This window comes from Clostridium sp. (genome assembly GCF_036642255.1).
Classification (GTDB): Bacteria; Bacillota; Clostridia; order Clostridiales; family Clostridiaceae; genus Clostridium_J.
The window spans coordinates 1-57,671 of record NZ_JAVWDJ010000012.1; the positions used below are offsets into that span (position 1 = coordinate 1).

Sequence of the window (57,671 nt, forward strand, 5' to 3'; positions counted from 1 at the left end):
AATAGTCATCTTGCTTGACAAATCCCATGGACTCGTAAGCCTTTCTTGCAATAAGATTTAGTGATGAAGTTTGTGTTATGGGTATCTTATTATCGGAAATAATATTCTCTACCATACAATACATTAACTTTTTACCAAAGCCTCTTCCTCTATAATTGGGATCAATATACACAGTTGTGATATCAATATAATTTTTAGTTTTTCCACTATATCGGGCCATACCAATTGGTTGTCCTTTGTACTCAATAAAATAGATTCCTGTTTTTATGTCTTCAAGCAACTTATTTTTATCAGTTATATCTGCAACCTCTTGTTCATTTGTAGGTTCAAAAAAACCAATCATAAATTCGCTAATTTTACTCATATCATTTTGTCCACAATTAGTTATTCTAAATGTAATATCTGGATGTATGATTTGTTTAAAGTCTTTATTTACATCGAATTTATAATATATATCTGAAGCAGATGTCACTTCTTTACCAACACAGGATAATATTTTAGATATATCTTTCTTTTTACCTGCCAATAGAACTCTTTTATAGTTTAATATTTTAAGTTGTTCTGCAATATCACTATAATCAGTTTCACTTTTAGTATAGAAATTCGTAAAATAAGAATTACCATCAAACTTTATATGAAGAATATTATTAATACTACCGTTTGACTCTTCAAGATATAATTCACCTATATCTTCAGCTTGATTCTCTATAAAATGAATTAGAAACACATTAAACAATTCATCTTCATAGAGAAAATCTAATATTTTTATCTTTAATTCATTATTTAATGATGAAATATACCTCATTAAACTCACCCCTTTAATTTGCACTATTTTACAAGGCTATATTAGGCATCTAACTATTGTTTATACACACCTTTAAAATATTTTAATATATATCTAATACTTCCTTTAATATTTGTATATTTTTATCCATATCTCCCCATAATTCTAATCTGTGCCCTACTCCATATTTGTCTTAAATAGATACTTTCTTTTATACAATGCTCTTTAAGAATATCTGCACTCAATTGTTTATCTTTTGTACCTGCAACTACAGTTATAATATTTTTTTCATGTTGAATATAAGGTAATGTTTCCCTTATAGGTGTTAAATATATATGTCTTGCTTTAATACGCAATTTTTCCTCAACCCACCCAGCAACTATTATTCCTAAACTTTTAGAAATAAACACTATATCATCATATTTTGATAAATCAAAGTTTTGTAGTTGTGTTAATGCCAAATTCTTTATATCTTTTATGCAATCTTCCAATGACTTGTCTTGCTTGAGTAAATTTTCATAGCTAATAGCTATTTTTTCATATCCCCTAACTTCAAATTTAAAACCTGAATAATATAATAATGGACAATCTGTACTATAATTTGCTTCTGGAAATAGAATAACTATTTTTTTATCACCCATTTTATTTCCCCTTTAATTTTATTTTACTAATACTGATTATATATAAAATTATTTTAATATTTCCTCTTATTTAGTTCCCCATATTTTACTACTATGACTTTCATTGAATTTCACATACTATTCTATTAATTATATTTTACCATGTATTTCCGACAAATTTATAACTTAAACTCAGAATTATTAGCAATAAGAAATTTAAAAGACAACTTCTAGCTAATACTTGAACGCAGTGAAAGTTTTAGCTAGAAATTGCCTACAGATTAGTTGATTTTAAATTATATAATATATCAATAATGCTCCTTTGTATGAATACTGTTTAGGTACTTATTATTAGAAACAATAACAAACAGTCTTTGAAGTATATACTTTATTTCAGTTTTTCATTTATTAATGTCAACCCACCAGCATCTTCTAAAACAGCTTCATAAAAAACCACACTACCTTTTTTGTAATTCCTTATTTCTTGAACTTTAAGTTCCCACATTTATAAAATGTATCAATTTCTTTAAAACAAATAAAATTACTAGGCTATTCTTTTACAGTAATAAAGTATAATTTAAGCCTTGTCCAATTTTTAAAATCAGCAAGGCTTAATTCTTCATGATTTTTATTTGTACAGGTAATTATTTAGGACGTATTTTATAATGATTACCATTCATCATGGATTTGGGATAAATGACACTTTTTAGATGATTGTAAAGTAACTATAGAACAGGTTTTACTCATTATTTTACTGTTCTTTCTTATTTTTGCTCGCATTAGTCCCGCCTATTGCTGCCCCAATAGCAATCCCTAAAGCAACGCCAATAGCTAAATTGTTAAATACTGATCCCATTGCAGCACCTAAAGCGATACCAACACCGATGTAAGCACCCTTTCTTGATGATTTATTTACAGTTTTATTTTCATTCTCATTATTCTTGTCATAATCAGTCATCGTGAAATCTCCTCCATACAAAAATAGATTATCTTTGCTACGTATTAATTTACAAGTATTTATTTCCTCTTAATTACATCTTACCATAAATTAACTGAATAATAGAAAACTTAATCCTTATAATAATTAATTACAAACAAATTTGAATCATATTATTCTTTAAAACTTTATTTATAAGAAGCTCCTTAAAACCAATACATTCATGTCAAATGAAAGTATATATACACTTTCATTTCGTTTCACTTCATTTCAGGCAACACTAAAAATACTTTCATATTCTGAAAAATGAAATTTTAAACAAGCTGTTCTGCTGCAGATTACTAAAATTTGAGAAAGCCTTGTGATGCAGCTCAAAAACTTGTCTAATATGGTTTGTTTTAATGCATAGCTTGCAATATAGGAAACCCAATTTAAGACAGCTATTATACATTAACCACTTTGGTTACTTTAGGACTTTTGGAAATGAGTAAGTTACGTTTTTATCATTGAGGCCTACACATTTGCTCTTAAACACTACGATTTTTATTTTTGTTGCTCATATTTCTTTTCTCCATAATAAAAAGATGTACACCTTTGCACATCCTTTAGGTTTAATTAAACTCATCTATATTTATTAAGTCTACAATTCTTTGTTTAACCATTCTTTTAATATCGCGTAAGTTATCTATTTTTTTCATAATCATCATTGACTATCCTTCTTTTATTATTTGAAATAAAATTTTATGATAAAATAGACAAGGGACTCCTCACATTGCATTTTTATGCATTATGATATAGCCCCAATACATTTCTTGCACCTCTGCAGGAAAGATTATCAATTGTAACTTTAAGGGCAACTTTCGCCATGGCCACTTTTACTATTACGCAATATGGCATTTGATTGTATGGATGTTTACCATAAGCTGCATCAAATGTTTGTTTATCAGGTAAAAATTTTACACCTACTATATTCCTTTTAATTTCTAAGGCATCCACAAGTTTTTTGGGAAGTTCTGCATACTTGTTTCCTTTTTCATTTTGCTTATTTGTAGTATGGATAGCAGCCTGGTGGATAAGACTCATCCACCTTTTGAGTCCATTTATCTTTAACAAGATTCTCTGCTATGTATTTTGCCCATTCAGTATCTTTATCTTCCTCTCTAACTACTATACCTACAGGACATTCTTCTTTATCTGTATCATTTTCTGCCAAGAAATCACCTGCATCTACGCCTCCCGCACGAACTGCATAGAATGCGAAAGATATAACTGCATCAGCATCGTCAATACTCTTTGCAACATTTATTGTTTCTGACATTACAAGCTTAATATTCTTTGGATTTTTCACTATATCAACCTCAGTATAGAAATTACCTGTCTTTTCACCTAGAGTAATAAACCCTACTTTCTGAAGCATTTTCAAAGCAATTCCCAGATTACTTTTGTCGTTTGAAACGCCAATAACTGCTCCATTTGGGAATTCATCAATAGATTTCCATAATATGAATGGTCCCCATAATACCACTTTTGTATATGTTCATTTCACCATCGATGATGGAAAAATCGATATCAAGTTCTCTTGCCATCCTAGTAAGAATAGTCTGTTGTTTTTCTTTGCTTACAAACACTATTCTTATAGTGACTTCATCACTACTTTCAGGAATAGTTTTCTTACCAATCAAATTTTCTAAAGTTGGAGGCTATTTAAGAAAAATATCCTGTATATCTCCACAGGCCTCTACCCTACCATTCTCAAGAATAGGGCTCCAAGATAAATAATTGCTAGACTCAACACTAATTCCTGTTTCATCTAGTGCATAAACTGTTGTAGCAGATGAAGATTCTAAAGTATGGAGTGTTTCTAACATTTTTTTAAAAGTTTCTTACTCCATTTTATCAGCTTTTGTGGGTCTTAATTGAGCTCTTTTATAGGATAAACCATTAGAATTTAGCAATACTCTAACGGTTTCAACAGAAATTTTTATTCCATACGTCATTTCAATATATAGAGATAGTAACCCACAAGTCCAAGTGTGGCGAGTAAACCCACACTCTATTTGTGATTTATTTGTAGCTGTATAGACAAGATGATCAATCATTTCAGGCTCAAGTTTCCTTTCGGAACCGCCACGGTTGTCTACTGCGACATTCATACCGAGAGCTTTCCACTCTTTAATATGTCTAACGATAGGAGGTTTACTCAAATTTGTGGCTTCAATGATATCATTGTTGCAATGACCTTGATATCTCATAGTAACAACAGTTAGAACTACTCTAGAATAGTTAGAGTTAGTAGTATTTTTAAAATAAACTAACTCCTTAATTGAATATCCGTGCAATGATGTTATCTCAAACGACTTTCTTCCCATAATTAAAACTCCTTTCTCCGTACATTTAATTTTTGGAGAAGAGTTGTAATTATTCAATATAAGTTAAAGTTTCATCATGGAACCCTATATAAAAACGAAACTGGAAGTTTATCTTTAATATTGCTTCTAAAAAAATAATATTAAATCATATAATATACAAACATTATATTGATAGAGGTTAACATGGATTTAATTGCTGTTGAAAAACGTAGAATACTCAGATACTCTTTACTATTTCAGTTATACAGAGATTTTTTCACCTATGGCTATGAGATTTGTATAAACATTGACTATATAGTTCCTGACGACTTAAGAATTGAGGTAATTGCAGCCCTTTATTATCTCCTTGGTAGAAGATGGATTTTCTTTAATATTGAAAAAGATGGTACAGTATCTTCCTATATCACAGTTCAAGGAATTGATGAAGCTGAAGATTATATAGTCCAGTCAGGACAACTAGTAGTATCAACTCTTTTGGGTGATTTACTAATACCAGTTATTAATCCTTCTAACATTGAGTCAACTTAAAAATGCATTTCTAATTTATTTAATACATTTTAAGTGTAAATAAAATTCTTTATTAATATATAAAATGCAAATTTAAAGGGAGGAATAAAAGTGGCAGAAATATTAGATCCTTTATTTGATAAGAATGGTAATTTTGTAGGATGGCTTGTTGATAGAAGTAATGTTTTTGATAAAAATTTAAGATGGGTTGCTTATATTTTTAATGATTATATTTGGGCAGTTAAGACGCAAGTTTGGATTGGAGAGCTAAAAGGTACAAATTTACTAGACAGAGATGGGCGAATTGTTGCCTGGAGTACTAATGGCCCTGTGATAGGTGGCTTAGATTTCATTGAAGCTCCTTTAGATATCCGACGTCCACTTCCCCCACTTCCTCCTTTAGTTTTTGACGTGTATTTAGCTCCAGGAGATGCTCCTGAACCAATTGGTGAATGGTCAAAACTAACTTTTAATCAATGGCTAAATCAAAAATAGGCGGTACAACTTATGTTTCCTATAAAAAATGAACTAATCAGACTTCAGATACTTTTGGAACTATATGAATATTTCTTTCAGATTTGCGACTATAGGCAAATAGAAAGACAGGAATATAGAATTTGTCCCGAAGATAAATGTGCAATAATTGCAGCTTTATACTATTTAAATGATAGGGGCTTTATAACTGTAAGAACTACAGATAATCAGGATGTATTTATTATTTTTATAAGGGCTAGGGGCATAGATGAAGTTGAACCTAGACTAAAAAAAGCCGCTACAATTGCATTATCTTATAGTTATGGCGCTATTTTAATACCTAACTTTGATGATGTTCCAAATTGTTGTGATAAAAAAGATGACGATAAGAAAAATAAAAATTAGATCGCAACTCCTTCAATCTCAGGCCATAGTCCAAGACCAAATTATAAATTTACCTTTCGTGATAATTTTAATCTTATTCGAAAAAAATTTCTAAATGAAGCCCTTTACCAACTTACTTGTGGATGAAAAGGTTAGAAATGATTCTCCTTAATAATTTCTAACCCTTTAGTTATATACTATTTACTAAATTGGGTAAACATAGAGTATTTGTAATATTAAAGGAGGCATTTTATGGACAGTCCTTTATATTATCCTAGCAAAAGACAGAAAAGTGTGCAGATACTTATAATATTAGAATCTATGATAAATGATCCTAATAGCATTCCTTCTTTTGAAAATACTAAACTCTTATAATATAAATCTTGTGTTAAAGCATTGAACTCATAAGTGGATAATCTTCTTCCCCTATGCCACCACACATAGAATGTAGCCCTGATTGCAAAAAGCATGATTTAAAAACAGCAGTGTTTCCATACTTTAACCTTATTTCGTCTACTGCTTTGTTTAGTTTTGTATCTTTATCATAATTAAAAGTGTCTAGCATAGTGTATTGATGAAAATCATTATTACAAAAATCCGTTATACGAATCCCAAGATGCCTTATTGAATTACCTTTCCAAAGGTTATCAAATAAATAGCAGGCTACTTCATATATTTTTCTTGTGGAGTCTGTAGCTGTGCTTAGTTTTTTTTGCCGAGAATAGGAAATTAGGTCCGAACCTCTTATTGATATAGCAACCACAGTGCAACAGTTACCTGAATCTCTTAATCTCATTCCAACTGTTTCGCATAAAGATAGTAACACCTTATGCGCAGTTTCTTTATCCTCTACATCAAAAGCTATGGTAGTGCTGTTTCCAATACCTTTCATATCAATATGATTGCTCTTTCTAACCTCCGAATTATCTATGCCATTAGCATAGTTCCAAATTAATTGACCCTGACTTTTTAGTTTATTTCTTAAAACTTCTAAATCATAGTTTGCAAGGTCACCTATAGTATTAATGTTTAACTTATGTAGTTTAGGCGCTGTAGCTCTGCCTACCATAAATAAATCTTCTACTGGCAAGGGCCACATCTTTTCTTTTATCTCATGTGGAAATAAGGTGTGAATTCTATCAGGCTTCTTAAAATCTGAGGCCACTTTAGCTAAAAGTTTATTATTTGATATTCCTATATTCACAGTGAAACCTAATTCACCCTTAATTCTTTCTCTTATAGTTTCAGCGAGCTCCATGTAGTCAGGATATAAGTTTTCCATATTTGAAAAGTCTAGAAAGCTTTCATCTACTGAAAATCTTTGAATTCGCGGAGTGTATTCTTGTAATATTTCATGCATTAATGCGCTAGATTTCACATAAAGCCAATATCTCGGTGGCACTGATTTTAGTTCAGGACATTTCATCCTAGCATTATGCAAAGTTTCACCAGTTTTAATATTAAATGCCTTAGCTGGTGTTGATTTAGCTAAGACTATACCATGTCTACTTTCTTCGTTTCCCCCAACAACACAGGGAATTATTCTAAGATCTAATTCTTCACCTTGTTGAAGCCTATAAGTTGCCTCCCAGGATAGGTATGCATTATTTACATCTATATGAAAAATCAATGTACTCATTTACCATCATCCTCTTTCAAATCATAAAATTTCGCCACAAGAACATGTGTTCTTGTATATTATATACCACTATTTCCATTTTTATAATAGATTTTTGAAAATTATTTTGAATGCAGTAATTTTTTATACAGTAGAAAAACTACAATAAAAAAAGAGTACCTATTAAGATACTCCTAATAAAAATGTTTATTGAAACTTTCTACAATATCAATTCCTTCTGGGGTTATAGTTAACTTATAACCTTGCTCAACTTCTTCAACAACAATATAATTCTTATCTTTCAAATAAGAAATTGCCATGTTTTTTTCATTTAATGTTTTATCTCTATCTATTCTATCTTCATCTTTATCTTTATCTTTAACAAAATAATATCCTTGCTCATTATTTTCAAAGTAGTAATTATAGATTTCTATTAGAAAATTTATCCTCAGTAATCTTCTTGATTCTGGAGTCATCATTTCTATCACCTCTACTATATTTTGCTTTACTATTATATAAAATCATTAAAGCGCCCTAGAACGTTTAATAAATCAACTAATCATAAGGCTATTCCCTATTCCTGCGGCATTTCAAATATAACCTTACCTTCTTCCATGGCAACTTTAATATCATTCAAAATCATATCTGCTCTTTCAGGATTATATACTCCTAAAATACCATATTCTTCTATTCCTATTTCACTTCTTGGGGTTAAAACATAGTTTACTATTTCAATTTTACCAGTTTCTTTCCCTTGAACAATTTGTTTTGTTTTTAGTATTCTTCCTGCGTAAAACAAGCCTCCCTCAGTAGATTGAATCCATATCACACTTATCACTCCTAAGTAATTCATAAAATATTATACTAGAAATATTACGTAAATATGCTTAAACTTTGCACTTTCTATAGTTTTATCATTTCTATATCAGTGTTTATTAAATTAACTTATTTCTATACAAAAAATCTAATTTTGCTAATTAATTCATGGATTTAGAGATGCTTTACTTTCTCAATATCCCTTGATATTCTTTATAACAATTAATAATCTTAAGAAAAATTAAATAGCCGCACACCATTTTAATTTAGGTGTGCGGCTTAGAAAAACACTTATTAAATAATTCTACTTAATGTGGTTCAGTTTACAAAGCTTTCAATGTTTTATTTCATATTCAATTACTAATACTAGGAAACTTTATCTTTTTTGCCATTTTTCATTACTTTATTATAAGCCTCAAGTTGTTTTCCATAAGTCTTTGGAATTATCTTATCCCATAATTCTGCTCCCTTAATACCTAATTTTGATGGTATAAATATAGGATCAAGGCCAAGTTTCTTTTGTGCTTCATAATCTTTAAGTGTAGCTATACCTGGTTTTGCAAGTAATAGGATTGCAATTACATTGAACCAAGCCATTGCTCCAACTCCTGCTGAACCAAAGTTCCACATTACGTCTGCTTGTGCTATACAGCCTACAAATACACCAGCTGCTAGTATTGCTCTGAAGAGGTTAAGAGTTAATTTATAAGCCTTAGTATTTTTGCTGTCCTTAAATAAATATCCTATGTTAGAGTCTGTGTAGAAGGCATATGCAAAAACAGTTGTAATTGTGAAGAAGAATAATGCTATTGCAACGAAAGTTCCACCGAAACCAGGAATAAATGAACTTACAGCTGTTTGTGTAAAGTTACCTTTGTCTATTCCAGGGATTAATTCAGTTATAAACCCACCATTAGCAGCTACAACGTTGTAAGAACCTGTTGCTAAAATCATTATTGCTGTTGCAGTACATACGAACAATGTGTCAACATATACTGAGAAAGCTTGTACAAGACCTTGTTTAGCTGGGTGAGAAACTTCAGCAGCACCTGCAGCTTGAGCTCCAGTACCTTGTCCAGCTTCATTTGAGAATATTCCTCTTTTAACTCCCCATGCTACTGCACTACCAAAAATACCACCGAACATTGCATTTGCACCGAATGCTGAACTAAATATCATACCAAATACATCATCGATTCTTGTAAAATTCACACCAAGAATTACTAGTGCTAACAGAATGTACGCTATTGCCATAAATGGAACTATAAATTCAGCAGCTTTTGCAATTCTCTTACCGCCACCAAAAATTACTGCTACAGTTAATACTGTATAAATTATACCCCAAACTAGTTTTGATACAGGGAAAACCGAACTAGCAGCTACAACGAAGGAGTTAGATTGTATCCCTGGAAGCAATACTCCACAGGAAAGAAGTGCGATTATAGCAAATGCCTTACCGAAGAATTTGCTCTTTAAACCTCTTTCTATATAATATGCAGGACCTCCACGATATTCACCATGAACCTCTTCCTTCCAAACCTGAGCTAAGGATGACTCGATGAAAGCTGAACCTGCACCTAAGAAAGCGATTGCCCACATCCAAAATACTGCACCAGGACCACCAAAGAAAATTGCACTTGCAACACCAGTGATATTACCAGTACCAACACGTCCACCTAATGCCATTGCGAAACCTTGGAAAGAAGATACTCCAGTTTCTGAGCTCTTACCCCCAAATAACTGTTGAACCATGTCTTTTATTAATCTTACTTGTGGAAATTTCATTCTAATTGAAAAATAAATACCAGCACCAAGACATAGATAAATCATTATTGGTCCCCAAAAGAAGCCGTCCAAACTACTTGACAGTTTTAATATATCCATTGTTTTTCCCCCTTAGTTGTAAATGTTTTCTTAATATTTTGTTAACTTGAATTCTATATTTACATATTACATTATTATTTGACATTATTCAATACATTTTTGCAATTTATTTCTTAATCAAATTCTTTTTTTTCAATTTTTATTTAAATATATGATTATATTAGAGTTTTTATGAAAATTTATTGAACTACACACCTTACCATTGCTAAGCTTTACAAGGGTTTTCATTGTTATTTTATTAACAATTTACCTTTTATTCATATTCTCAAACAAATTAACGTAGCCCCTTTATGAATTTTACTTTACTATATATTTCATTTATCTGAATTGTTTTGATGTTATTAGGCGCAACTGTGAAACCTTGCGCTTGCTTAAACACCATGTGAATTATGTACTAATTTTCGTGTTTAACTTTCTGAAACTTTTTGTAACTTTTTTATATAGTTAATTTCAGTATAGGGGTTTTACTAACGTTAATTATTTGATTATTAATAGTGTTTCTTTTGGTGAATGCATTAACTAATCTCCCTCAGGATAGGAAAGAGATCTTGAGGATTCACTATGCAATTAACTATCTACGAAATTTGGCATTTCTTCTTGTAGAACAGTTCTATTTACAAAATTAAAAACATATACAATGTTTTGTATATGTTTTTAAATCTAAGCATTTTATTAAGAGAGTAAGGTGTTTTAGTTAATGAATAACAAGAAATTAAAAGTTATTTTGGGTACTGGACTTCTATTAGTGCTGCTACTTTTAGGTATATACACTTCTCAAGATAATAAGTATTCACCCAAGGAAGGACTTTCTTATGATGAAAAGAAAAGAGATGTAGAGTATTTAATGTATTTTTTAGAAAATACGTATCTCTACTTTGAAGAAACAAAAACCGATACTGGACAAAACCTTCTTAACGAAAGAAAAAATATAGTTACTTCTATTTCTAAAACTTCGTCAGATGTAGAATTCTTCACTAAAATATCTCACCTTTTTAGAAGATTCACCTAGGGTACCGTAATGATAGATATGAATTAAATGAAAAAAGTAATCACTTCAACACTTCTCCCAAATTCTAATCTTCCAATAACCGTTCTTCGCAAAATAGTGATAACTCCACATGTAATCATAAAAAAGGACCCCAATAAAGCTATAAATAACCTAAAAAGAGGAGAAGGACATATTCTGAAATTATCAACAGATCAGCGATACACTAATAAAGATGAATATTATAACGAAGTACTAAAATTGATAAGATGAAGATTATGGAATTAAGATTTTATGAATAAATTCTAAATTTTAAATTATTTTCTTATTTTTGCTTGCAATTAATAATCATTATTGTATAATAGTAATTACAAGATACCCCAAAGTGATAAATGCTTAAATAACATTGTCCCCTTCATGGTTTTGAGTAGATGCACCCCAAAGCATCTACTCTTTTTCTGTTTTTGAGGTTGTTATCATAAAAGAAAGACGTTATACTTGGCTAAAATTATGTTATGATGTAGAAAATAAAGTGCTATTATAAAAGTGTAACAATGAGTGATGTAAACTTAGGAGGTAGGTATATGAATATTATTATTGAAAAAGATGCTACTAATTTTATTAGAAAACGCTCTAAAGATAGTTCAGTAACACTTTTAATAAAATCTTTAGGTTCTGGCTGATGTTCAGCTCCCACGGCAACAGTTCAGTTGGGTAGACCTACGAAAACAGATAATTATAATATGTATATGGTTGATGCTATAAGCGTATTTATAAATAAAAACACAGAAATTAAAAATAATGAGTTGCATATATTTCTTAGAAAACTCCTTTGGATAAAGGAATTGGCGGTAGATGGCATGTAGGTTAGCTATTAAACATAATATTATATAGAAGAGACTTCAGGTAATGTCAAGATAGCCATATTGCCAGAAGTTTTTTTATTTAAGTTTACCTTCTAACTCTAACTTTAGATTTATCAAAAACTAATTGAAATACTTTTTTTATTATGAAGGAAAACTAAAATTATTTGCATTGTAGCACCGTAACCTATTTCCTAACCCACATATAAAGAGTATAATTAGAAATAAATTATTTCAGTTTAACTGAATTGGAGGAATATTTACTTGAACTTTAAAAATTATTTAAACAAAATTACTTATTATTTCAGAGATTCCTATGGCCTAGATAGGTTTTCTAAATATGTTATTCTTTTAGGAATTATACTTACTGCAGGGAGATATACATCTATATTTGGTTACACACTAGTTATTTATGGAGCATGGAGAAGCATTTCAAAAAATAAGTATAAAAGACATCAAGAACTAGTAGTCTTCGAAAACTTTCTTCTTCTAATAAGACAAAAATACTATAAAATCAAACGATCTATTTCAGATTTTAGAAGCTATAAAATATTTAAGTGTCCAAACTGTTCTCAAAAGCTTAGAGTTCCTAGAAAAAAAGGGAAAGTTACTATTACCTGCAAAAAATGTAATACTGAGTTTAAAGGTAAATCTTAGTGAATTATAGGTGCCACCCTAAATCATTTACAGTAATAAATGTTTAGTGGGAAGCACCTTTACTTTTATACTTTAAATAATGAATAAGTTCATTTTGGTGAGTGGCTTTGGAAGGGTGGGTTCGCCAAACAAAGTGGCCTTTGTAAAGAAAAGAACTTTGTTACACCAAAGTTTAATTTTTAGCGCAACACTTCTACTTTAAACTTGTTTAATCACTTATAAAAGTTGAAAAATTATCTTTCTAAAATGTGCTTAAATATTATCGTGGAGAAATCCCAACAAAAGGAAGCAGAAAAAGCATAACTCCTTGCTGAGTTATGCTTTTAAAAGTTATTTATATGATTGTAGTTTTTATTTTATCATCTTTTCTCCAAATGTATAACCAGCTTTAGATGCTGCTCCAAAGGATTTATATAGAATAAATACAATAATAAATATAATTAGATTAAATGCCATAAATGATTCACTAACAACAGCATATCCAATTGCTCTCATTGCAAAAATAAGTATTGCTGATAATATAACAGTAAGTACACCAGATATTATTGCATCAACTATGTTGATTGTTAAGTAATGGAAAAACGAGCCCTTTTTAGTATTTGAATGTTCTTCTTCTAAGCTACTTGTTGTTACCTCGTGGGCACTTAGATTTTCATCATTATTTTCTACTACTTCTTCTACAACATCTAATGCAGATGTTTCAGAAACTACTTCTTCATTTAAATTTTCATTTTTTTCTTGTGTTTGTAAATCCTTATCCTTCATTGTATCCTCCTAAATTAACTTAATTTACCTTTATTATCACCCAATTCAACTGTTTTGTAAATGCAACCTTTATAGTTTTACAGGAAGTTCATCATTAGTTACTTAGTATTTATCAAGATTTTAAACAAAGTTTCGTTATTTTTTCCTAAGTTAAGGGTGCCACAACAAAAGTTATGTCACCCATTATTTTTTATATTTAAGCCGTAGCTTCTATTTTTACTGATTTTTCTTTTTTAGCAAAGGCCAATAATAAACCTAAAGCTATAGATAAGAATGCAGAAACTAGAACTCTAAATTCTCCTGGTAGTAAAAATACTATTGTATGTGCAGGAATCCAGAAAAATGGGCATGTTTTAAGCCAAGTGAATTCAACTAGTGAATTCCAATCCATTTTTGCGATTAGTTCTTTTAAGGCTACCTTTCCACCTTTTTTTTCATACTTAGTATCTATATACATATCAGTAAATCTATGAAATACCATCATCATAGGTCCAAAAGTTACGTTCATCATTGTACTTACGAAGAACGCATGAGCTAAGGTTACTCCTTTAAACGGAAGTTTCCCAGCACCTTGTGCCGCTTCCACGCCAGTGGAAAATACAGCGAAAACAAGAGTAACCATCATACCAATAATTCCCCAAATAGCTGCCTTGTACATTACTCCTGTTGGTATAGCCCACTTACCTTTTCGAATCCTTGCTCCTAACATATCTCCCATGGTAGCTAATATTGCAAATTTAACGAATCCTCCTATGTAAGGATGTGCATCTGTGGTAGAAATAAACACCTCACGAGAAGTTGGAATTAGTAAAATCACTATCCATGGTAATAATGCTAGTAACCATAATAAATCACCTTTTTTCAATTTTATATCCCCCTTTAAAGTCTGTGCTATATAATTTTCACTATCTAATGAATCATTTAGCAATATTTTTATCTAGCACTTATCTATACCGCTTATTCAACTTTCCTTTGTTAATTTCCTTCCGATTTCAAGAGTTTTTACTTAAAATTCATTACTTTTTTATATTTCCTCACATGATTTTTCCCAATTGGCGTCTTAAAGTATTATGAATAAAGTGGATGTGTCAATTAGTCTTTTAATCTTAACCTGTAATTTCACATTTATTTATAATTATATAATCTCATAATATTCCTTAGCTTCTTCTTCACCTCTCAATACTCTTAGTGTTCCTAGCGATAATGATTCCATTTCATTTTCACCTGGCATTATTTCAACAGGTGCAATAAACTGAACACGGTTTTTAATCCAGTCAGTAATCAGCTTGGAGTATGCAATTCCTCCTGTAATTACAATAGCATCTACTTTCCCTTCTACCACCGTTGCCAGCTCCCCTATTCCCTTTGAAACCTGATAGGCCATAGCTTCAAGAATAAGCTCTGCATTTTTATCCCCATGTTCAATGGCTTTTACTACTTCCCTAACATCTACAGTGCCCAGATAATCCTTTAGTCCACCATCTCCTCTTAGCTTTTTATGCATTGTTTTCTTGTCATACTTTCCTGAGTAGCATAAGTCTATTAATTCCTTACAAGGAATTCTTCCAGCTCTTTCTGGTGAAAATGGTCCTTCATCATCGGCGATAATGTCCACCATTTTTCCCTTTTCATGGACACTTAAAGATATTCCTCCGCCTAAATGAGTAACGATAAAGTTCAATTCATCATATTTCTTTCCATATTTTTTTGCAACTTTCATTGCCATCGCTCTTGAATTTAAAACATGACTTGTACTAGATCTTGGTATATCAGACATACCTGAAATTTTAGCTATATCCTTTAATTCATCTACCCTTACAGAATCATAGATGTATGCAGTTACTCCTATAGAATTTGCTATCTCATAGGCAATTAATGCCCCTAAGTTTGATGCATGCTCAGTGATGGGATTATTTTTTAGCCTGTCCACCATCATTGTATTAACTCTATAGGCTCCTGATTTTACTGGAGGAAGCATGCCACCTCTTCCAACTACGGCAGATATTTCTTCTATGGAATAATGATTTTCCTTTAAAAACCTAATCACTACTTCCTTTCTCATTTCAAATTGATCCTGAACCCTGGCATACTTCTCAATTTCCTCTGATTGATGATCCAAAGTCTTGCAAAGCACCTCTTCCTCATTTTCATATAAAGCTATCTTTGTTGAAGTGGAACCTGGATTTATGGCCAATATTTTATAACTCATTAGTTATTCCTCCTAAAAAAAATCACCTTTTTCAATTTAATACATTCCTTAAAATTAGGCTGCAAACGAAATATAAACTGAAGAAATTCCACTTCATTTTTTTTGCAGTACTTAACTTTAATACTTCTTGAACTTTTTTAAGCTAAACTAAATTGCACCCAGCTTCTAGGGCTTTTAAATTTAAATCAACAAACTTTTCCTTTACATTTTCCCTTATAATATTTTCCCAATTAATATTCTCAAGTCCCATGGATTTAATAGTAGCACCTAGTAATATTACGTTCATAACTTTAGAGTTGCCGAGAATCTCAGCCTGATTAGCTGCATCAATAACCACTGTGGGTACTTTACTTTTTAATTCTTCAATGATTTCTAATGGATAATCAGCTTTCCCTGAAAGGATAGGCATAGAATTAATCTCAAAATCATTTACTATAACTCTACCATTTGGTTTTAAATATTTCAGCCATCTCATAGCCTCCATCTTCTCAAAGGAAACTAATATATCTGCCCCACCCATTTCAATAACAGGAGACTCAACTTTTTTTCCATACCTAACTTGAGAGGATACAGAACCTCCTCTTTGGGACATACCATGGATTTCACTCATTTTTACATCATACCCTGCCTCCATAAGTCCTGTGGTAAGAAGCTTACTAGCTAGTATGGTTCCTTGTCCTCCTACACCTACTAAAAGAATACTTTTTGTCATTTATGCCTCCACCTTTCTAATTGCTTTTACTAGACAAACTTGCAAGCATACTTCACAGCCTACGCAAGAGTCTGGGTTAATGCTGGATTTCTTGTTTAATTTATCAAATGAAATAGCCGGACAACCTGTTCTTATGCAAGCTCTACAGCCTATACATTTCTCAATGTTTACTGTACATTTTCTTCTGAACACACCCTTAAATTCTTCTTTATCTTCCTCTGATAATTTCTTTAAAACACATGGCCATCTTGTTATTATTACTGAAGGCTCCTGAAGTCTAAGAGCCCAATCAAGAGCATTTTTAACCGCCATTAGATTATTTGGATCAATTACCACAACATTTTCTATTCCGCAGGCTCTAACCAAGGCTTCAATATTCACTTCAGTTGTCTCTTTTCCTTGAAGGGTATAGCCTGTACCAGGATTCTCTTGGTGCCCAGTCATTCCTGTTATTCTATTGTCTAATATCACATTAACTGTGTTACTCCTGTTGTAAACCACATCCAAAAGTGAATTTATTCCTGTATGGAAAAAGGTTGAGTCTCCAAGCATTGATACCACTCTAGTATTTGAGTTTTCTTTCATGTTGAACACCTGCTGTGCTCCGTGTCCCATGCTTAAGCTTGCACCCATACAAATACACCAATCACCTACATTGTAAGGCTCTGCATGACCTAAACCATAGCAACCAATATCCCCAGATACCACTAGATTTTTTCTCTTTTTTAGTTCAAGGAAGAAGCCTCTGTGGGGGCATCCAGCACAAAGGGTAGGTGGTCTTGGCACAACTTTACTATTATCAAATTCTATAATTCCACAGGATTGTCCATAAATTGTTTTTCTTATTACATCAGGGGTCATTTCTCCTGTATAAGGGAATAGATTTTTCCCAAAGCAATTAAACCCTAATATTCTTACTTGGTCTTCAATATATGGATCATTTTCTTCTATTACATAAACCTTATGAACTTTACTACAAAATTCTTTAATCTTCTCATTAGGAAGAGGGTTTGTAAACCCAAGTTTTAAATAGGATACCGTATCTCCGAATACTTCTTTTGCATATCGGAAGCATGCTCCTGAAGCAATTACTCCAATTTCTATATCATTCCATTCAAAGTAATTTAAATCTGTGCTATTAGAAAACTCTCTAAGTTGATTTATCCTTTCTTCTACTCTAACTCTCATACCTCCTACATTAGATGGTACTGGGTACCTTTTTAAGTCCTTGGAATATTCTTTTATTCCTACTTCTTCCCTGTCACTACATTGAACTATGCTCTTAGAATGACAGATTCTAGTTGTAGTTCTAATTAAAACTGGAGTATTATATTCTTCACTTATTTGAAATCCATACTTCATCATATCCTTCGCTTCTTGACTATCGGATGGTTCAAACATTGGTATTTTTGCAAACTTAGCATAATTTCTATTATCCTGTTCATTTTGCGATGAATGATATCCAGGCTCATCAGCTGAAATTAGCACCATCCCACCATTCACCCCAGTATATGCAAAAGTAAATAGTGGGTCTGCAGCAACATTTACTCCAACATGTTTCATTGCGGCAAAAGTTCTTGCACCTGCAAAAGATGCACCTATAACTGCCTCAATTGCAACTTTTTCATTTGGTGCCCATTCTGCTAAAATATCCTCTTTATACAATGCTGTATTCTCAAGGATCTCTGTACTTGGGGTCCCTGGGTAAGCTGAAGCATATTTTACTCCTGCTTCCCATGCACCACGGGCGATTGCTTCATTTCCTGTAAGTAATTTTTTCATACAACTTCCTCTTTTCTTATAATAATGAATAAACTATTTCAACTACTTTTGGATTAAAGTAATATTTTAGTGTTATGTTCATTTACTTTATTTTACTGCTGATGCCGATAATACCAGGGATAAGTATTTCTCTTCTGAGGTTGAGCCTCTAGAGGTTAATACAATTGGTACCTTTGCTCCAACTATAAACCCTGCCATCTTAGCTCCTGCAGAATAAACTAAGGATTTACCAAGTATATTTCCAGCAGTTATATTGGGAACTATTAAAATATCTGGGTTGCCAGTTACGGGACTATTAAAACCCTTTATTTCTGCAGATTCCTTGCTCATTGTTAAATCATAGGAAATTGGTCCCTCAACTACGCAATTCTTAATTTCACCCTGTTGGTTCATTTTTTTAAGTAAGTCTGCATCTACTGCTTCAGGCATTTTTGGATTTACAGTTTCTACTGCAGCTAGTACCGCTACCATTGGATTTTCATAACCCAAGGCTACAAAAGTATTTACTGCATTTTCAATTATCTGCTTTTTTTCCTCCAATGTTGGGTACATCACCATTCCCCCATCTGTTACAGCAAGAAGCTTATGATAGCTAGGAATTTCATGAATAACCACATGGGACATAACATTTCCTGTTCTTAAGCCCTTTTCCTTATTCACAACAGCTCTTAGCAAATCTGCTGTTTGAATTTTTCCCTTCATAATAAAATCTGCGCCACCTTCATTTATCAGCTCCACAGCTTTTATTGCCGCTACATTATCATCCTCAGCATGAATAATAGAGCTTTGTTCCAAGGTTTCCTTCATCCCCTTAATTAACTGCACTATTTTCTCTTTATCCCCTATTAAAATGGGGTTAATGATATTATGCTTTTTTGCCATGAATACTGCTTCTAAGGTATGTTCATCCTGGGCAGCTACAACGACAACTTTTCTCTTTGTTTCAAGTTTTTGAACTTTTGCAATAAGTTCCTGGAAATTTCTAAATTCCATATATACTTCTCCTCGCATTTCTTAGATAGTGAATAAATATATTTAATTTTATAACTATGGGAAAGGGCCAATTTCCTAAATATATCGAATTGGAAATTTATCTTTGAAAATATGGTTAATGTAACTTTAATGAATTCTTCTGCGAAAAAAATACAGGTGAAAAACCTGTATTTTTTAATTCACAGTTTTAAATTCAGATATTTTTCATCACCATAAAAAGTGGTTTATTTTGATAAAGTTTCAGATTCTACTTTGTTTTCCTTAGATAAATAAATCATGAAACCAATAAATGCTGCTAAAAAGCCACTTATAAGTCCACTTATTAAATTTCCAATTGCATTTTGCATAACAGTTTCAGGTACAGGGATTAAAAAGTAATTAATCAAAAATGATATTGCTCCCCCAATGACTCCCCCAATTATTCCGTTAGTAAAAGAAATTTTAAATCTCATATATATGCCCCCATTAATTATTTATAAATTATTTTATTTAGCTTCTGGTTTTGAATAGGTTAAATAATTTCTATACTTTTCTAGTGTTACTGGCAGTTCATTCATATTTGCTTCTGGTCTTAAAGAGATTTTATTTAACTCATCGCAATGCTCAAACTTGCCGGATAATAACACATGAGAGTGAACCTTATCTTCTTCTTTAACATCAAATTTTACTTTTCCATTAACTACGTTTAAAGTTCCTTTAACTCCGCATATACCACATATTGCAGGATAATTGTCCTCTCCATTTCTAACTTCTATAAGCTTAGAGTGACACATTGGACATAGTCCTTCATCCCCAATATACTTAGAATCCTCAACTGGCTTCATCAATGTTTCTGCCACATGTCTTCCTGAAATTCTTGCTCTTTTAAGTTCCTCATCCTTTAATGCTACAACTCCCGGAAGAGCTACCCAATTTACAAGATGTTTATCAACAACTTCCATTTGCATTGATAAGGTGAAAAGATGCATCATTGGAAGTGCTAAGTTGTCCCATTCACTTCCCCCCACAGCTATTAAAGAGGCTACTCTTCTTTTGAAAGATCTTGCATCTGGTGCTTTTCCTGTTGTTATGTTCTTTTCTGCACGTATTTTTGTTGCAATCATTCTCATTGCTACATCATGAGAAGGTCCCATTCTATCGTTTAATACTTTTAACTGTCCACTTGGACTCTTCTCGTATATAGGTGAACTAATAATTATCCCATCACATTCCATGATTTTTTCATCAATGAATTTTAGATCATCATCTTTTATAATACATTCCCCAGGGCCACCCTTTTCAAAAAGACTAATAACACAAGCATTGCAACCTGTGCATGGCTTTAAATTAAGGTCATGGAGACGTACAAGTTCTACTTCTGCTCCCATTTCTTCTGCACCCATTAACGCTTCTTTTACAAGGATTTCAGAGTTGCCCATTTTTCTACCGCAGCTAATTCCTAATATTTTCATATAAATTCCCCCTATTTCTTTGATTAATAAACAAGTGTATTCATCTAATTAATTGTGCTATTTCAATTTTAAGCAGTTGTAAAGTATGGTGTGAACCCATTTAGGAAATCACGTTCTGGGCTTTCTTCTAAGAATATACTTACCCAGTGCTTGTATGGCTCAAGGTAAGGAGCTTTATCATACTGAGCCCAGGATGGTTTTGTTATTTCAGGAACTTTATCTACCCAAGCAGATTTCCAAGCCTTTGAATCCTTATACCAAAGCTCCATAACCCTTACAAAAGGACCTGTAAAAGGCTTAATTGCTTTGAAAGCAAAGAATCTTAGTAGTTCTGGCTGTTTACAAACCTCTGGAGCAAAGGTATTCAAAAACCATTCCTCTCCTTCTTCAAAAGAAACTCCTTCTGGATATCTAAAATGCACCACAAACCTGTAAAATGGCCCCTGTGCTAAGGTAATACCATCACCTTTAAAGCTATTATTAGATCTATATGGAACAAAGGTAAACACAGGTGGATGCTCACCCTCTGCAGATCCTCCCCAAGCTCCTGATCTAGCTCCATCAGCATAAGATTGGCCAATAATTTTATTGTAGTTTTTGGGCCATATCTCAGTTAATGCACTACCATGGTTCTCTGAATGATCAATATCTCCCCATGGATCTTCTCTCCACCAGTGCTCAGTCATACGCCAGTTATATGCACCATATTCTTTTGCACCTTCAGGAAGTGGTAAAGCACGATAGGTTACATATCTCTCTAGGATTGGACCATTTTGGCTTACTGTATCTGCAGCATGGTCTTTAAAAAGCCAACGATTCATATAAGGTAAGTCATTTAAATCCATAAGATTTATAGTAAGATAACTTCTTTTCATAATTACTCCCCCATTATGTTAAAAATATTTTCTACCCGTAATTAGTAAAAGCAACTTGCATGCCAACATTTTAAAACTCATGAAAATATTTGTACAAATATTTATAAAATGTACTTTAAACATTGAAAACACTAGCTTTAATCAACAATAATTTATTTACACCTTTTTTAATTTGGTTATTGAGATTACATTATTTGTAAACGTTATATTCTTTTTCAACATGCTAATACAGAGTTGTATTACCTATTTTAAGCAAAATAAAGCACAGCTCTGTAATTAATACATTGCTGTGCTTTTAAATGATGAAAAAATGCATCACTAAAATGCATTTTTTCATTACCATTCAGTTATTCCTAAAGCTTTTGCTTTTCTTACCACTGTAGACTGTGTTATTCCAAGAACCTCAGCTGCCTTATAGGTACTTCCACATTTTCTTAGGGTCTTTTCTATAATGTTTCTCTCCAGTTGTTCAACTGCATCTTTTAAAGTTCCCTGAATATTTTCTGTATTTATACTAGAAAATTTATCTTTCCCTAGTATATTTACTATGTTACTTCTTGTTATTAGCTTTTCATCTCCTATAACAACCAGCCTCTCAATGGAGTTTTCCAGTTCTCTCACATTTCCTGGCCAATTAAATCCCTCTAACATTTCAATTGCTGTAATGTCAAAATCTTTAGCTTTCCCATAGAGCTTATTAAACTTCTCTAGAAAATTATAGGCTAAAAGTGAAACATCTTCTTTTCTGTCTCTTAGAGGAGGGATTACTATAGGAACTACATTGAGTCTATAATATAAATCTTCTCTAAAGTTCCCCTTCTTAACCTGTTCTTCTAAATTTAAGTTTGTGGCAGCAATGACTCTTACATCAATGTTAATGGTGCTTACCCCGCCAATTCTTTTAATTTCCTTTTCCTGAAGAACTCGAAGTAGTTTTGATTGGAGCTTCAATGGAATTTCTCCAATTTCATCTAATAAAATAGTGCCATTATTAGCAAGTTCAAATAATCCCAACTTTTCTTTTTGTTGAGCTCCCGTAAAAGCACCCTTCTCATATCCAAAGAGTTCGGATTCTAATAAAGTCTCTGGAATTGCAGCACAGTTTACCTTTATGTAGGGCCCCTTTGCTCTCTTACTGTTTTTAAAGATGGTTCTTGCTACCACCTCTTTTCCAACCCCAGTTTCTCCTGTAATGAGCACAGTTACATCTGTTTTTGATATGTATTCAATAAGCTCTATCACTCTATCCATGGAGCCACTTTGAGATACTAAATCCTTATATATTTGATTTTCCTTAATATCTTTCTTAAGGTTCTTTAATTCACTAATGTACTTTCTCTTATCTTTTTCTGCCTCTTCAAGCTTTTCTCTTAAATCAAATAATTCTGTTAAATCTTTTATAATTGTAATTACTTGAGTAATATTACCTTCACCATCGTAAAAGGGAGTACCTGTGACTAAAATTCTTTTGTTGGTTCTATCCACTGTAGTTAAAATGGATATAGGTTTCTTTTCTTGTAGAACTGTCAATGCTATGGCATAGGGTTTTCTAGTCTTTAAAACTTTTTTTCTTCCAGCACTGAGTATATCTAGGGCATGTACTTTATCTTCTGGTTCTATTTCTATAAAAGGAGTTTCAGTGGCAATCACCATATTGTTCCAAACATCCTGCATGTATTTTCCAACTATATCAATATCCTTAATTCCAGTAATCTCTACAAACGCCTTGTTGATAGCGGTAACCCGTCCAAAACTATCCATTATATAAATCCCGTCAGAAATGGAGTTTGCTATAGCTAAAGCATCTGCTTGTCTTTTTTTATAAGTTTCGCAATTTATAGGTTCAGAATCTTGTATAATGTCATTTTTAGTATCCACCACAATTATCACAACCTTCTTTAATTTTCTCAGGTCAATAATTTTATTTTTAGAATAATTATATCATAGAAAACTTTTCCTGTAATTGATAAAAGACTGATAAGATATCAGCCTTTAGTCAAATGCCTATGAATTGTGAAATGACTTCACTAAATGTTTAAGTGCCTTATTTCTAGGATTGTTTTCGTGCACAAAATAAGTCCACAAGAACGCAAGTCAGTTCACCTAATAATACAATAAACTCTTATTTAATATATTTATACTTTAAGTCTTTACCTTTGCCTTCCACAGAAAGATCTGCATATAGATTATAGTTAGTATTTGTAACAACCTTGTATAAGTTATATAATTGTGGCAGGAAAACACCCCAGTTTCCAATTTCTTCACCGCAATGCTCTGACCATATAATGCCTTGCTCTGGAGTCTCTTTCTTTTTCATTCCAATAGCTGAGGATTTACCCACTACTCCGTAATCAGTTTTTTCCCATTGATGAATGCGGTATCCCATAACTTCCTTTGTTTCTAAACTTTCCGGTCCAAAACCAAGCCCTGCAACAACAACGCAGTGTTCATAAATAATATACTCTTTTACTTCAGGCGGAACTGTTTTCAAATCTTCAAATCTTATATATAGATTTTGGCGAGTTCCATCATTCCAGGTTTGTGGTGCAATATGCACTGACCCAATAGGATTGTCATGCTTTGGTGCTATAGCCCATTCTAAAGGTTCATGTTGAGATGGATGCCATAAGATAAACCCCTTCTCCATGTTGCTCCAAAACCAATCAATCATTACAGGAGTAACGCCCTCATGTTTCCAATCAAGATGGGTTCCCATTATATCTTGAGTTACTTTCATTTCCATTTAATAAGCCTCCTTAAGCTTCAATTGCTTTAAATTATCATCTATGAAAAGTCAGTTTAGATGAATTTTAAAACCTAATACTCTTTGTTTCTCAAGTATTTATTAAGCAATTTTCGTGCCAAACTCCTAAATAACCCTTTAATATAGCTATATGAACTTGCCAAAGTGTTGGGATTACTATTATTTTAAAGCTTTGATTTCTAATTCTTCATTACATTTTATCAAGGATTAAAACCTAAAAACTATCCTTTTAATACAAAAATGAATTAAAAAGATAGTTTTAATTTAAAATGGGGAGTTAACCCTTCATAATTCAATGCAATAACGCATTTTATTAATGCAAAAACACATCATAACCTTTAAAATAAAATCATAGAGATTAGAATCCATTCTTACCTAGAAACCCATCTTAATAGTTTATAAGGTAAAATTACTAAGATTAGTTTTTCTTACTCTTTATTTATATAAATAGCCTTATTGCTGCAAGTGCTGTCATAACTAAAATCAGTGTGCGAAAAACCTTTTCATTAATCTTTTTTAATATAAAAGCTCCAAATACAGCACCTAATGCAATAATAGGTACACCTATTACAGTGAGTCCAAGTGTTTTAAAGGAAATGTTCTGCCAAAATAGTATTTGCAACGGAACTTTTGAGAGATTAATTATAAAGAAAAACCAAGCAGTGGTTCCCATGAAATCATTTTTCTTAAATCCCATAGCCAGTAAATATACACTGAAGATGGGACCTGCTGCATTTCCTATCATGGAAGTTAATCCACTAAGAATTCCCGCTAAGCCATGAATCCATGGACTGTTTGGCACTTGAAACTCCTCACCTTTTCTTTCCGTATAAATTAACACAATTAAACATAGCAAAACTGAAATTCCAATAAAAATTTTAAACTGTTTATCATTTATGTAGTTACCTATAATCACTCCTAGTATTAACCCTGAAAAAGTCCAAAGAACTAGTTTCTTTATCTTACCCCAATCTGCGTGCTGTTTATAATAATATAAGGCAAAGACATCTCCCACAATGAGCATTGGCAAAATAATGCCAGTGGATTCCTTTCCTCCAAATATATTAGCCATAATAGGAATAACAGGCATTAAAAGCCCGCTGAGTCCAGTCTTCGAAGCTCCTACCAAAAAGCCTGCTAGTACTAGCAATACCCATTGCCAAAGGGATAAATCAAAAGTATTAAACATCTCCATTTTCTTTATCCTCCTTATAGCTTAAATAATTTAGTTGTAATTTTATTTACTCTCTTTTTTTAGAGATATACCTAAGGCTTTTGCCTTTCTAAATACAGTAGGTTGTGTAACACCTAGCACCTCAGCTGCTTTATAAGTGCTTCCATAGGTATTCAGCGCATTTTCTATGATTTCTCTTTCTACCCTATCTACAGCCTCTTTTAATGTGCAGTTAGTTTTATTGATATAGGTAGGTTTTTCTGTAACTGAAATTACATTAGTAATATGCTGACCTGTTATATGCTTATCATCATCTAGAACTACTAATCTCTCAATTACATTTTGTAACTCCCTAACATTTCCTGGCCAAGAATAACTTTCTAACAATAGAATTGCATCTCTATGAAAGCTCTTTTCTTTTTCATATTTTTTATTAAACTTTTCTAGGAAACTTTGAGATAAAATTGCAATATCTTCAACTCTTTCTCTTAATGGTGGGATTCTTATGGGAACCACATTGAGCCTATAGTACAAATCTTCTCTAAATTTACCTTGCTCAATAAGTTCTTCTATCCTTTGATTTGTAGCAGCCAAAACCCTTACATCTATTTTTATACTTTTACTTCCTCCAAGCCTCATTATTTCTCTTTCCTGAAGCACTCTTAAAAGTTTACTTTGGGCACTTAAAGGCATTTCTCCTATTTCATCTAAAAGAATAGTACCGCCCTCTGCTAATTCAAACATTCCAAGCTTTTCTTTATTTTGTGCCCCAGTAAAGGCTCCCTTTTCATAACCAAATAATTCTGATTCAATCAAAGTTTCAGGTATAGCTGCACAATTTACCTTTATATATGGCTTATCTTTTCTTTTGCTTCTATCGTGTATTTCTTTAGAAACTAACTCCTTACCACAACCTGTTTCACCTGTGACTAAAATTGTAACATCGGTTTTAGCCACATATTTAATTAGTTCTTTTATTTCATTCATTTTTTTATTTTTAGCAACTAAAAAGTCGTTTTTTCCATATTTACTCTTAAGATAATTTAATTCATTTAAGTACTCTTCTTTTTCTTTTTCAATTTCCTCTAGTTGTCCTTTTAATTTTAGAATTTCTGTTAAGTCCCTCATTACTGTTAATACTTCAACTAATTTACCATCCTTATTAAAGAAAGGATTTGCTGTAATTACTACTTTTTTATTATTAACTACTGCTAAAGAAGTCTTTTTCTTCTCTTCGATTAAAACTTGTCCAGATACAGGATCAGTAATAATTCTTTTTTCAATGAGATACTCTAGAGACTCATTAATAAGATGTTTACTTTTTAAACCTGTTATTTCTAGATAACCTTTATTTACTCTTTTAATTATCCCCTTTGAGTCTATGAGGCAAACACCATCTGATATGATATCCCCAATGACAAAAGCAGTAATTTGACTTTCTTCATATTCTTTAAGTTCACAAATAACTTTATTTTGCTCTATAATTAAATTCTCAAAGTTTTTAAGAATATCATAAATTTCATCCTCGACTTCTATATTGTCAAAGTCTTTGAGATTGCCTTTTTTTTCTAAAATGGAAGAGTTAATATTGTATATTTTCTTTAACATATCTATCTCCTAATCTTCTTTACTAATCGAGTTTCATCTTTATTTTATCAGATTTATTAAAATAAAGTATGTCCTTTGACAAAATACCCTCAAAGATTATTCAATAAAATATTAATTATAAGAGAAGTTATTAAAATCGTGGTAAAATTACATTTCTAACATAAATATTTCATAAATAAACCTTCATCCTCATAAGTAAAAAACTAATCAAAAATCAAAATTCTAATGATAGAAACTTTTTTAAACTTAGATTTACAATATTCTTTTACATATCCATTTACAAAGGTATTTTTAAAAAATAATATACGAAAAACTTTAAAATTTATAACAACAATCTACTTATAATTAAAAGTACAAAACTATCAACTTTATAACATGAGAGCCCTAATTTAAAATGACATAGGAACTCCCATATTATAATACTTTTTATAACTTAAAAGCTTGTTAACCTATTGAGATTCTAACTATTTGTTGCCATATAGTGTATCTACTAAGTACTCCCGAAGCCTATCATTAGCTCTAGCTGACTCTTCTTTAGACCATGATTGAAATCCTCTGCCTGATTTGAAGCCTAAATCTCCCACTGCTACCTTTTCTTTTAGTAGTGAAGAAGGCTCAGTAGAGTTTTCTAGATATTTTAAGAGGTAACTGTGAATTGATAAGGTTAAATCTGTTCCCACCATATCTGAGTTTTCCATTGGTCCAAGTATTGGTAGCCTTAGTCCAAAACTATATTTTATTGCTTCATCCACAGTCGCTGCATCAGCTATGTTATTTTCTACAATAGAAATTGCTTCTCTCCACAAGGCATGTTGTAATCTATTTGCCACAAAACCTGGAACATCCTTATTAACTCTGATAGGATGTTTCTTTGCATTTTGTAGTAGCTCCATGGTTTTATCCATTACTTCCTCAGAAGTATAATTTGATTTTATTACCTCCACCAATGGAATTAAATAAGGTGGATTCCAGAAGTGAGTTCCAATAACTCTAGCTTTGTTTATAGTTTTCTCTGATATCTCGGTGATGCTCATTACAGAAGTGTTTGTTGCAAAAATAGTATCTTCTTTGCATAGTTTTTCTAAATTCATAAATAAGCTTTGTTTCAACTCCATATTTTCTGGTATACATTCAACAACGAAATCTGCATCCTTAGTTGCAATTATCATATCTTCTGTTAAGGATATTCTGCTGAGAATTCCTGCTGCTTCGTCCTCTGTAATGGCTTTTTTTTCTTTTAGAAAATTAAGATTGGAGTTTATTTTATCCATACATTCATATTCAAACTTTTCTCGTATGAAAATTGTTACTTTTAACTCTTCACAAGCAGCAAACACCTGTGCAATACCGCTGCCCATCATACCAGGTCCAAATAATGTTATATTTTTTATAGTATTATTACTCATATAACCTTCACCTTACACTAACTTTAATATTTTTCTAGCATCATCTGGAGATGCCACTTCTTTATTAGCTTCTCTTATTATTCTAGCTGCTCTTGCTACTAGTTCGGCATTTGAAACTGCTAATGTATCCTTAGAATAAAATACATTATCCTCCATTCCTACTCTTACATGTCCACCTAATGCAATAGCTGTATATAAAATAGGTAAATGTCCCTTACCTATTCCTAGTGCAGACCAAGTGGCATCCTGTGGAATAAGACTCTTAAGATAAACTAGATTTTCAACTGTAGCTGCACTTCCACCCGCTGCTCCTAATACAAATTGGTAATGTAAAGGACCTTTTAATACTCCCTTCTTTAGGTAGTATAAGGAGTTATATACCATTCCTGCATCAAAAATCTCAATCTCAGGCTTAACTCCATTTTCCTGCATGGTATGTCCTAGTTCTTCTAAGAACTTTGGGTGATTGATAAATAGACTATTATTCATCCAATTCATAGATCCACAATCATATGATGCAAGTTCAGGCTTTATTAGCCTTAAATGTTCTTGTCTTGTTTCATCTGTGGCATTCAAATCCCCAGAGGTAGTTAAGTTAATTACTATATTACATTTTTCTCTTATAAGCTTCACAGTCTCTGCAAACTTATCTTTGTCCATACTACCTTTTCCTTCATCATCTCTCATGTGAAGATGTGCAATAGCTGCTCCTGCTTTCCAACACTCATATACGTCATTTGCAATTTCTTCAGGAGTAAGAGGTATACTAGGGTTATCTTTTTTACTTGGCCAAGCGCCTGTGGTAGCTACTGTTATAATTGTTTTTTCCATGATTCGCACCTCTATTATGTTAATTTTTTAACTACTACTAACAGATATTAATACCATTGAATCTATATGCTAGTGTAAAACATAGGTAAGCAACCTAAAATCTTTGATATACAAAATGATTTATTACTTCCCTTGAGTCACCTATAGATATATTAAATTGAAACTAATGCATATTCTCAATAGCTTTCTAAAATTCCTATTATTAAATTATAGGGATTTAACTTAAAGGCTTAAGTATAAATACGTCTACATTACTCCCACATAGGGCATTAATGTGTCCCAACTTAAGCTTAAATCTTAAATCCTATGACTACACTCAACTGTAATGAGTTCTATACTTGTAAATTTTATTACGGGTTAGAACTCACATTATCCTATTAGTACTTTTATTGCACCTTTAGGATTAGCACATCTCTTTTTTAAGTAAACATTGGCGGATGTTTACTTCACATTTCCCGAGGGTAACTATTACACCGTGGTTTTTATGATTATTTTGAAAGGATGAAGCTCTCATTATTTAATTTAAGAGGAGGCTATTCCGCAAATTAAATCCAATGAGAGAGTATTTCCTTCCAAGAGAGTTAAAAATTTTTTTATCATTATACTATTACTTATGTGTAACTTTATAACCTCTATAAACATTTGTTCTTTCATTAGAAACACTTTGAGGTTGTACACTTTTATTGTCTATAAACAATATTATTTTTACCGACATTATAGAAACTTCAAATCTCTGAGCTTCTATAAGCATCAGTTGCTCAGCTAAGCACAATTAATTTGATGGCAGTATAGCTTATCATCCTGTGTTGTTAGGTCTAATCAGTTTACTGCGACTCTTATTTCATATCACTGTACCTAATAGGTATCCTCAATGGTATAATAGAACTTCTCAAGTGAAGTCACTTACAGAATGTGCTAAAAATTAGCAAGCCCAATATCCACCTTCAACCGCTACATTAGCCCCTGTCATAAAATCACTTGCACTTGAAGCTAAGAAGATACATGGTCCTACAAAATCCTCTGGTTCTCCAAGTCGGCCTATTGGAAGACGTTTTAAGAAATTCTTATAAACAGCACTTTCTGGATCAAACATCCATTCTGTTAAGTCTGAACGAAATACTGTTGGATTAATTGTATTAACATTAATTTTATATTTTTCTGTCCATTCACAAGCAAGGGACTGAGCCATAAGATCTATACCTGCTTTTGCTGTAGCGTAACCTGTATAACCTGCCATGCCCATTTTTGAACGAGCAGAAGATACTAATATAGCTTTCCCACCTTTTTCCTGTTGAATCATTTGTTTTCCAACATATTTACAGTACAACCATGTACCCTGAACATCAGAATCCATGATTTTTTTCCATTCAGTTAAGTCTTGTTCTACGATTGGTTGTGCATGATTGTATCCAGCTGCTGTAACTAATACATTAATTTCTCCAAATTTTACAACTGCATCATTAACAACTCTGATTACATCATCTTCAACCGCAGGGTCTCCTATTGAATAGTCACACTGAATTCCTTGTGCTTCTAATTCATTGCAAAGAGCCGCGCATTTTTCATCGCTACGGCCTGTTACAAAAACCTTCATACCAGCAAATCCATAGCCAAACGCAATTGCTTTTCCTAAAGCACCTGTAGCTCCAGTAATAAGTGCAACTTTTCCACTAACATCAAACAAATTGTTTACAAACTGCTTATCTAGCATACTCTTCTCTCCTTAAACTATTTAGTTTTCTAAATAGAATTATTAATCCTAGAAACTCCTAAAATTGCAACAACTTTAGAATAGATAAATTCATTATTGATTTTAGTAATTAACTACAACCAACATAGTAGCTGGCATGTTAGTTTCATTAATAATTTCTCTGCCTTCATTTGGTCCAATAAATAAAGAATCATTTTTTTTAAGTACAAATGTTTCAGTTTTTGATTTGACTTCAACCTCTCCCTCTAACACAACATAAACTTTTTCAGTTGGTGAGTCCTCATACGCATATTCAGCGCCGCCACCTGGTAAAAAGTGAGTTAGTCCCATCCAGAACTTAGAAGCTCCTGTTTCTTCGATTCCTTGAAGTTTTAAAGTTGCACAATCAAAGTGTTTTGGAGCCGTATAAGGCTTAACATCCTTAAATTCAACCTTTTTCATATCTGACACCATCCTTTCATAAAACAAAAATTTAATTACTTTGAGATTGTTTCTAAAATTTTCTCATGTTTAGATATCTACTGATAAGTATCAATAACAAGACTTAATAGAACTCTTTTTAAGAAAACTTTAGTTCAAGACTTCCATCTTTCTAGTTAAAAAATCGCCTTGCATTTTCCATCACAATGGCTACACTTTATTAAAAAGCAACTTGCGTGCCAACTTTCTAAAGGCATCTATTAATTATCTATAAAAGTGGTATAACAGCTTAAAATCCTTTGTTTTATTTTTTCAATTTTAATAACCTATAACTAATTAGTTACCAAGAAGTTATAATTTAAGCTGGATTTCTCACTAAAATTAGAAGTGTTAATACATAATGGTATTAAAAAATAAGATATTTAGAATTAACGGTGAATTTCACTTTATGTTATGATACAATAATGTATTTTGTGTAATACATTATTGTATTAATTTATTAATTTCTAATTTTCTTTACTTCCTAATAAAACGAAATGTAGTTTTTTCAAATATTTTTCATAAGTAAAAGTACGCAAAAAAAGATGCTGTTAAAAAAACTAACACCATCTTTAAAAAGTCTTTAGGTAGGATTTCCATAACTACTCCACAGAGCCTTCCTTTAACTTCACAGATTTCTATATTTAAATGAGGGAAATGAATTTAATTTGAATTTTTCAAACCTTTTCATTCTATGTTTATTAGCTTCTCACAAAGCTTCCTGATTTTCCACCTGATTTTTTCAAAAGCACAATATCACCAATTTCCATGCCCTTGTCCACCGCTTTACACATATCATATATGGTTAGTGCTACTATAGATGCTGCAGTAAGAGCTTCCATTTCGATACCTGTTACATAGCTACATTTCACTTTTGCTAAAACCCTTACTTTGTTAGGATTTTCTATAGTAATATCTATATCAATACCTTCTATTGGTACAGGATGACACATAGGTATTAGTTCGTGAGTCTTTTTCGCAGCCATAATTCCAGCTATTCTTGCGCAGGAAAAAACATCTCCCTTAGGCATTGCCCCAGTGGTAATCAGCGTCAAGGTCTCTGCTTTCATAGTAACAACAGCCTGAGCTACAGCTTCCCTATCAGTAGTTTCTTTTCCCCCAACATCCACCATACGAGCAGCACCCTTTTCATCTAAGTGCGTAAGTTCCATTTCAACCCCTCCATCTCCCTTTTTTTTACATAATATCATATTTCTCAAATACTGACAACTTTATTACTCCTTGTTAAGATCCCCCACCAAAGTTTTCAATAATGCCGAGGATCACCACCTTAACTTATTTAAGCACTTAAACTTGTTTAAACATTAAAGATTCTAGAAAGCTTATCCTTCAAAAAGTGATTAACAATTTTATTTTAGTTTTACGTATCTAGGCTTAAGCAGCAACTCCAGCTTATTTATTTTTATAAAAAAGACTTCCAACAATGAATCTTAATCCATAGTTAGAAGTTTGTAATTCCAAGAAATGTAATAACATTTCAATAGTTATTTCTTTTCTATAGTATGCTTAGCCCCCAAGATAAGCACTTTTCACATTTTCATCTTTAAGTAATTCCTTTGCATTCCCTTGGATTTCAATTTCCCCATTTCTTATGATATAGGCCCTATGAGCAACATTAAGCGCCATATGTGCATTTTGTTCAACTAGTAAAACTGTGGTACCTGCACTATTTATATCTTTTATAATGGAGAAAATCTCCTTTACTATAATTGGAGCAAGTCCCATGGAAGGCTCATCTAACAATAAAAGTTTAGGTCTTGCCATAAGTGCACGACCCATAGCAAGCATTTGCTGTTCTCCTCCTGATAAAGTTCCCGCCATTTGCTGTATTCTCTCTTTAAGCCTTGGAAATAGCGAAAATATCTTTTCAAAATCTTTCTTTATTTCCACTTTATCATTTCTTATATATGCTCCCATTTCAAGATTTTCCATCACACTCATTTTTGAGAAAATCCTTCTACCTTCTGGAACATGAGAAATACCTAGTCTCACAATGTCTGGTGCATTCAAAGAAGTTATTTCTTTTTTATTAAACATTATTTCTCCACTTCTTGGCTTTTCTAGACCAGAGATGGCTTTTAAAGCAGTGCTCTTCCCCGCCCCATTTGCTCCTATAAGCGTAACTATTTCTCCTTCTTCAATATTAATATTTACATTTTTCAAAGCATTAATTGCCCCATAAAATACATCTAGCCTTTTAAGTTCTAACATTATTCTACCTCCCCACCTAAGTATGCCTTGATGACTTTTTCATCCTTTTGTATATCTTGTGGAGATCCACTAGCAATTAAAGTACCATAATCAAAAACAAATAATCTTTCACAGACTTCCATAACTAAGGACATATCGTGCTCAATAAGAATAATAGTCAGATCAAAAGTTTCTCTAATCCAAGTAATAAGGTTTTTGAGTTCCTTAGTTTCTTGTGGGTTCATTCCTGCAGCAGGTTCATCTAAAAGAAGAAGCCTCGGTTTTGCAGCTAAAGCCCTTGCAATTTCAAGCCTTCTCTGATCCCCATAGGAGAGATTCTTCGAAATCTCATCCTTTTTATCTAAAAGATTAAATTTTTCAAGGAGCTTTATGGCCTCATCCTTAGTTTTATCTTCACTTATATAAAAAGAAGGTAACCTAAATACTGCTGAGGCCACGCCATACTTTAAGCCATGGTGAAACCCAATCAGTACATTATCTACTACCGACATATTTTTAAAAAGCCTTATATTTTGAAAGGTTCTAGAAATTCCGTAGTGAGTTATTTTGTAAGGCTTTAATTGTTTTGTAGTAACTTTTTTATTTAAATCATAAGTAATTTCTCCTGAAGTGGGAGTATAAATCCCTGTGAGTAAATTAAAGAAAGTAGTTTTCCCAGCTCCATTGGGGCCAATTAATCCAATAATTTCTCCTTTTTCTATGTTTAAACTTACATTTGAAACTGCTTTTATGCCACCAAAATCCTTTACTAAATTACTTACTTTCAGTACTGACATTTAACTTCACCCCCTTTCTAAATAATTTAAATTCGCTATTTCCCATAAGTCCTGTGGGTTTATAAACCATTATTACAAAAAGAATTAGAGAATAAACCACCATTCTAAGTTCAGGTATATTTTGAAGAAAAAGTGAAATAAAAGATAATGCAACTGCTCCAACTACTGAACCCTTTAGGCTTCCAATTCCACCAAAAACTACAATAACTAAAATATCAATGGATTTCATAAACCCGAATGAATCTGGCTTAATAAAATAGAAATAATTTGCATATAAAGCTCCTGCAATTCCTGAGAAAAATGCACCAATGGCGAAAGCTAACACTTTATAAAAGGTTGTATTTACCCCCATGGCTTCTGCTGCGATTTCATCTTCCCTTATAGAAATGCAAGCTCTTCCATGATAGGATTTTATGAAGTGTCTTATTATCACCACAGTGAGTACTCCCATGAGGAAAATCCATGTCCAATTTGTGTATTGGGGAATATCATTTAGTCCTGTAGCTCCACCAATGTACTCTGTGTTTAATCCTAAAATTCTTATTATCTCCCCAAACCCTAATGTTGCAATGGCTAAATAATCTCCCTTTAATCTTAGGGTTGGAATACCAATAACAACCCCTGCCAAAGCTGCAACTATCCCAGCAAATATCAACCCAACAATAAAAGGTTGATTAAGTTTTGCTGTTAGAATTGCTGAAGCATAGGCTCCAATGGACATAAAAGCTGCATGTCCTAGTGAAAACTGACCTGTAAACCCCGTAATAAGATTTAAACTCACTGCCAGGATGATGTTAATCCCAATGAGTACAATATTTAATAATATATATGAATCAATAACCCCTAGATTTATTGAAACTTGAATCTCTGCATAAGTCAAAATTAGAACAATAAGATTTAGAACATTACTTTTGCGAAACTGCTTCATCCTTTACCACCCCTTTTTTGCTTTTGAAATATAACTGCTGTTGCTTCTTATCTTCTACACCTTTTCCTTCACGCTTTTACCTAAAAGTCCATTTGGTTTTACAAGAAGAACCACTATCAATATGGAAAAGGCAACTGCATCTTTAAATATTGACCCTCCATATGCACTAACCATGGTTTCTGTCATCCCAAGGAATATCCCACCAAATACAGCACCAGGAATTATACCAATTCCTCCTATAACCGCTGCAATAAAGGCTTTTAATCCTGGGATAACTCCCATAAGAGGATTGATAGAATTATAATATACTCCTACAAGGACCCCAGCTGCGCCTGCTAATGCTGATCCTAACGCAAAGGTATAGGATATAGTCTTATTTACATTTACCCCCATAAGTTCTGCTGCAGCTTTATCTAGTGAAACTGCTCTCATTGCTTTACCAGTTTTCGTCTTATGGATTATATATTGAAGAGCAACCATTAAAATAAGGGTAACCACAACAATATAAATATTCTTTACGTCTATCACCACATTCCCATTGAAAAAAAGAAGCTTTTTGTTAGCTAAAACATTTGGAAAAGTTCTAGTATCAGGCTTTACAAAATACATCATTACATATTCTAAGAACAAAGACACACTTATAGCTGTGATAAGGGCTGCTATTCTTGTTGAATTACGTATGGGTTTGTAGGCAACCTTTTCTATGATCATTCCAAGAATGCTACATACTAACATTGCTACAAGGAGTGATGGTAAAAACCCTAAATTTAAAAAGGTGGTTAAGGCAAATCCCACATATGCTCCCACCATATAGATATCACCGTGAGCAAAGTTGATTAAGTTTATAATCCCATAAACCATAGTATAACCAAGTGCAATCAGTGCATAAATACTTCCAAGGGATATCCCATTTATCAATTGCTGCAATAACTCTTCCATATCAATCACTCACTTTCTATTGGTTTTCATGGGCTATGTTAAAATACATATTCATAAAAAAACTTCTCTTATAATTTTCAAAGATTAATGTTATATTACCTTCATCATAGTATTAGGTTTGAACCATCTATTAATTTTCACGAAAACCAATAGTATTCCAGCAATTTTATTAAGATTAATCTTGTCATCAGTATCGTATTCTATATGAAAAGTTCTATTAGGATAATTTTTTGAAAATCATTTTGAGACACTCCCATGAAAACTAATTTTTAAAATTTAAATGGACAACAATTTATTAAAATTGTTTATATAATCTACTTCTTAGTTTAAATAATGAACAAGTTCATTTTTGCAATAGACTTTGAAAGGATATTTGACTCCCACCTTAAACTCACTTGAGCACTGATGAGGATGAGAGTAGTATCCTTCCAAAATGCTTTTAAACTATGGATTTAATTTTTTTAAGAAGGTTGGTTCTCCATTTTTCATCTCTATAACTGTTACTGACTTTACTGGATTGTGGCTTTCATCAATTGAAAAGCTTCCTGTAACCCCTTTAAAATCTTTAGTATCAGAAAGAGCATCCTTTAACTTTGAAGAATCTACTTCTCCAGCTCTTTTTAAAGCATCTGCAAAATAATAAGCCATATCATAACCTAGGGCACTAAAAGCATCTGGATCTTTACCGTATTTTTTATTAAAATCTTCTCTAAATTTAACTACCTCTGGAGCAGTATCCTTTGAAGAATAGTGACTTGTATAATAAACCTTATTTAAAGCATCGCTACCTGCTATTTCACTAAGTTTTGGTGATTCATAACCATCTCCTCCAAGCACAGGCACATCTAACCCAAGTTCTCTAGCTTGTCTAATAATTAATCCTACTTCCTCATAATATCCTGGAATGAATAACACTTCAGGATTTACACCCTTTATTTTTGTTAAAACAGCTTTAAAATCTGTATCCTTACCTTGGTAAGCTTCCTCAGTTACAACACTACCCCCAAGTTTCACATAGGTTTCTTTAAAACTTTCTGTTAAACCCTTACTATAATCGCTAGTTGTATCCACAAGCACTGCAGCATTTTTTAAAGCTAAATCATTATAAGCAAAGTTTGACATCATAACCCCTTGAAAAGAATCGCTGAAACAAGTTTTAAATACAAATTCTCTTACTTTCCCATTACTATCTATGGTGACATCATCTGCAGTGGCTGAAGCAGAAATTAGTGGAATTTTATTTTGAGTAGCTGCTGGTGATGCAGCCTTTGTGTTTCCCGAAGTAGCTGGTCCTAGAAGAGCCACCACCTTATCTCTTGTTGCTAGTCTAGTAGCAACATTTGCTGCTTCTGTATTATCTGATTTATTATCTACCTTCACTGGTTCTATTTGTTTTCCAAGAACTCCACCATTTTTATTTAACTCTTCAAAGGCAAGTTCTATACCGCTACTAATACTTTGACCATAGGTGGCTACATTTCCTGAGAGTTCATAATTTAAGCCTACTTTTATTTTATCTGCATTACCTGTTTTATTTAATGCTGCCTCTGAACAACCTACAAAAACACTTGCCATAAGAACTGATGATATTAATACTGATAACTTTTCTTTCATACAAAACACCCCTAATAATATTATTTTTCTAAGTACCAATTTCTTGCATATAATACCATCTTCATCCTGATCTACACTTATCCCCAAGAAAACCACCCCCTTTTATAATTATCTAAATAATGAACAAGTTAATTTTGTTAAGCGACACTGAAAGATGACTTAACTTCCACCAAAGTATACTCTGTTAAGAGAACTCTCACATGGTGAAGGTGAGAGCTTTACCCTTCCAAAATGTCGAAAAAAAAGCCTCTACATGTATGAAAATACATGTAGAGGCATTATAATGCGATACCACTCTACTATATAATTATCTCGCGATAATTAACTCATCAGGTTCTATAGGTTTTAACACTAAAACTTATGTTAAAATTCTATCTTAAACCCTGGCCTTATAACGGGGCCCTACGTTATGACTTACTAAATTCAGCCATACAACTCCGAAGTGATTGTTCCCCATTAAATCAATGCCAGTTCTCAGCAATCCCGGCTCTCTGTAGTAGATTTTTAAATAGTTCACTCTTCATCATAGTCTTTATATTCTTATAAACACCTCACAATTTTTATTGTGCTGTTGATGAATAGTATATCACCACGAAGTCTTCCAGTCAACACGTTTATGCAATATATTTTTTATGAAATTTCAAATAATGTAATTTTTCATATTTTCACTTTCCTATTAAACAATCACCCAGCAAACAACTTAACCTGGTAAACGCTTACAAGCTTGTGTATGTAAGGGTTGATTTTATAACTAACCCAAAACTCCACAAAAGTCAATTTGAATTTTATACACTCATTACTTGCATTTACGCAAGCCTCATTATTTGCCACAAATATTTTTCTAGTGAATCTATAGATTATTAAATATTAAAGAATGAACAAGTTGATTTTTTTATATTTAATATCAATCAATAATCGCTTTTAGAGATTAGGTAATTAAACACTGTAATTAGAGTGATACCTACAAATAACACAATAATAAAGAGTTTATTTGCTGTTACCATATCCCCAGCCTCAACTGCATAATATACAGCTGTAGGTATATTTTGAGTTTTTGAAGGTATATTCCCTGCTACCATCAAGGTAGCTCCAAACTCTCCAAAAGCTCTTGCAAAACCAAGAACTATACCACAAAGAATTGATCTTAGTGCCATAGGGATCTTTATCATATAAAATATTTGAAAAGTACTCGCTCCATCAATTTTCCCCGCATCCTCGCATTCCTTATTAATATTGAGAAAACCTGCCTTGCTATTTTGATAGATAAGAGGCAACGAAATAATAAAAGTAGCAATTGCTCCTGCCCACCAAGTGAACACAAGCCTTATGTCAAATGCAGAATAAAGAAAATTTCCTACGGGGCCACTCTTTCCAATTAAAAGCAAGAGTCCATAACCTATAATAGAGGGTGGAAGAAACATTGGCATTAATATGAATCCCTCAATTATCCCTTTTAATCTTGTTTGGTTTCTATATAAAGTATTAGCTAAAAGCACCCCAACTACGCTACTGGCTGCAATTGAAGTTAGACTCATCTTTAAAGATATCATCAAAGCATCAAATATCATATCAGTTTTCCTTTACGCTAAAATTATATTTCAAAAATATCTCTTTTGCTTGTGAAGTGCTCATAAATTCCATAAACTTAATTACTGAAGCTTTATTTTCACTCTCAGCTATTAACACCATTGGATACACAATGGATTCATGAATATCTTCTGGAATCTTTATAGCTATGTAACTATTTTTAAGATTTACAGCATCGCTATAATACACTATTCCAGCTTCTGCTTCTCCATTTTCTACATAGTTTAATACTGATTTCACATCCCTTGCATAAACTATTTTACTCTTAAATTTCTCCCAGAGTTTTGTATTTTCTAGAGCCTCCTTAGAATATTGTCCTACGGGTACTGTGTTTATTTCTCCTAAGGCAAGTTTTACATCCTTATTTTCTAGATCTTCAAGAGATTTTATATTTTTATCATAATTATTGGATACTATAAGCACTAAAGAGTTAGTGAGTAATTCTTTGTAAGTACTTTTATCCCCTAGTCCTTTATCAATTAAAGTACTTACTTGATTCTTTCCTGCAGAAATAAATAAATCTACAGGTGCACCCTCTTCAATCTGCTTTTGCAATGTTCCGGATCCTCCAAAATTCACATTTATTCTTACATCTGCTTGTCCCTTATACTGCTGAATTATCTCTTCTAATGGCTCCTTTAGACTCGCTGCAGCGCTTATTGTGAACTCTTTTGCACTAAGTTCCTTTGTTGCAGAAGCTTGTTTACTACACCCAACGCTAAATAAGGTACTTATAACCATTACCACTGAAATCATTCTCTTAATCATAATGTTATCCGCCTCTCTTGAAATTTTAAACTTACTTTTATCTTATGAATCAACTATAGTTTCAATCTACTTGAATAACCTTAATTTATATATAATAACTCCACTCACTCGCTTTACCTTTTTTTACCATAATATCACATCTTCCTAATTTTAACAATTACTCTACTTTTTAATTGTATCTCTCATATTAAAAATGCAAATTGAAAATTTATTGGTAAAAACCAAGCACTTCACAATGCCTTTTACCTCTTACTCTTTAATCACTTTCATTCCCTATTGTTTTAGGTGTCTACACCCACCTTTTCAATACATAAAACTACATCAGTTGGTTATTCTAAAAATAATACAATTATGGAGGAGTACCTATGAATAAAAGAGTAAAAGTTATTAACCTTTTGACCATAATCTTTTTAGTGATCCAACTATTTATTGGTTATGGATTATATAAAAGCGGACAGATAAATTACCTCTATGAAATAATTGCTATTTCAGTTTTATTTCTAGCTTATACCTTTTGGGAAATTAAAAGTAATTTATATATGAGTAACTACATAAGATTTCTAATCATGGCTACATTACTAGCCCATGTATTTATAGGGGATTATTTAGATTTTTATAGTAAATCCTTTATTTTTGATAAAGCACTTCATGGTTTTGGTACTTATTCTTTTACACTGTTTTCTTATGCAATTATTAATCAGATGGTTACAAGTAATGGTAGTAAAAAAGCTTATAACTTTATTTTTATTATTGCCTTAGGTATGGCTTTAGGCCAATTATTCGAATTCTTAGAATTTGCAATTGACCTTACTATTAAACCTTCCCCACCAGCTCAAGGTGATGTATTTGATACAAACCTAGATATGATTTTAAATACCTTGGGATCAATAGTTGCAGCACTTCACTTGAACTTATCAAAGTATAAATTTATTAAATAAATTTCAATATATTTTAATCGAAGGGTTTTAAGAGGATTAGCCCTTGCAAATTATCAGTAGACTATTTAGAAAGTTGAACATCCCCCACTGAATTAGTTATTATCAAATTAGTTTCATAAAAAAACACAAACTGCTCACATTTTTTATATGAGCAGTTTGTGTTTCCATTAGATTTTAACTATGAATTATTGCATAGGTCATTCTCTTTTCTAGCATAGCTTTAATAGCTTCCATACTTCTGAAATAATATACAGAATCACTAAGAACTATATTTTTCCCTCTAACTAAATCATACTCTTCCTCTAATATATTAATACACTTATAAAAATTCTTTAACTCTTCAAGGGTTACTTTAAAAGGACTTCTTGGAATTCCAACATTTGCAACAGCACTCTCTGAAAAACCTTTATGATTTTTATATCTATCATTGGCTTCTTTAAGATAAAAGTCTCTTTCAATTATATAATTCATGTTCAGCTCATACTTTTCAATGAAATTATCCAATGCAGCTTTATTAATATTATAAACACTTAAATTTTCAAGATTCTTTTGAATCCATTTCAATAATTTGTGTAGCATCAGTGTACTTTCTTTTGGATGAGTAAACTCAAAACATCTTGAAACTTCAATATCAACTTTTATATCGTTCAAATCCAACAAACCTCTATCATGCATATTTTAATGCCTCCTCATTCAATTTTATATTAAGATTATATGAATGTATCTTAATATATATTACTCAATAAAGCTAAAAGTGTGACATTAGGCTGATTTGTTAATGTTTTACTTAAGAGAATTTGTTAATATTTTATTCATAATGTTATTTTTATAACAATATTATGAATAAATCACTTTTGATTGTTGCATTTTTCACAAGTATAATTGTACTCTTTTATGTTTTCATTGTATATTTCATGTAACATAATATATCTTATTTTGCACTTAATTCGATATTCAAAGTAGGATGAAACTATACATTTGTTTTTCATATGTTATTTCTAACATAAAATTTTACAAAGAACCATTCTTCTAATATTGTTTAATCTTTGAATTTATACTGTTTCAACTTTACCACTTTTATTAATAAATCCAAATTAAAAGGACTTAATCTAAATTAAGTCCTTTTAAAAATTATAATATTCCTCTTGTTTTAAAATTATCAAAGTTTTTTCCAGCATCTTAATGAAAATTTATTTTGAATTTCTAACTACATTTTCGATAAATACTTCCACTAATACAGGATCAAATTGCGTGCCTGCATTTTTCCTTAGTTCTCCTACTGCAAATTCTACTGGAAGTGCGCTTCGATAAGATCTTTCGCTAGTAATAGCATCAAAAGTATCCGCAATAGCCATTATTCTTGCTTGTAATGGGATTTCATATTCTTTTAATCCTTTGGGATATCCTAACCCATCCCATCTTTCATGATGAGCAAGTACATACTCTGCCATTTCTGACATATCATTAACTGAACTAAGAATACGATAGCCTATTTCTGGATGTCTTTTAATTTCTTCTCTTTCATCTTCAGTTAGTTTTTCTGGCTTATTAAGGATATTTTCCTCAATAGCAACCTTACCTATATCGTGAAGAAGTCCCACGGTTTTAAGTTCCTTTATCTCTCCAACACCGAGACCAAGAGCTTTTCCCATACTATCACATAATGCTGAAACTCTTTGTGAGTGTTGCTCTTCTCTTTTGTTTTTTTCATGTAGTGTGTTAATTATTGCACTAATTGTTTTACCTCGCATACTTGGGCTTTCAAAAAGCTTTCTCTTGTATAAATAATCTTCAGCTTTCTTTAAGGTTTCATTTATATTTACATCCTCTTGAAGCTTTATCTCCCATCCAAAGGAAATTGATAACTCTAGAGAAAGAACCTTTTCTTTTGAACATGCGTGCTGAATGATTTCAACAGTACTTTCTACTTCCTTTTCCGATGTTTTAGGCAAAATAATAACAAATTCATCTCCGCCAATTCTACATGGGACATCTTGAGATCTACAAGATTTTTTTATAACTTCTGCCGTTTTAATTAGTAGTTCATCACCTTTTAAATGACCAAAGGAATCATTTATAAGCTTAAGTCCGTTTACATCTGCCATCAAAATAGCAAGAGGATAATTTTCCTTTTTATCCAATCTATTTAGCTCTTCTACAAAAAATCTCCTATTATACAAATTAGTTAAATAATCATGGTGACTTAAATACTTCAGTTGCTTTTCGCTTTCCACCAGTTGATCATTATACACTCTAAGCTCATCTTCAGCAGCTGCTAATTGTTGTAAAGACGCCTGAAGCTCTTCATTTTGAGCCTCTAGTTCTTGTTCATCAGCCTCTAATCTTATAAAGTATTCCTGTGCCTTATCCAAAGTAGAGTTTATTGAATTTCGCAGAATTCCAAATGGGTCATTTTTTCTTATGGGTACTCTATAGGTTATGTCTTCTTCAACATTAATACCTTGAATATCTCTATGCAGTTTATCAGTGGGATCTATAAAATACTTCTTTTGCAACATAAAAAGTATGTAAAAAATTAAAACTGAGGATAATACAGTTATACCAAATATTCTTAAGTACTGAATGGTGCTTTTCATGTATTCATCAAGGGAAATAAAACTTGCTATTCTCCAATCTGTACCTTCTACTAGCACATATGCTAAATAACCTTCTACACCATCCATGGTAAGTTCCGTGATTCCTTCTTTATTTTGGAACATCTCAACCTTGACCTCTTTTGATACTTCATCAATGTTTTTTACATTCCATAAAAATTTATAATCATATTTGGGATTGGCCAATATATTCCCACTTCCATCTATTAAGAATGAAAAACTATCTTCACTATGCTTTTTCTCCTGGACTAGAGATATCACACTATTAATATCAACATCCCCAGCTACAACCCCTAAAAGCTTACCACTAGCATCATAAACTGGTTGGGCTAAGGTTATGATAAGCTCGTTAGTTGACGCATCAATAAGAATTTCAGTAAATATTAATTTCCCTGCTTCTACTGCTTTATTATACCAAGGTCGCTGTCTTAAATCGAAGTTACTTGGTGGCTGCCATCCATTGCTGATGATCAATTCATTTTCTGGAGTTCCAAAATAAATAATTGAAAAATCCTTATTTTTCTCACTTAACATTTTAAAATATTCACTAGTTAGATCCTTGTCCCATTTTTCAAGAGCAATATAGTTTGCTACATCAGAAATGATCTGGGCTTTTTTCATTAAATCATTAGTAATTTCACTTTGAACAATATCATTAGAGAGAGTAATAATCTTTTGGGTTTCTGTTCTATGTATATTATTGTAATAATAAAATTGAATAATTAATCCAAAAACTACTACCATTATTATAATAAATCCCAATATATTTAACCGCTTTTTAATATTATACATTTTTCTCACTTCCTTAAATAATGATAGTAAATGCTTTCCGTCAAAATGTTACAAATATATCTATACTATAACATTTTTCCCTATTTTTCAGCAATATGAATTTAGTAATTAATTTAGCAAACTAAACCCATTTATAATTAAAAAATGCTTTTGAGGCTTAATAAATTGAGCTATTAGAAACTTATTCTGTTCATTCATAATTCAATGACAATTCTAATTTTCTAAATCTGAAACTTATCTTATATTAAAATATATTGTAAAGGCATATACTATTGTTATAATTGTTTTATATACTCTAAACTATGAAAGAGGTGACATTACCAATGAAAGATATTAAAATGTTTATTACAGATTGGTGTCCCCATTGCACCAAAGCAAAAACTTGGATTGAGGAAGTAAGGCAGGAAAATCCAAGGTATAAGGATATTAAAGTAGAAGTAATTGATGAAGAGAAGCATCCTGAAATTTCTAAGGAGTACGACTATTACTATGTTCCAACCTACTATGTTGAAAACAACAAAATTTATGAAGGTGGTACTACAAAGGATATAGTTCGCATGGTATTCGAAGAAGCTAGCAAATAGTTTCTAAACTCTTTGGTTCTTTATTTCTTCAATTTTATATTTAAACTTTAAGTTTTTAAATATGCTGAAAAAACGCTATGGTTTTAACAACTTTTTATTGGTTAAAACTATAGCACTTTTCATTTAAATTATAGTAAAACTACAAGTACATTTTCTTATACATATGATATTCTACATCGATCATAGTGATAGTTCTAAAAAATTTGCAATGGACAAATTGTCCAAAACAACTCAAGATTGTAAAAAACCTCAAGGATCACAAAATCCCTGAGGTTTTATTATTTTAAAATTATTCTACGTAAGCGTCTTTAAAGTCCATTTGTCCAAGTGGAGACTTAATGAAGCCTTTAACTGTTGGATCTGCGCAGATAATATTTGTATAGAAGTATAACGGAAGAACTGGTAAGTCTGTCATTAATATATCTTCAGCCTTGTGAAGTGCCTCAGTTCTCTTTGCTCCATCGGTTTCTGATTTAGCGATAGCGATTAACTTATCATATTCTGGATTTGCATAACCTGCATTATTTTGTCCGCCCCCTGTTACCCACATGTCTAAGAAGGTCATTGGATCATTATAGTCTGCAATCCATCCATGTCTAGCAATTGAGTATTGGAAGTTATTTCTTGTATCTTGGAAAACTGCCCACTCTTCATTTTTAAGTTCTATTTCAACTCCAAGATTTGTTTTCCACATATCTTGAATAGCTTGAGCTATCATTTGATGTCCAGAACCAGTATTGAAAGTGAATGTTATTTTTGGCATTCCTTTTCCATCTTTAAAGCCAGCTTCTTCTAATAACTTCTTAGCCCCTGCAATATCAGCTGTTTCAGGTAAGTAATCCTTTTGGAATTCTACCCCTAAGGAGTCAACTATTCCTTCTGGAACATAGCTAGTTGCTGGAACTTGGCCTCCTTGTGCAACTTTCTCTACTAACATCTTTCTATCTATACCCAAAGCTAGTGCTTTTCTTACTCTTACATCCTTTAACACTTTAGCTGCTGCTGGATCAACTTGTGTGTCAGAGACGTTAAATATATAAAGGTAAGTTCCTAAATAAGGATATACTTTAGCAGTTCCATCTGCCAATAAAGACGGAATTTCTGTAGGTGGTGGTGAATCGATTATATCTAACTCTCCACTCTTAAATGCATTTAGGTAAGTTATCTCATCATCTATTAATCTAACTTCTAAAGTATCTAATTTAACATCACCTGCATCCCAATAGTTTTCATTTGGAACAAAAGTCATGCTCTCTTTTTCTTTCCACTCTTTCATTTTGAATGGTCCATTACAAATATAAGTTTCTGGTGATAGTGCCCACTTCTCAGGATTTGCTTCAACAACATCTTTTCTTACTGGATAGTAAGTTGGGAAAGCTGTTAAAGATAGGAAGTATGGTACAGGTGCCTCTAAAGTTACTTCCAAAGTCTTATCATCAATAGCCTTAACTCCTACGTCTTCAGCTTTAGCCTTTCCATTAAAGTATGCTTCTCCATTTTTAAGATAATATAATTGATATGCATACTCAGAAGCTACCTCAGGGTTTAATGCTCTTTTCCAAGCATATTCAAAGTCTCCAGCAACAACCTTTTTACCATCTGACCATTTTGCATTATCTCTTAATGTAAATTTGTAAGTTTTCCCATCTGCAGACATTTCATATTTCTCTGCAACACCATTTACTAATTTAGAGTCTTTGTCTTGTCTCAAAAGTCCTTCAAAGGCATTAGTGATTATTGTAGAACCATCCACAGCTGAGTTAAGTTGAGGGTCGATAGTCTTAGGATCTGCACCTAGATTATATACAATCTTTTGTTCAACAGCAGGTTTAACTTCTGGAGTTTCAACTGGAGTTTTACCACCTGCTGGATCTTCAACCTTTGGCTTGCTGCATCCGTAAAAGAATGAGCTAACTACCATGGTACTTAGAACCCCTGCGATTATTCTTCTTAATTGAGTTTTCTTCATTTTATTGCCCCCTTAAATTTTATATATTATACAAATGACAAGCTACATTATGGCCTTTAGAGATTTCTTTTAATTCTGGTTGTACTTCTGAGCATATTTTTTTAGCATATCTACATCTTGTTTTAAACCTACACCCTGGTGGTGGATCTATAGGCGATGGTATATCACCTTCTAAAATAATCCTCTTCTTTTCTTTTGCCTTATCTGGATCAGGAATAGGTATTGATGACAATAAGGCTTGTGTATATGGATGAAGTGGGTTTTTATAAACTTCATTACTATCTGAAATCTCAACCAATTTCCCAAGATACATGATTCCAACTCTGTTTGAAATATGCTTAACCATTGACAAATCATGGGCAATGAATAAATAAGTAAGTCCTAAATCATTTTGTAAATCCTCAAGCATATTAACGATTTGAGCTTGAATAGATACATCTAATGCTGAAATTGGCTCATCACAAACAATAAATTCCGGTTCTACAGCTAAAGCTCTTGCAATCCCAATTCTTTGTCTTTGACCACCTGAAAATTCATGAGGATATCTACTTATATGACTTGGATGTAACCCTACTTTGTCTAAAAAGTACTTTACTCGTTCTTCCTTTTCTTTCCCCTTACAAATATTATGAATTTCTAAGGATTCACCAATAATATCTCCAACAGTTAGTCTTGGATTTAGAGATGCGTAAGGATCTTGGAAAATCATTTGCATTTTCTTTCTATAAGCCAAAAGTTCTTTACTTGAAAGAGCTGCAATATCCACATTATTATAAAGAATATTACCGTTTGTAGCATTATATAACTTCAATAAGGTTCTGCCAAAAGTACTTTTTCCGCATCCAGATTCCCCAACCAAACCTAAGGTTTCTCCTTTTTTTATGTGTAATGAAACATCATCTACTGCTTTTAGATATCCCTTATTCTTAGAAAAAAGGCCTTTTTTAGTTTTGAAGTATTTACTTAAATTCTTTACCTCTACTAAATTTTCCACATTACTCATTTAAGTCCCTCCTTTGTATTGGAGCATCAACCTTAGGTGCTCTCTCATCGTTTAACCAACAGGCTGATTTATGCCCTACAGTTATTTCATATAACTTAGGTCTGTTTGATTTGCAAACCGTCATTGAGTATTCACACCTACTGTAAAAAGGACATCCAGCTGGAGGTTTTAACAAATCTGGTGGTTGGCCATCAATTGGTCTTAATCTTTCTTTTACTAAAGTATCAGGATTAGGCACACTTCCTAGAAGACCCCAGGTATATGGATGTCTTGAGTTATAGAATATATCCTTTACGGTACCTTGCTCTATGATCAAGCCTCCATACATAACATTTACCTTATCGCAAATATCCGCTACAACCCCAAGGTCGTGGGTTATCAAGATTATTGATGTATTCAATTTTTCTTTAATATCTTTCATTATTTCTAATATCTGAGCTTGAATAGTAACATCTAATGCTGTTGTTGGCTCATCTGCAATAAGAAGTTTAGGATTACATGCTAATGCAATTGCAATCATAACCCTTTGTCTCATTCCACCTGAAAATTCATGTGGGTATTGCTTAATTCTACTAGCAGGGCTAGGAATACCAACTAGGCTTAATAACTCAATTGCTCTTTTTAATGCTTCTTGCTTTGATAACTTTTTGTGTATCATCAATGGCTCCATGATTTGATTTCCAATTGTCATCAAAGGATTTAGAGAGGTCATTGGATCTTGAAATATCATAGACATTTCATTTCCTCTTATTTTGGCCATTTCATCTTCTTTAAGAGGTGCTAAGTCCTTTCCTTCAAAGAGAACTTCTCCTTCTTTTATCTTTCCATTATCATCTAAAAGTCTCATTATGGACATCATAGTAACACTTTTGCCACTACCTGACTCTCCAACGATTCCAACTACTTCTCCAGTTTCTAACTTGAAGGAAACTCCTCCAACAGCTTGAACCTCTCCAAATTGAATGGAGAAAGATGTTTTTAAATTATTTACTTCTAATAAACTACTCATCTTTCCTACCCCCTATTTCTTTACTTTTGGATCTAAGGCATCTCTAAGCCCATCACCAAGTAAATTGAATGATAGTATTGTTAAACAAATTGCTAATGTAGGAAAGAATAGTTGGTAAGGGAATAACCTTAAGCTTTGAAGTGCATCGTTTGCTAAAGTTCCCCAAGATGCAGCTGGTGGCACAATACCAAGGCCAATAAAGCTTAAAAATGCCTCTGTAAATATTGCTGAAGGAATTTGAAGTGTTAAAGTTACAATTATGGATCCCATACAGTTTGGTAGTAAATGCTTAAGTAGAATTCTCTTCTGAGAAGCTCCTAAGGTTCTTGCTGCAAGAGTAAACTCCTGTTCCTTCAATTGGAGTATTTCTGATCTAACAATTCTCGCCATTCCAATCCAATAAGAAACCGCTAGTGCCACTATAATATTAAACAATCCACCCTTATCAAAAATTACCATGAGAAGGATTACATAAATTGTCATGGGTATAGAATAAATAACATCTATAACTCTCATCATTAAATTATCAACCCATCCACCAACAAGTCCTGCAATTCCACCATATAAAATTCCTATAAATAAATTTAAGATCGATGCCGCAAATCCAATGAATAAGGAATATCTCGCTCCATACATTACTCTTACAAACAAATCTCTTCCTAATTGATCTGTTCCAAACCAATGTTCTAAGGAAGGCCCTTGATTAGTTCCCATCAAGTTGTTGTCAGCATAATGATATTTTGATAATATTGGCACTAGAATAGCGCCTAAGGTAATTAACACTACAAAAATTAAACCTATTAAAGCTAATCTATTCTTTTTTAACTTTCTCCACGAATCTTTCCAATAAGATAAACTTGGTCTACCTATAACTGCTTCTCCTTTATCTGAATCACCTGTGAAGTTAAACTCTTTTTCAATGTTGTTGTATTCCACAATTCCACCCCCTATTGCTCAATGTTGTCCAATTTAATTCTTGGATCTATAACAACGTATAGAATATCAACAATTAAATTGCACACAATTATCAAGGCACTGTAAAATATAGTTACACCTAAGATTGTGGTATAATCCCTATTTGTAATGGTTGTAACAAATTCTCTTCCAAGGCCTGGAATTGCAAAGATTTTTTCAATAACAAAACTTCCTGTCAAGATTCCTGCAATTAATGGTCCTAAATATGTTACTATTGGTATTAAGGTGTTTCTTAGGGCATGTTTTACTATAATATTTCTACTGTTAACCCCTTTAGCTCTTGCCGTTCTAATGTAATCAGATTTCAATACTTCAAGAAGCTTGGACCTTGCAAGTCTTGAGATAAAGGCAATAGAATAACCACTTAATGCTATGGTTGGTAGTATATAACTTTTCATGTCCTTTAAACCTGTAATTGGTAGTATGTTTAATTTAACTCCGAAGATATACATAAGTAAAGTTGCGATAACAAATCCTGGTACAGTTACTCCTAATGTCGCTAGAACCATACACACCGAATCTGGCCACTTGTTGTATTTTAATGCTGCAATAATACCTAATATGATTCCAAATAATAAAGAAGAAACTACAACTACTGAACCTAATTTTGCGGAGGTAGGGAAAGAATAACCTATGATCTCTTGAACTTCCCTTCCTTTGTACTTCATACTAGGTCCTAAATCACCTTTTAGTAGATCACCTAGATACATTTGATATTGTTCACCCATAGTTTTGTCTAGCCCGTATTTAGCCTCTAACTTAGCTTTGATTTCTGGTGGAAGAGGCTTCTCACCGTCAAAAGGTCCTCCTGGCATTAATCTCATTAGAAAGAATGTTGCTGTTATAACAATAAATAGAGTCACTACACTAACACCCAGTCTCTTTAGAATGTACTTAATCAAACTTTCACCCCCATTAAACTATATTTATATTTATATTTGTAAGTTTTCAGTTTATTCTTAATTTATAATAAAATTTTAGATATAAAAAAACTGTTCCCATTTTCAGAAAACAGTTGAATGATAAAATTATTATTATTATGAAAAAAACTAAATATATCACGGATTTTGTAAAAATCCACTAGTCCTTTTCACAATACTTAATGTAATTAAAACTTGTCCAATTTATAAAATACTGTACCAAAACAAGATATTTTTCCTTTGTCTTTGGCACAATGACCTTTTATATGTAAATATTTATATAAATATCCCTTTAAAAATACAACTAAAAAACAAAGACTTTAAGATGTAAATTTTTAAACACCCAATATAAAAATTTTTACTTTATATAAGTATTTAGAAGTTCATTTATATCATTATTTATTTTATCAACATTTATAGAATCTAATAATTCATCCTTTAAATTATATTTGTTCTTGAGTTTAAGAATTCTATAAACACTTTCATTTATTCTTTCTTCCGATATATCACCCTTTGCTACCGCTTCTTTTAAAGTATTAATTACTTCAACTTCCCTATCATAACCATGGCACACTAACACAATATCTGTTCCAGCTTTTACTGATTTTATCGCAGCTTCACCAATATTATAATTTTCCATTATTGCACCCATAGTCATATCATCAGTGATTACAACTCCATGAAATTTAAGTTTATCTCTTAATATATCTGTAATTACAACCTTTGACATGGAGGATGGATTATCTTTATCTAGCTCTGGCAAAAGTATATGGGCAATCATTATTGCATCCGCCTTGTTTTTTATAGCTTCTTCAAAAGGTATTAGTTCAAAACTTTCTAACCTTTTTAAATCATTATTCACAGTGGGTAACCCTATATGTGAATCTACAGAGGTATCTCCATGCCCCGGAAAGTGTTTTACTACAGGTATAACCTCTTCTGTTTGAAACCCTTTCATAGTTTCGATTCCTAATCGAGTTACTATATTAGGATTTGCTCCAAAGGCCCTATCCCCTATAACTGGATTATTGGGATTACTGTTAACATCAAGAACTGGTGCAAAATCCATATTAAACCCATAAGATCTAACTTCACCAGCAATAGTACGACCTATGTTATACGAAAAATCTTTGTTATCTATTTCTCCAATGATTTTGTTTGTAGGAATTTTTTTTAAACCTTGTGGCATTCTTGACACTCTTCCCCCTTCTTCATCTACAGATAAAAATAGGGGTATTTTATTTATTAAATTCGCCTCTTTTACTGAATTTAATAGTTGAAGAAGTTGGTTGCTATCTTGGATATTATTACGAAATAATATAACTCCACCCACCTTATAGTTTTCAATAAGACTCTTTGTACTATCATTTAAGTTATAACCATCAACTCCAACTACAAACATCTGTCCAATCTTCTCACCCAAAGTCATTTTACTGATTTGTTCCCGTATTGGGTCAACTGGGTCAACTGGTTCAACATCCTTATCTGGCAGTTGGTCTTTTGATGGGTCTTCTTGTGATTCATTATTATTTTTATTATCACTTGAAAGCCCACTATTAATTTTATCTATGATAGTGCATCCAGAGATAAAAGATAATAGCATTATTAAAACTAAAATTACACCATACTTTTTAAACAATATATTGCCTCCTATTTTTAAAACTTATCTAGTGACTATGTATTTTAATAGGTAAAATTCTAGAGGTTCACCTAAGTAGACGAAATTTTATTTACCATTGTTTCAATTATTTCTTAAAAATTCTTTTTTATTCTTCCTACATTATAAAATCCACTTTGAAAAAGTTATATTTATTGTAGCACTTCAAAGCTGCATATAATTATAAATTATGAGCATCTTATTTTGTTAGTTTAAATTTCTATTGTATGAAATAAATTACTTCTTTTTCAATTGATTTGGTTATTTTTGAATCAGATTCCTCGTATGTGTCTAGACTTATAATATAAGTTTTTGGGAGGTAAGTTATGAAGAATTCAAGAAAATTTGTTGTTGTAAATACACTGTTATATTGTATAGCTATAGAAGTTATCTTATTGAGTTTAGTTACATTAATTATCAAATAATAATTTTAAACAAAGAAAAAGCCGTGAACACTAACACAGCTAAAAATTATAGACTTCATTGAAACTTTGATAATTATTTATAAAACCTTCGTAGATAATTTCCTTGTGTTCAATTGCAATTAAATCATCGGGCTTAGTAAGTGCAGGATTTTTATCCAAATTGTAAATATTAGTTTTCATTAAAACTTCTGAAACAAATTCAGTGCAAAAATAGTGGTTTCTTCTTCTGATAGGTTTATTAAATACTACTCCAAATAAACCTAAAAAGTTATATTTATATTTTTCTTTTTCCATAAAAAATTTATTTATTTCTTCTTTCAAAATTTCATACTGCTCTTCTGTAACATCCAATTTATATATTAAGCATTCACTTCTCGAGAACTTTTTGTATACTCCATTATAAAGATTTTCCTCAGTAAATCCTGCAATGAAAGGGTTATCAGGGTTTATTCGTCCAAAAGAATACATTTGAGTAAACTTGTCATCTAAGCTAATAGATGCATGTGCATATTTTCCTTCAACAAATAAACTAATTAATCTTGATAACCAGGTTCCCGTCCTAGAGAATACTAAATAAATACTTTTAACTTTCATAATTTAAACTCAAACTCCTTATTACTAATCACTTTTCTTTTTAATGCGGAGGAAATTCATAGTTTAAATATACATTAAACCAATTTTCACTCTCATTGTTTTCTGATATTGAAAACTAGATTCCAACTTAAAAATCTTAACAATAACTATTTTAACAGTTAATTCTTAAGAATTTCTTTAGATTACATTAAGATTACATTAGAAATTCAAATATTTAACAAAAGTTCACAATTTAATGAGGAAATAATGAAAAAAATAAGAACTGTCTAAACTTTATTGCAACAGTTCTTTATATATTAATTTTACATTTAACCCCATGCATCCCTATTAGATAATTGATATGTGGGTGTTTCTGAGTCACTTTTATAAGAAAACATAATCAACAAGTGTATTTTTCTATGAAACACTCATTTAAACTTGTTATAGATTTAAATAAGCTATGACACCTAAATTATTTACGCACATACTTATTTACATCTAAACTTATTTAAGACCATATGAGGCTGTGAGATATTTACTTATAGATTATAGTTGTATTTTATTTAGGCTTCATAAAAAAGCTAAAGGCTTCTTTTGTGTAGCCATTGGCTTCACCTACATTTTTAATATTAGTAATATGATAAATTTGATTATCATAATCTTTTGCTTGATTATCAACTATATACGCATAATCATAACTACCTTCTTCCACCCATCCCATAAAAATATAGGTATGAGTAGGGATTCCATTTTTATTACCACTTGCATCTGTAGTAAACCCAATATCACCCGGTTTTAAATTTTTATAATCAGTATCTTTTTCCCATCCCATCCCATTTAATATTGATAACATTTGAGATGTATTAGCAGTTTGCATTGGTATATCAATACCATTTCTTCGTAGCACTTCAGATAAAAAATATACACAGGTATTTGCAGATTTACCTCCATTTAAAGCAATTCCAGCTTCATACACTTCTTTTTGATGTTTTTTATCTTTCATATATGAATAGATTCGTTTTCTTAACTCTCCCTGTTCCCCATTAGCATTAGAATTAATTCCAATAGGATTAATACCCTTAGCATTTACGCCTTTTGCATTTATTCCTATTTCACTTAGTGCTATTATTGCAAAGAAAAATACTAATGCAGTTGTCACAACTAATTTTACTCTTCTCATAAAATCTCCCACCTTTATAGTTATTAAAAGTTATTTCATATTTATAATTATATAGAAGTGATTTTAAGATTTAGTGATTATAATTCTTACGAATTTCTTAAGAATTATAGTAAATAACTTAATATTATTTTCCTTTATGAAACACAAAAATCACAAACTCCCCTTTTACCTAAGATGATAGGTGTAAGGGGAGTTTGCCATTCTCATTTTTTATTCTAATGTACTTTTGGAGCATATGCTAGCCTACTTATATTACTCATGAATTTACAGTGACCCATTAACATTCTTGTATTTATTACATCAATCAATGTTTATCAGTTAGCCTTTTTTATTTGTTTAATTTATTCTTTACTGATGTAAATTCTTTTATAATTGAAACCTCACCCATGACTTTTCAGTATTGCTTTCCATTGCTAATTCAATAATTCTAATTACATATCGTCCTTGCTGAGGTGTTACATAAAGTGTTTTTTCACCCACAATAGACTCATAAACATTCTTATAAAACTCTCTATAATCTCCTATTTCACTTTCTATTTTTCCAATTACATGTAACCCATTAACTTCTGTATTTACTTTTCCCCATATATCTTCTGGTTCCACTCCCCATGCTGTATTATTTTTGGGTATTAATCCCTTCTTAAGGTGAGCTTCCTGAACATCCATACCATACTTTATAAAAGAGCCCTTTGTTCCATGAAGAACATAACGTGGTCCTAGTTCTCTTACTAGTGAGCTAGCCTTTAGGATTACATTTAAGTTTGAATATTTTAGCATAAGCTTGAAGTAATCATCAACCTGACCACCTTGCTTTTGAATTTGAATATTGGCGAAAACTTCCACAGGCAAGCCAAACAAACATAAGGCTTGATCTATGAGATGAGAGCCTAAATCAAATAGAACACCTGACCCAGCTACATTTTTTTCCTTCCAAGCATTCTTAAAGTTAGGATTGTATCTATCAAAAGTGGCCTCAAAATCTACAATATCACCAAGAAGGTTGCTCTTAACAACCTTTTCAACGGTTTTAAAGTCACTGTCCCATCTTCTATTATGATGTACAGTTAACAACTTCTTTGATGCACTTGAAAGAGAGATTAATTTATCTGCTTCGTGGGTAGTAGCAGTAAAAGGTTTTTCAACTACAACATGTTTGCCACCCTCTAGAGCGTTTTTGGCAATCTCATAATGAAATTCATTTGGTGTAGCGACCACCGCGAGATGAATATTGGGATCGTTTATTATATCATCTACACTTGAAACTACCGAAACATCTTTATATAATTCTTTTAAGTGATTCACACTTTCAGTGTTAGTCGCATAAACTTTACAGATTTTTAACCCTTCTACACTATCAATAACTGGTGCATGAAAAAAACGTCCCCCACCACCATATCCAATCAACCCTACATTTATTATTTCTTTCATTAATATTTCTCCTTTTTCAAATAATCATTACCCAATATTACACTTCTCAAATTATTTACTATCACCATATATATCCTTAGCAGCTATTTCACTATTAGTTTTTTTTATTAATTCTTCCACCTGCGACTTTTAAATTACCTACTGATTTTCCCTGCTTTTTCTGATTTCTTTTTGAATGATTTTTAGCGCCTTTTTTGATCCTCTTAATATATCTCTTTGTAATTTTCTCTCCTTATAACCTACGAACAAGGTATTTAAATCATAATCTTTAGGATACAAATCTTCGGCTTTTAAATCTAATCTAAGTCTTTTTACATTAACCTCTATGAAATTATCCTTATACAAAACCACAATATTATTAAAACGATCTTTTGGTTCATAAACAATAGCATAATCATTATAGTCTATAAGAAAAACTTTATCCCCTGTTGCAAACTCGGATTCCTCTGTAATATTAATAACTTCTTCTTCCTTTTTCTTTTTAATCTTGCTATCCTTTATTAAACTTAAGTTATAATTCTTATTTTCAATATATTGTTTTGCTCTTTCTAGGATTGATTCCTTTATACCCATTTTCTTAGATATCCATAGGGCATTGCTCTCTCCAGATTTACCTATAATTAAATTGTATAAAGGTTCCAATGTATCATTTTCAAACTGCATCGCTGCATTTTCAAAATCACAATGACTTTCAGAAAAGTTTTTGATTTCTCCATAGTGGGTTGTAGCCATAATAATGCATCCTCTGAGATAAAGCTCTTCCAAAATTGCGATAGCAAGACTAGCACCTTCATTAGGTTCAGTTCCACTTCCTATCTCATCACAAAGTATTAGGCTTGATTTATTGCTACTATTAATAATCTGGGCTAAATTTTTTATGTGAGAAGAAAAAGTACTTAGAGAATTTTCTATGCTTTGGTCATCACCAATATCCACAAAAATCCTCTCGAACACTGAGATTTCAGTGCCCTTTTTAGCACAAATATGGAATCCTGATTGCACTGCCAATGTTAAAAGCCCAACGGTTTTTAATACCACGGTCTTTCCTCCTGCATTAGGTCCTGTTATTATTAAAGCTCTATAATCTGTGCCAATACTAAAATCTAAAGGTACTATATCAC

The 57,671-nt window shown here is 31.9% G+C and carries 57 protein-coding genes and 1 pseudogene (1 of these 58 running past the window's edge); 10 read left to right on the forward strand and 48 right to left on the reverse strand.

Translation table 11 applies throughout. From position 1 onward, the window contains the following. The 7 genes from RR409_RS08595 to RR409_RS08625 all read right to left on the reverse strand — a co-directional run. A partial coding sequence (locus RR409_RS08595; RefSeq protein ID WP_332557333.1) for a GNAT family N-acetyltransferase occupies nucleotides 1-805 on the reverse strand: 805 nt, incomplete at its 3' end. 122 nt (nucleotides 806-927) lie between these two features. Then, nucleotides 928-1,425, reverse strand: coding sequence for a hypothetical protein (locus RR409_RS08600; protein ID WP_332557334.1), 498 nt, complete (start codon nucleotides 1,423-1,425; stop codon nucleotides 928-930). A gap of 730 nt (nucleotides 1,426-2,155) precedes the next feature. After that, the gene (locus tag RR409_RS08605; RefSeq protein ID WP_332557335.1) at nucleotides 2,156-2,362 is read right to left on the reverse strand and encodes a hypothetical protein; all 207 of its coding nucleotides are present in this window, start codon (nucleotides 2,360-2,362) and stop codon (nucleotides 2,156-2,158) included. 759 nt (nucleotides 2,363-3,121) lie between these two features. Next, nucleotides 3,122-3,424: a DUF169 domain-containing protein gene (locus RR409_RS08610; RefSeq protein ID WP_332557336.1), complete on the reverse strand. Its 303-nt coding sequence runs from the start codon at nucleotides 3,422-3,424 to the stop codon at nucleotides 3,122-3,124. Next, entirely contained in the window at nucleotides 3,384-3,866 is a 483-nt protein-coding gene (locus RR409_RS08615; protein WP_332557337.1) for a MetQ/NlpA family ABC transporter substrate-binding protein, read from the reverse strand. Before RR409_RS08615 ends, RR409_RS08610 begins: the two co-directional genes overlap by 41 nt. Before the next feature lie 175 nt (nucleotides 3,867-4,041). Next, nucleotides 4,042-4,209, reverse strand: a complete 168-nt coding sequence (locus tag RR409_RS08620; protein ID WP_332557338.1) for a hypothetical protein — start codon at nucleotides 4,207-4,209, stop codon at nucleotides 4,042-4,044. 15 nt (nucleotides 4,210-4,224) lie between these two features. Next, entirely contained in the window at nucleotides 4,225-4,710 is a 486-nt protein-coding gene (locus RR409_RS08625; protein ID WP_332557339.1) for a winged helix-turn-helix domain-containing protein, read from the reverse strand. Nucleotides 4,711-4,893: 183 nt separating this feature from the next. On the opposite strand from RR409_RS08625, the gene RR409_RS08630 reads away from it, so the two are divergent. The 4 genes from RR409_RS08630 (at nucleotide 4,894) to RR409_RS08645 (ending at nucleotide 6,450) form a co-directional block, all read left to right on the forward strand. After that, entirely contained in the window at nucleotides 4,894-5,238 is a 345-nt protein-coding gene (locus RR409_RS08630) for a hypothetical protein (protein ID WP_332557340.1), read from the forward strand. Nucleotides 5,239-5,328: 90 nt separating this feature from the next. Then, nucleotides 5,329-5,712: a 4-fold beta flower protein gene (locus tag RR409_RS08635; protein ID WP_332557341.1), complete on the forward strand. Its 384-nt coding sequence runs from the start codon at nucleotides 5,329-5,331 to the stop codon at nucleotides 5,710-5,712. 12 nt (nucleotides 5,713-5,724) lie between these two features. After that, complete coding sequence (locus tag RR409_RS08640) at nucleotides 5,725-6,096, forward strand: hypothetical protein (RefSeq protein ID WP_332557342.1); 372 nt, start codon at nucleotides 5,725-5,727, stop codon at nucleotides 6,094-6,096. A gap of 231 nt (nucleotides 6,097-6,327) precedes the next feature. Then, nucleotides 6,328-6,450 (forward strand): hypothetical protein, encoded by a 123-nt coding sequence (locus tag RR409_RS08645; RefSeq protein WP_332557343.1) that lies wholly within the window; start codon nucleotides 6,328-6,330, stop codon nucleotides 6,448-6,450. Between the two features lie 13 nt (nucleotides 6,451-6,463). Here the strand turns inward: RR409_RS08645 and RR409_RS08650 are convergent, their stop codons facing one another. The 4 genes from RR409_RS08650 to RR409_RS08665 form a co-directional block, all read right to left on the reverse strand. Then, complete coding sequence (locus RR409_RS08650; RefSeq protein ID WP_332557344.1) at nucleotides 6,464-7,714, reverse strand: DNA polymerase IV; 1,251 nt, start codon at nucleotides 7,712-7,714, stop codon at nucleotides 6,464-6,466. A gap of 173 nt (nucleotides 7,715-7,887) precedes the next feature. Continuing rightward, nucleotides 7,888-8,172 carry a hypothetical protein gene (locus tag RR409_RS08655; protein ID WP_332557345.1) on the reverse strand — a complete coding sequence of 95 codons (285 nt, stop codon included), beginning with the start codon at nucleotides 8,170-8,172 and terminating at the stop codon, nucleotides 7,888-7,890. Nucleotides 8,173-8,267: 95 nt separating this feature from the next. Next, nucleotides 8,268-8,522, reverse strand: coding sequence for a hypothetical protein (locus RR409_RS08660; protein ID WP_332557346.1), 255 nt, complete (start codon nucleotides 8,520-8,522; stop codon nucleotides 8,268-8,270). A 353-nt stretch (nucleotides 8,523-8,875) separates the two neighbouring features. Continuing rightward, a complete protein-coding gene (locus RR409_RS08665; protein ID WP_332557347.1) occupies nucleotides 8,876-10,393 on the reverse strand; it encodes an alanine/glycine:cation symporter family protein in 1,518 nt (505 codons plus the stop codon). 697 nt (nucleotides 10,394-11,090) lie between these two features. On the opposite strand from RR409_RS08665, the gene RR409_RS08670 reads away from it, so the two are divergent. The 4 genes and pseudogenes from RR409_RS08670 to RR409_RS08685 all read left to right on the forward strand — a co-directional run bounded on the left by RR409_RS08670 (nucleotide 11,091) and on the right by RR409_RS08685 (nucleotide 12,898). Continuing rightward, the gene (locus tag RR409_RS08670) at nucleotides 11,091-11,402 is read left to right on the forward strand and encodes a hypothetical protein (RefSeq protein WP_332557348.1); all 312 of its coding nucleotides are present in this window, start codon (nucleotides 11,091-11,093) and stop codon (nucleotides 11,400-11,402) included. Between the two features lie 27 nt (nucleotides 11,403-11,429). Beyond that, a complete protein-coding gene (locus tag RR409_RS08675; protein WP_332557349.1) occupies nucleotides 11,430-11,651 on the forward strand; it encodes a hypothetical protein in 222 nt (73 codons plus the stop codon). A gap of 425 nt (nucleotides 11,652-12,076) precedes the next feature. After that, nucleotides 12,077-12,244 (forward strand): annotated as a pseudogene (locus tag RR409_RS08680) (CC/Se motif family (seleno)protein); the annotation flags it as partial. A 261-nt stretch (nucleotides 12,245-12,505) separates the two neighbouring features. Further along, the gene (locus tag RR409_RS08685) at nucleotides 12,506-12,898 is read left to right on the forward strand and encodes a hypothetical protein (protein WP_332557350.1); all 393 of its coding nucleotides are present in this window, start codon (nucleotides 12,506-12,508) and stop codon (nucleotides 12,896-12,898) included. A 351-nt stretch (nucleotides 12,899-13,249) separates the two neighbouring features. Here the strand turns inward: RR409_RS08685 and RR409_RS08690 are convergent, their stop codons facing one another. The 25 genes from RR409_RS08690 to modA form a co-directional block, all read right to left on the reverse strand. Further along, nucleotides 13,250-13,663 carry a hypothetical protein gene (locus tag RR409_RS08690; protein ID WP_332557351.1) on the reverse strand — a complete coding sequence of 138 codons (414 nt, stop codon included), beginning with the start codon at nucleotides 13,661-13,663 and terminating at the stop codon, nucleotides 13,250-13,252. A gap of 196 nt (nucleotides 13,664-13,859) precedes the next feature. Next, nucleotides 13,860-14,528, reverse strand: coding sequence for a hypothetical protein (locus tag RR409_RS08695; protein WP_332557352.1), 669 nt, complete (start codon nucleotides 14,526-14,528; stop codon nucleotides 13,860-13,862). 270 nt (nucleotides 14,529-14,798) lie between these two features. Then, complete coding sequence (buk, locus tag RR409_RS08700; RefSeq protein ID WP_332557353.1) at nucleotides 14,799-15,872, reverse strand: butyrate kinase; 1,074 nt, start codon at nucleotides 15,870-15,872, stop codon at nucleotides 14,799-14,801. Nucleotides 15,873-16,014: 142 nt separating this feature from the next. Then, nucleotides 16,015-16,584: an indolepyruvate oxidoreductase subunit beta gene (locus RR409_RS08705; RefSeq protein WP_332557354.1), complete on the reverse strand. Its 570-nt coding sequence runs from the start codon at nucleotides 16,582-16,584 to the stop codon at nucleotides 16,015-16,017. Then, the gene (gene iorA / locus RR409_RS08710; protein ID WP_332557355.1) at nucleotides 16,585-18,366 is read right to left on the reverse strand and encodes an indolepyruvate ferredoxin oxidoreductase subunit alpha; all 1,782 of its coding nucleotides are present in this window, start codon (nucleotides 18,364-18,366) and stop codon (nucleotides 16,585-16,587) included. It abuts the gene before it with no gap. 87 nt (nucleotides 18,367-18,453) lie between these two features. Then, nucleotides 18,454-19,359 carry a bifunctional enoyl-CoA hydratase/phosphate acetyltransferase gene (locus RR409_RS08715; RefSeq protein WP_332557356.1) on the reverse strand — a complete coding sequence of 302 codons (906 nt, stop codon included), beginning with the start codon at nucleotides 19,357-19,359 and terminating at the stop codon, nucleotides 18,454-18,456. 224 nt (nucleotides 19,360-19,583) lie between these two features. After that, nucleotides 19,584-19,811 carry a hypothetical protein gene (locus RR409_RS08720; protein ID WP_332557357.1) on the reverse strand — a complete coding sequence of 76 codons (228 nt, stop codon included), beginning with the start codon at nucleotides 19,809-19,811 and terminating at the stop codon, nucleotides 19,584-19,586. Between the two features lie 33 nt (nucleotides 19,812-19,844). Next, the gene (locus RR409_RS08725) at nucleotides 19,845-20,810 is read right to left on the reverse strand and encodes a flavodoxin family protein (RefSeq protein ID WP_332557358.1); all 966 of its coding nucleotides are present in this window, start codon (nucleotides 20,808-20,810) and stop codon (nucleotides 19,845-19,847) included. 68 nt (nucleotides 20,811-20,878) lie between these two features. Further along, nucleotides 20,879-21,685 (reverse strand): hypothetical protein, encoded by an 807-nt coding sequence (locus RR409_RS08730; RefSeq protein WP_332557359.1) that lies wholly within the window; start codon nucleotides 21,683-21,685, stop codon nucleotides 20,879-20,881. A gap of 336 nt (nucleotides 21,686-22,021) precedes the next feature. Further along, on the reverse strand, nucleotides 22,022-23,566 hold the full coding sequence (locus tag RR409_RS08735) for a sigma 54-interacting transcriptional regulator (RefSeq protein WP_332557360.1): 1,545 nt from the start codon (nucleotides 23,564-23,566) through the stop codon (nucleotides 22,022-22,024). Nucleotides 23,567-23,807: 241 nt separating this feature from the next. Then, nucleotides 23,808-24,428, reverse strand: coding sequence for a hypothetical protein (locus RR409_RS08740; protein ID WP_332557361.1), 621 nt, complete (start codon nucleotides 24,426-24,428; stop codon nucleotides 23,808-23,810). Nucleotides 24,429-24,888: 460 nt separating this feature from the next. Continuing rightward, nucleotides 24,889-25,644: a sulfite exporter TauE/SafE family protein gene (locus RR409_RS08745; protein WP_332557362.1), complete on the reverse strand. Its 756-nt coding sequence runs from the start codon at nucleotides 25,642-25,644 to the stop codon at nucleotides 24,889-24,891. A 42-nt stretch (nucleotides 25,645-25,686) separates the two neighbouring features. Then, nucleotides 25,687-27,231 carry a sigma 54-interacting transcriptional regulator gene (locus tag RR409_RS08750; RefSeq protein WP_332557363.1) on the reverse strand — a complete coding sequence of 515 codons (1,545 nt, stop codon included), beginning with the start codon at nucleotides 27,229-27,231 and terminating at the stop codon, nucleotides 25,687-25,689. 464 nt (nucleotides 27,232-27,695) lie between these two features. After that, on the reverse strand, nucleotides 27,696-28,637 hold the full coding sequence (locus tag RR409_RS08755; RefSeq protein WP_332557364.1) for a 3-hydroxyacyl-CoA dehydrogenase NAD-binding domain-containing protein: 942 nt from the start codon (nucleotides 28,635-28,637) through the stop codon (nucleotides 27,696-27,698). Between the two features lie 12 nt (nucleotides 28,638-28,649). Next, complete coding sequence (locus tag RR409_RS08760) at nucleotides 28,650-29,468, reverse strand: 3-keto-5-aminohexanoate cleavage protein (protein WP_332557365.1); 819 nt, start codon at nucleotides 29,466-29,468, stop codon at nucleotides 28,650-28,652. A gap of 922 nt (nucleotides 29,469-30,390) precedes the next feature. After that, complete coding sequence (locus tag RR409_RS08765; RefSeq protein WP_332557366.1) at nucleotides 30,391-31,179, reverse strand: SDR family oxidoreductase; 789 nt, start codon at nucleotides 31,177-31,179, stop codon at nucleotides 30,391-30,393. 102 nt (nucleotides 31,180-31,281) lie between these two features. Further along, nucleotides 31,282-31,620, reverse strand: coding sequence for a cupin domain-containing protein (locus RR409_RS08770; protein WP_332557367.1), 339 nt, complete (start codon nucleotides 31,618-31,620; stop codon nucleotides 31,282-31,284). A 719-nt stretch (nucleotides 31,621-32,339) separates the two neighbouring features. Then, nucleotides 32,340-32,810 (reverse strand): cyclic pyranopterin monophosphate synthase MoaC, encoded by a 471-nt coding sequence (moaC, locus tag RR409_RS08775; RefSeq protein WP_332557368.1) that lies wholly within the window; start codon nucleotides 32,808-32,810, stop codon nucleotides 32,340-32,342. Nucleotides 32,811-33,165: 355 nt separating this feature from the next. Beyond that, nucleotides 33,166-33,870, reverse strand: coding sequence for an ABC transporter ATP-binding protein (locus RR409_RS08780; protein WP_332557369.1), 705 nt, complete (start codon nucleotides 33,868-33,870; stop codon nucleotides 33,166-33,168). Beyond that, on the reverse strand, nucleotides 33,870-34,646 hold the full coding sequence (locus RR409_RS08785; protein ID WP_332557370.1) for an ABC transporter ATP-binding protein: 777 nt from the start codon (nucleotides 34,644-34,646) through the stop codon (nucleotides 33,870-33,872). The genes RR409_RS08780 and RR409_RS08785 overlap by 1 nt, the downstream gene beginning before the upstream one ends. Continuing rightward, the gene (locus tag RR409_RS08790; protein WP_332557371.1) at nucleotides 34,624-35,574 is read right to left on the reverse strand and encodes a branched-chain amino acid ABC transporter permease; all 951 of its coding nucleotides are present in this window, start codon (nucleotides 35,572-35,574) and stop codon (nucleotides 34,624-34,626) included. Before RR409_RS08790 ends, RR409_RS08785 begins: the two co-directional genes overlap by 23 nt. 54 nt (nucleotides 35,575-35,628) lie before the next feature. Continuing rightward, nucleotides 35,629-36,513: a branched-chain amino acid ABC transporter permease gene (locus RR409_RS08795; protein WP_332557372.1), complete on the reverse strand. Its 885-nt coding sequence runs from the start codon at nucleotides 36,511-36,513 to the stop codon at nucleotides 35,629-35,631. A 444-nt stretch (nucleotides 36,514-36,957) separates the two neighbouring features. Next, the gene (locus tag RR409_RS08800) at nucleotides 36,958-38,214 is read right to left on the reverse strand and encodes an ABC transporter substrate-binding protein (RefSeq protein WP_332557373.1); all 1,257 of its coding nucleotides are present in this window, start codon (nucleotides 38,212-38,214) and stop codon (nucleotides 36,958-36,960) included. Nucleotides 38,215-39,035: 821 nt separating this feature from the next. Beyond that, the gene (gene modB, locus RR409_RS08805; RefSeq protein WP_332557374.1) at nucleotides 39,036-39,695 is read right to left on the reverse strand and encodes a molybdate ABC transporter permease subunit; all 660 of its coding nucleotides are present in this window, start codon (nucleotides 39,693-39,695) and stop codon (nucleotides 39,036-39,038) included. A gap of 1 nt (nucleotide 39,696) precedes the next feature. After that, nucleotides 39,697-40,482: a molybdate ABC transporter substrate-binding protein gene (modA, locus tag RR409_RS08810; protein ID WP_332557375.1), complete on the reverse strand. Its 786-nt coding sequence runs from the start codon at nucleotides 40,480-40,482 to the stop codon at nucleotides 39,697-39,699. Between the two features lie 365 nt (nucleotides 40,483-40,847). Here modA and RR409_RS08815 point away from each other — a divergent pair, with 365 nt between their 5' ends. Then, nucleotides 40,848-41,420 (forward strand): hypothetical protein, encoded by a 573-nt coding sequence (locus RR409_RS08815; RefSeq protein ID WP_332557376.1) that lies wholly within the window; start codon nucleotides 40,848-40,850, stop codon nucleotides 41,418-41,420. A gap of 174 nt (nucleotides 41,421-41,594) precedes the next feature. On the opposite strand, the gene RR409_RS08820 is transcribed toward RR409_RS08815, so the two are convergent. Together RR409_RS08820 and RR409_RS08825 are read right to left on the reverse strand one after the other, a co-directional pair. Beyond that, the gene (locus tag RR409_RS08820) at nucleotides 41,595-42,095 is read right to left on the reverse strand and encodes a hypothetical protein (protein WP_332557377.1); all 501 of its coding nucleotides are present in this window, start codon (nucleotides 42,093-42,095) and stop codon (nucleotides 41,595-41,597) included. Nucleotides 42,096-42,610: 515 nt separating this feature from the next. After that, a complete protein-coding gene (locus RR409_RS08825) occupies nucleotides 42,611-44,827 on the reverse strand; it encodes an HD domain-containing phosphohydrolase (RefSeq protein ID WP_332557378.1) in 2,217 nt (738 codons plus the stop codon). Between the two features lie 323 nt (nucleotides 44,828-45,150). Between RR409_RS08825 and RR409_RS08830 the strand changes: the two genes are divergently transcribed. Beyond that, nucleotides 45,151-45,411, forward strand: a complete 261-nt coding sequence (locus RR409_RS08830; protein WP_332557379.1) for a thioredoxin domain-containing protein — start codon at nucleotides 45,151-45,153, stop codon at nucleotides 45,409-45,411. 289 nt (nucleotides 45,412-45,700) lie between these two features. On the opposite strand, the gene RR409_RS08835 is transcribed toward RR409_RS08830, so the two are convergent. From RR409_RS08835 to RR409_RS08880, 10 genes are all read right to left on the reverse strand, one after another. Continuing rightward, nucleotides 45,701-47,380 (reverse strand): peptide ABC transporter substrate-binding protein, encoded by a 1,680-nt coding sequence (locus tag RR409_RS08835; protein WP_332557380.1) that lies wholly within the window; start codon nucleotides 47,378-47,380, stop codon nucleotides 45,701-45,703. A gap of 19 nt (nucleotides 47,381-47,399) precedes the next feature. Further along, nucleotides 47,400-48,383 (reverse strand): dipeptide ABC transporter ATP-binding protein, encoded by a 984-nt coding sequence (locus RR409_RS08840; protein WP_332557381.1) that lies wholly within the window; start codon nucleotides 48,381-48,383, stop codon nucleotides 47,400-47,402. Continuing rightward, nucleotides 48,376-49,392 carry an ABC transporter ATP-binding protein gene (locus tag RR409_RS08845; RefSeq protein WP_332557382.1) on the reverse strand — a complete coding sequence of 339 codons (1,017 nt, stop codon included), beginning with the start codon at nucleotides 49,390-49,392 and terminating at the stop codon, nucleotides 48,376-48,378. The genes RR409_RS08840 and RR409_RS08845 overlap by 8 nt, the downstream gene beginning before the upstream one ends. Before the next feature lie 12 nt (nucleotides 49,393-49,404). After that, nucleotides 49,405-50,331, reverse strand: a complete 927-nt coding sequence (locus RR409_RS08850) for an ABC transporter permease (RefSeq protein ID WP_332557426.1) — start codon at nucleotides 50,329-50,331, stop codon at nucleotides 49,405-49,407. 8 nt (nucleotides 50,332-50,339) lie between these two features. Then, on the reverse strand, nucleotides 50,340-51,269 hold the full coding sequence (locus RR409_RS08855; RefSeq protein ID WP_332557383.1) for an ABC transporter permease: 930 nt from the start codon (nucleotides 51,267-51,269) through the stop codon (nucleotides 50,340-50,342). Between the two features lie 376 nt (nucleotides 51,270-51,645). Then, the gene (gene nagZ, locus RR409_RS08860) at nucleotides 51,646-52,926 is read right to left on the reverse strand and encodes a beta-N-acetylhexosaminidase (protein WP_332557384.1); all 1,281 of its coding nucleotides are present in this window, start codon (nucleotides 52,924-52,926) and stop codon (nucleotides 51,646-51,648) included. Between the two features lie 482 nt (nucleotides 52,927-53,408). After that, nucleotides 53,409-53,963 (reverse strand): hypothetical protein, encoded by a 555-nt coding sequence (locus RR409_RS08865; protein ID WP_332557385.1) that lies wholly within the window; start codon nucleotides 53,961-53,963, stop codon nucleotides 53,409-53,411. 538 nt (nucleotides 53,964-54,501) lie between these two features. Then, nucleotides 54,502-55,122: a hypothetical protein gene (locus tag RR409_RS08870; protein ID WP_332557386.1), complete on the reverse strand. Its 621-nt coding sequence runs from the start codon at nucleotides 55,120-55,122 to the stop codon at nucleotides 54,502-54,504. A 366-nt stretch (nucleotides 55,123-55,488) separates the two neighbouring features. After that, a complete protein-coding gene (locus tag RR409_RS08875; protein ID WP_332557387.1) occupies nucleotides 55,489-56,550 on the reverse strand; it encodes a Gfo/Idh/MocA family oxidoreductase in 1,062 nt (353 codons plus the stop codon). Nucleotides 56,551-56,688: 138 nt separating this feature from the next. Next, a protein-coding gene (locus tag RR409_RS08880; protein WP_332557388.1) for an endonuclease MutS2 crosses the window boundary here: on the reverse strand, nucleotides 56,689-57,671 show its 3' portion. 928 nt of this gene lie beyond the right edge of the window; the window shows 983 of its 1,911 coding nt (coding positions 929-1,911); the start codon falls outside the window, past its right edge — the gene reads right to left on this strand; the stop codon is at nucleotides 56,689-56,691.

What these genes read in the sequence shown, in the direction of transcription:
- RR409_RS08600 (WP_332557334.1), bottom strand. Translation starts at nt 1,425, where the DNA reads ATGGGTGATAAAAAAATAGTTATTCTATTTCCAGAAGCAAATTATAGT.
- RR409_RS08605 (WP_332557335.1), bottom strand. Translation starts at nt 2,362, where the DNA reads ATGACTGATTATGACAAGAATAATGAGAATGAAAATAAAACTGTAAAT.
- RR409_RS08610 (WP_332557336.1), bottom strand. Translation starts at nt 3,424, where the DNA reads ATGAGTCTTATCCACCAGGCTGCTATCCATACTACAAATAAGCAAAAT.
- RR409_RS08620 (WP_332557338.1), bottom strand. Translation starts at nt 4,209, where the DNA reads ATGTTAGAAACACTCCATACTTTAGAATCTTCATCTGCTACAACAGTT.
- RR409_RS08625 (WP_332557339.1), bottom strand. Translation starts at nt 4,710, where the DNA reads ATGGGAAGAAAGTCGTTTGAGATAACATCATTGCACGGATATTCAATT.
- RR409_RS08630 (WP_332557340.1), top strand. Translation starts at nt 4,894, where the DNA reads ATGGATTTAATTGCTGTTGAAAAACGTAGAATACTCAGATACTCTTTA.
- RR409_RS08640 (WP_332557342.1), top strand. Translation starts at nt 5,725, where the DNA reads ATGTTTCCTATAAAAAATGAACTAATCAGACTTCAGATACTTTTGGAA.
- RR409_RS08645 (WP_332557343.1), top strand. Translation starts at nt 6,328, where the DNA reads ATGGACAGTCCTTTATATTATCCTAGCAAAAGACAGAAAAGTGTGCAG.
- RR409_RS08650 (WP_332557344.1), bottom strand. Translation starts at nt 7,714, where the DNA reads ATGAGTACATTGATTTTTCATATAGATGTAAATAATGCATACCTATCC.
- RR409_RS08655 (WP_332557345.1), bottom strand. Translation starts at nt 8,172, where the DNA reads ATGATGACTCCAGAATCAAGAAGATTACTGAGGATAAATTTTCTAATA.
- RR409_RS08665 (WP_332557347.1), bottom strand. Translation starts at nt 10,393, where the DNA reads ATGGATATATTAAAACTGTCAAGTAGTTTGGACGGCTTCTTTTGGGGA.
- RR409_RS08670 (WP_332557348.1), top strand. Translation starts at nt 11,091, where the DNA reads ATGAATAACAAGAAATTAAAAGTTATTTTGGGTACTGGACTTCTATTA.
- RR409_RS08675 (WP_332557349.1), top strand. Translation starts at nt 11,430, where the DNA reads ATGAAAAAAGTAATCACTTCAACACTTCTCCCAAATTCTAATCTTCCA.
- RR409_RS08690 (WP_332557351.1), bottom strand. Translation starts at nt 13,663, where the DNA reads ATGAAGGATAAGGATTTACAAACACAAGAAAAAAATGAAAATTTAAAT.
- buk (WP_332557353.1), bottom strand. Translation starts at nt 15,872, where the DNA reads ATGAGTTATAAAATATTGGCCATAAATCCAGGTTCCACTTCAACAAAG.
- RR409_RS08705 (WP_332557354.1), bottom strand. Translation starts at nt 16,584, where the DNA reads ATGACAAAAAGTATTCTTTTAGTAGGTGTAGGAGGACAAGGAACCATA.
- iorA (WP_332557355.1), bottom strand. Translation starts at nt 18,366, where the DNA reads ATGAAAAAATTACTTACAGGAAATGAAGCAATCGCCCGTGGTGCATGG.
- RR409_RS08715 (WP_332557356.1), bottom strand. Translation starts at nt 19,359, where the DNA reads ATGGAATTTAGAAATTTCCAGGAACTTATTGCAAAAGTTCAAAAACTT.
- RR409_RS08720 (WP_332557357.1), bottom strand. Translation starts at nt 19,811, where the DNA reads ATGAGATTTAAAATTTCTTTTACTAACGGAATAATTGGGGGAGTCATT.
- RR409_RS08725 (WP_332557358.1), bottom strand. Translation starts at nt 20,810, where the DNA reads ATGAAAATATTAGGAATTAGCTGCGGTAGAAAAATGGGCAACTCTGAA.
- RR409_RS08730 (WP_332557359.1), bottom strand. Translation starts at nt 21,685, where the DNA reads ATGAAAAGAAGTTATCTTACTATAAATCTTATGGATTTAAATGACTTA.
- RR409_RS08740 (WP_332557361.1), bottom strand. Translation starts at nt 24,428, where the DNA reads ATGGAAATGAAAGTAACTCAAGATATAATGGGAACCCATCTTGATTGG.
- RR409_RS08745 (WP_332557362.1), bottom strand. Translation starts at nt 25,644, where the DNA reads ATGGAGATGTTTAATACTTTTGATTTATCCCTTTGGCAATGGGTATTG.
- RR409_RS08750 (WP_332557363.1), bottom strand. Translation starts at nt 27,231, where the DNA reads ATGTTAAAGAAAATATACAATATTAACTCTTCCATTTTAGAAAAAAAA.
- RR409_RS08755 (WP_332557364.1), bottom strand. Translation starts at nt 28,637, where the DNA reads ATGAGTAATAATACTATAAAAAATATAACATTATTTGGACCTGGTATG.
- RR409_RS08760 (WP_332557365.1), bottom strand. Translation starts at nt 29,468, where the DNA reads ATGGAAAAAACAATTATAACAGTAGCTACCACAGGCGCTTGGCCAAGT.
- RR409_RS08765 (WP_332557366.1), bottom strand. Translation starts at nt 31,179, where the DNA reads ATGCTAGATAAGCAGTTTGTAAACAATTTGTTTGATGTTAGTGGAAAA.
- RR409_RS08770 (WP_332557367.1), bottom strand. Translation starts at nt 31,620, where the DNA reads ATGAAAAAGGTTGAATTTAAGGATGTTAAGCCTTATACGGCTCCAAAA.
- moaC (WP_332557368.1), bottom strand. Translation starts at nt 32,810, where the DNA reads ATGGAACTTACGCACTTAGATGAAAAGGGTGCTGCTCGTATGGTGGAT.
- RR409_RS08780 (WP_332557369.1), bottom strand. Translation starts at nt 33,870, where the DNA reads ATGTTAGAACTTAAAAGGCTAGATGTATTTTATGGGGCAATTAATGCT.
- RR409_RS08785 (WP_332557370.1), bottom strand. Translation starts at nt 34,646, where the DNA reads ATGTCAGTACTGAAAGTAAGTAATTTAGTAAAGGATTTTGGTGGCATA.
- RR409_RS08790 (WP_332557371.1), bottom strand. Translation starts at nt 35,574, where the DNA reads ATGAAGCAGTTTCGCAAAAGTAATGTTCTAAATCTTATTGTTCTAATT.
- RR409_RS08795 (WP_332557372.1), bottom strand. Translation starts at nt 36,513, where the DNA reads ATGGAAGAGTTATTGCAGCAATTGATAAATGGGATATCCCTTGGAAGT.
- modB (WP_332557374.1), bottom strand. Translation starts at nt 39,695, where the DNA reads ATGATATTTGATGCTTTGATGATATCTTTAAAGATGAGTCTAACTTCA.
- modA (WP_332557375.1), bottom strand. Translation starts at nt 40,482, where the DNA reads ATGATTAAGAGAATGATTTCAGTGGTAATGGTTATAAGTACCTTATTT.
- RR409_RS08815 (WP_332557376.1), top strand. Translation starts at nt 40,848, where the DNA reads ATGAATAAAAGAGTAAAAGTTATTAACCTTTTGACCATAATCTTTTTA.
- RR409_RS08820 (WP_332557377.1), bottom strand. Translation starts at nt 42,095, where the DNA reads ATGCATGATAGAGGTTTGTTGGATTTGAACGATATAAAAGTTGATATT.
- RR409_RS08825 (WP_332557378.1), bottom strand. Translation starts at nt 44,827, where the DNA reads ATGTATAATATTAAAAAGCGGTTAAATATATTGGGATTTATTATAATA.
- RR409_RS08830 (WP_332557379.1), top strand. Translation starts at nt 45,151, where the DNA reads ATGAAAGATATTAAAATGTTTATTACAGATTGGTGTCCCCATTGCACC.
- RR409_RS08835 (WP_332557380.1), bottom strand. Translation starts at nt 47,380, where the DNA reads ATGAAGAAAACTCAATTAAGAAGAATAATCGCAGGGGTTCTAAGTACC.
- RR409_RS08840 (WP_332557381.1), bottom strand. Translation starts at nt 48,383, where the DNA reads ATGAGTAATGTGGAAAATTTAGTAGAGGTAAAGAATTTAAGTAAATAC.
- RR409_RS08845 (WP_332557382.1), bottom strand. Translation starts at nt 49,392, where the DNA reads ATGAGTAGTTTATTAGAAGTAAATAATTTAAAAACATCTTTCTCCATT.
- RR409_RS08865 (WP_332557385.1), bottom strand. Translation starts at nt 53,963, where the DNA reads ATGAAAGTTAAAAGTATTTATTTAGTATTCTCTAGGACGGGAACCTGG.
- RR409_RS08870 (WP_332557386.1), bottom strand. Translation starts at nt 55,122, where the DNA reads ATGAGAAGAGTAAAATTAGTTGTGACAACTGCATTAGTATTTTTCTTT.
- RR409_RS08875 (WP_332557387.1), bottom strand. Translation starts at nt 56,550, where the DNA reads ATGAAAGAAATAATAAATGTAGGGTTGATTGGATATGGTGGTGGGGGA.